Below are 57,671 nucleotides of genomic sequence, written 5' to 3'. Positions count from 1 at the left end.
AACTGGTCGGCCATTGCGGTCGGGATCTGGAAGTGGGTCTCGTCGGCCGAGATGCGGATCTGGCCGACGGCGTCGCGAGTCACGTGACCGCGGCGGCACAGCACCGGCAGGATCCAGCGGGCTTCGGCGTTCTGCTGGCGGCCGGCGTCCATGCGGAACCACACCACGTCGTCGAAACCGGGACGCTCACGGCGTTCGCGGCTCTCGGGCGTGTTGCCGATGAGTTCCTCGGGCTGCGGCATGGCGGCGCGGTGCGCGACCACCAGGGCAGCGGCGATATCCTCGGCGCTGACCTTTTCAAGCAGCACGCGGGCGATCTCGCGGTCGTCCTCCTCGGCCTCGACGGGCGCGAGCAGCTTTTCCATCAGGCGTTCGCGGTCCTGCGCACGAATGGCCTCGAGCGTCGGCGCTTCGCCCCACTCCGCCTCGATGCGCGCGCCGCGCAGCATCATCTCAACGCGGCGGCGGCGCGGGTAAGGCACCAGGAGCACGGCGGTGCCCTTGCGCCCGGCGCGCCCGGTCCGGCCCGAACGGTGCTGCAGCGTTTCCGCATCGCGCGGGATCTCGACGTGAACGACGAGGCTGAGCGTGGGAAGGTCGATACCGCGCGCGGCGACGTCGGTGGCGACACAGACCTTGGCGCGGCGGTCACGCAGCGCCTGCAGCGCGTTGTTGCGCTCGTTCTGCGAGTGCTCGCCCGAGAGCGCCACGGCAGAGAAGCCGCGCTCGACGAGGGTGGCGTGCAGGTGCTTCACGTTGTCGCGCGTGGCGCAGAACAGGATCGCGGTTTCGGCATCGTGGAAGCGCAGCAGGTTCACCACCGCGCGCTCGATGTCGGACGGGGCGACGGTGACGGCCTGATACGAGATGTCGCCGTGGCCGCGGTTATCGCCCACGGTCGAGATGCGCAGCGCATTCTTCTGGTAACGCTGGGCCAGCGCCTCGATCGGGCGCGGCATGGTCGCCGAGAACAGCAGCGTGCGGCGGCCTTCCGGGGTCGCGTCGAGGATTTCCTCGAGGTCCTCGCGGAAGCCCATGTCGAGCATCTCGTCGGCTTCGTCGAGGACGATGGCGCGCAGCGACGAGAGGTTGAGCTTGCCGCGCTCCAGATGGTCGCGAAGGCGGCCCGGAGTACCGACGACGATGGTCGCGCCGCGCTCGAGCGCCCGGCGCTCCTTCACGGGGTCCATGCCGCCCACGCAGGTCACGATGCGCGCGCCGGTCTTGGCGTAGAGCCATTCAAGCTCACGGCTGACCTGCTGCGCCAGTTCGCGCGTCGGCGCGATGGCAAGGGCGAGCGGGCCTTCGGAATAGGGAATACGGCCGTCTTCGATCAGTTCATCGCCCATGGCGATACCGAAGGCGACGGTCTTGCCCGAGCCGGTCTGCGCCGAAACGACGAGGTCGCGGCCACGCGCTTCGGGTTCGGACACGGCGGTCTGCACCGGCGTGAGCGTTTCGTAGCCATGCGCTGCGAGGGCCTCGGCGAGAGGCTGGGGAAGTTGCGAAAAGGTCATAACTGGCAAATCAATCCTGCCGCTTGAGCGGCTTTGGCGAGCTTAGGGAGGGCTGCGAGGGTCGCCCGCAGGCGCTCCGATTGGGCCGCCCATAGACGAAAGCGCAGCAATTTGCGCGCACCAATTTCACTTTACTGCAAAATATGCAACCGAGCGGCCATCCGCGGGCCGCAAAAGCAGCTTCAGTTGACACCCGGCCAGAGCGGTCGCGAGGTGGGCCGGGCGTCCGGACGCTCTTCGGGAAGTGTCTCGAAACTGGGCTGGAATCCGAGCAGTACGTACATATCCCGCTCGAGGAACGGGGCCGCGTCGCCCGCGCTCATATCGACCCGCGCGCATTCGCCCAGGCCCGGCAGATTGGTCCGAAAAAGTCCTTTGCGTACAGGTGTTACGCGCATGACAGATATACCCTTGGATGTGTTGGCCGGCACTTGGAGGGCGCCCGCTAACGATCCCGACCCCGGCGATCAAGCCGGCCGGGAAGCTGTCATATTTCCGCAAGACAGGCAAGTCCGCCCCTCGTCCCAGGTATGCTTGAGGTTGAGGTGGGTCTTGCGCATAACCACGGGCCATGAATCGCCCCCTTCCCGCCGCTTCCGTGGCCGCGCTCGTCGCCGCCGACCCTGCCCGCGCGCTGCCGATGCTGCGACAGGCGATCCTGCGCGACGAGAACGACGCGCCCGCGTATCGCCTGCTCGGACGTGCGTTGCGGGCACTGGGCCGCGAAACCGAAGCCGTGCTGGCGGAGGACGAGGCGATCCGCGCCTCGGTCCACGATCCTGAGCTCGTAGCGATTGCCCGTGCCCTCATCGCGGGCGACCTCCCGATGGCGGAAGCCGGCCTGCGCCAGCGCCTGCGCGAGCAGCCGACCGACGTCGCGGCGATCCGCATGATGGCGGAACTGGCCGGACGGATCGGGCGCTACCGCGACGCCGAGGCCCTGCTGCGACGCGCCCTGGAACTGGCGCCCGGCTTCCTCGCAGCGCGGGCTAATTTGGCGATCGTGCTCTACAAGCAGAACCGCTTCGCCGACGCGGTGGGCGAACTCGACGCCGTGCTGGCGGCGGGCGGCGCGGACGCGGGCAATCTCAACCTGCGCGCGGCGGCGCTCGGGCGGACAGGAGACTACGAGGAAGCGAGGCGCATCTACGCCGACCTTACCGCGACCTTCCCGGCACATGCGCGCCTCTGGATGAGCTACGGGCATATCCTGAAGACGCTGGGCGAGCAGGCGCAAAGCGTCGCCGCCTATCGCCGAGCGCTGGAGATCGAACCGGGCCTCGGCGAAGTCTGGTGGAGCCTTGCCAACCTCAAGACATGGCGCTTCGAGGACGACGACGTCGCGGTCATGGAAGCCGCGCTCAGCGGCAAGTCGCTGCCCGAGGACGATCGCCTCCACCTGCACTTCGCGCTCGGCAAGGCGCTGGAGGATCGCGGCGAGGCGGCGCCATCGTTCGACCACTACGCGAAAGGCAATCGCCTCCGCCGGGACCAGCTGGACTACGAACCCGCCAGTGCCAGCGCGCAGGTCGACAGCGTGATCGCGACGTTCACGCCCGAGTTCGTCGCCGCGCGGGCCGATGCCGGCCACCCCTCGCCCGAGCCGATATTCATCCTCGGCCTGCCGCGCGCCGGATCGACGCTGATCGAGCAGATCCTGTCCAGCCACTCGCAGATCGAAGGCACGATGGAGTTACCGGACATCCCCGCCATGGCCATGCGCGAGGCCCAGGCCGCCGGTGGCCATGCCCGCGACTGGCCCGAGGCGCTCGCCGCGATGCCCCGCGACCGCCTGACCGATCTCGGCGCCGAATTCCTCGAACGCACCCGCATCCAGCGCAAGTCCGGCAAGCCGTTCTACATCGACAAGCTGCCCAACAACTGGGCCTACCTGGGCTTCATCGCCATGATCCTGCCGAACGCCCGGATCATCGACGCGCGGCGCCATCCGCTCGACTGCTGCTTCTCCAACTTCCGCCAGCACTTCGCCAAGGGGCAGCCGTTCTCCTACGACCTGGAACACGTCGGGCGCTATTACGCCGACTACGTCAGGGCCATGTCGCACTATGACCGCGTCCAGCCCGGCCACGTCCACCGGGTGATCCACGAGCGGCTGCTCGACCATCCCGAGACCGAAGTACGCTGGCTGCTGGACTACCTTGGCCTGCCGTTCGAGGAATCGTGCCTCGAATTCCACCGCAACCCGCGCGCGGTGCGCACCGCGTCGAGCGAGCAGGTCCGCCGTCCGATCAACCGCGACGGCGTCGGCCAATGGCGTCCTTATGAGGACTGGCTCGAACCGCTGAAAGCCGCACTCGGCGACCTGCCGGCGACTTACGCGAAAGTCTGACGGCAAGTTTGTGGCAGAAATGTCATACATCGCAGTGCACAATGCGTTTTACCCGGCGCACCTATTGTCAAAGCTCATGAACTGTGGCGCTTTCCTTGCAGGGCAATAACAGGGGTACACGGGTGGTTTCATCGCGTCTGGCTTCTCGTCGCAGCGCCGTCGTCGCACTGCTTGGTTCCTCCGCTCTTGCTGCAGCGCAACCAGCGCTCGCCCAGCAGGCTCCCGCCGAGGAACAGAGCGATGTAATCATCGTCACCGCCCTCAAGCGCAGCCAGAACATCCAGGACGTGCCGATGGCGATCACCGCGCTCGGCGGTGAGAAGCTGCGTAATCTGCAGGTCAAGGAACTGCAGGACGCGGTTAAGTTCATCCCTTCGGTCACGATCCAGACCACCCAGCCCGGCTTCAGCCAGGTCTATTTCCGCGGCGTCGCCTCGGGCGAGAACGCCAACCACTCCGGGCCGCTGCCGACAGTCGGCACCTACCTCGACGAAATGCCGATCACGACCATCCAGGGCGCGCTCGACATCCATGCCTACGATATCGCGCGGGTGGAGGCGCTCGCCGGGCCGCAGGGCACGCTCTACGGCGCCAGTTCGATGGCGGGCACGATCAAGATCGTGACCAACAAGCCGGACTATGCCGGAACCTACGGCGCGGTGGACGCGGAGCTGAACACCGTTGCGCACGGCGATATCGGCGGGGTCGCGCAGGGCTTCCTCAACTTCAAGCTGTCCGACCGTTCGGCCCTGCGCGTCGTCGGCTGGTATCGCCGCGACGCGGGCTACATCGACAACATCGCCGGCAGCCGCACCTACCCCGTCTCGGGCATCACGCAGGACAATGCCGACCTCGTCGAAAAGGACTACAACGACGTCGAGACTTACGGCGCCCGCATGGCGCTCGGCATCGAACTGGACGACAACTGGACGATCACTCCCACGCTGATGGGCCAGATCCAGAAGACCCACGGCAGCTTCGCGCAGGAACGCTCCAGCGCGGTCAGCAAGAAGCTGCAGACCGTCCAGTACAATCCCGAGGGCAGCAAGGACGAGTGGTACCAGGCCGCCCTCACCATCGAAGGCAAGCTGGGCAACTGGGATCTCGTGGCGACAGGCGGCCTGCTCAACCGCAAGGACCGCACCGAGTCCGACTACTCGGATTACTCGTATTTCTACGATGCACTCTACGGTTCGGGCGAGTTCCTTTACGACAACGCCGGCGATCTCGTCAGTCCGAACCAGTACATCCAGGGCCGCGACAAGTACCGCCGCCAGTTCGGCGAACTGCGCGTGACCTCGCCGCAGGAGAACCGCCTGCGCCTGATCGCCGGCATCTTCGCCCAGCGCCAGACGCACTACATCACCCAGAACTACATCATCGACGGCATCGCCGATTCGATCACGGTCCCGGGCACCGACAGCGACATCTGGCTGACCAAGCAGAAGCGTGTCGACCGCGACTATGCCGCCTTCGGCGAACTCAGCTTCGACATCACCGACGCCTTGACAGCCACCGGCGGCCTGCGCGTCTACAAGTACAAGAACTCGCTGGTCGGCTTCTTCGGCTACAGCGACGGCTACTCCAGCCGCACGGGCGTCGCCGCCTGCTTCGACGATCCCATCGTCAAGGGCTCGCCCTGCACCAATCTCGACGCGAAGACGTCCGACACCGGCTCGATCTACAAGGCCAACCTGACCTACAAGCTCTCCCCGGACTGGCTGGTATACGCCACATGGTCGCGCGGGTTCCGGCCCGGCGGCATCAACCGTCGCGGCGGGCAGCCGCCCTATGCGCCCGACACGCTCGACAACTACGAATTCGGCTGGAAGAGCCAGATCGGCGCCTTCACCTTCAACTACGCGATGTACCGGGAGGACTGGAGCAACATCCAGCTCTCGTTCCTCGGCGAAAACGGCCTGACCCTCATCCGCAACGCCGGCGCGGCGCGGATCTACGGCGTCGAGTTCGACCTCGGCTACCGCAAGGACGGCCTGACGCTGGGTGCGGGCGGCAGCTACAACGACGCCAAGATCACCAAGGACTTCTGCCAGTTCGCCAACAGTTCGTTCGACTGCACGATCCCCGGCCCGGACGGAGCAGACAACGCGCTACTGGCCCAGGCCGGCACGCGCCTGCCGATCACCGCCTCGTTCAAGGGCAATGCGCTCGCCCGCTATGAATTCCCGCTGGGCAACTGGCAGGGCCATATCCAGGGCTCCGTCAACTACATCGGCAAGCGCCGCAGCGACCTTCGCGACGCCGAGAACGCCATCAAGGGCGAGTTCGACGCCTACACCACCGCCGACTTCAGCATCGGCGTGAAGAACGACGTCTGGCGCTTCGAAATCTATGCCAACAACGTGTTCGACAGCAACGGCGTGATCAACAGCTCGGTCCAGTGCCTGGAAACCACCTGCGGCGATCCCGATGGCGTGAGCGGCACCGGAGGCGTATTCTATGACTACGCGATCCGGCCCAGGATCATCGGCCTGAAGGTCGGAAGGGACTTCTGACCTTTTGAACATCGGGAGAGGCGAGGTTTCAGGGACAGTGAAGAACGACGGGCGCCTCGGCCTCGTCGCGGCGATGGCGCTGGTCGTGGGCAACATGATCGGCTCGGGCGTATTCCTGCTGCCCGCCAGCCTCGCACCGTTCGGATGGAACGCCGTCGCCGGATGGGTGATGACCACGGCGGGCGCGATGGTGCTGGCCTACGTGCTGGTCGGCATGACGCGTGCCCTGCCCGAGGCCGGTGGGCCGCCTGGCTTCGTCACCACCGCTTTCGGACCTACGGCGGGGTTCTTCGTCAGCTGGATCTACCTCGTCTCGATCTGGACGACGGTGGCGACGATCGCGGTGGCGGCCGTCAGCTATCTCTCGAACATGATCCCGGCGCTGTCCGCCGGAGCCTTCCGCCCCGCGCTCGCCGCGCTGGCGCTCGTCTGGCTGCTGGCGCTATTGAACCTGCGCGGCGTGAGGGCGGCCGGCGGCTTCCAGATCGTCACCGTTGTGATCAAGATCATCCCGCTGGTCGTCGTCATCGTCATCGCCGCCGCTCTGTTCGCCAGCGGTGAAGCACGGGTGACGCCCGTGGACGCGGTGCCGGTCACCCCCGGCTCGGTCAACGCGGCGGCCACGCTGACGCTCTGGGCGCTCGTTGGGTTCGAGTCCGCCAGCATCGCTGCCACGCGTGTGCGCAACCCCGAAGTGAACATCGCTCGCGCGACCCTGTGGGGCACGGCGCTGACGGGCGTGCTCTACCTGCTGGTCTGCTCGGCCATCGCGCTGCTCCTGCCGATGGACGTCGCCGCGGCCTCGCCCGCGCCTTTCGCCACGTTCGTCGCGCGTTTCTGGAACCCGGGAGCGGCGGCGCTAGTGACGGCGTTCGCCGTCATCAGCTGTGTCGGCGCGCTCAACGGCTGGACCCTCCTGCAGGCGGAAATGTCGCGTGACATGGCAGAGCGCCGCCTCCTCCCGCAATGGTTTGCCGTCACCGACGCACGCGGAACACCCCGCCGAGCGCTGCTGGTCTCCACGTTCATCGCCACTCTGTTCGTGGCGATGAACGGTTCGCGCTCGATGCAGGCGCTGTTCGAATACCTGCTGCTTCTCTCCACTTCGGCGACACTGTGGCTCTATCTCGCCTGCGCGATGGCCGCGTGGCGCCTGCGCGTGTGCCGGGCGCTGGCCGCACTCGGCGGCGTCTACGCGCTATGGGCGTTGTGGGGCGCGGGCATCGGCGCGAGCGGCCTGAGCTTCATCCTGATGGCGCTGGGCCTGCCAATATGGCTCTGGACGCGCCGGACCGAGCGCCGCTAGCCCAGCAGGGCGTCGAGCCACTTCTCCACCAGGCCTTCCGCCTCCAGCGGCGTAAAGGGCGCCTTGCCCAGGCTCAGCTCGAGCCAAAGCCCGTCGATCAGCGCGGTCAGCGCCACGGCAGGCAATCGCGCATCCGCCAGCCCCGGATGTACGGCGAGGATCAGCTCCTCGATGCCGCTGCGGAACTCACCGTAGATCTCGGCATGAAGTGCACCGATGCCGCCGTCCACCGGCGTCATGCTCCAGAACGCCAGCCACGTCGCGAGCAGTTCGGGGTCGGCGATGGGCCGGCGGAAGCTGGCGGTGAGATAGGCCAGCAGGCGATCGCGGGGGGCCTCCCCGGCGCCCGCCACGGCCTCCTCCAGCGCATGAGACACGCGGTTGCCGGTCCAGCGATAAGCCTCGGCGATGGCCTGGGAGACGCCGCCGAAATAATGCCGCAGCAGTCCCGGCGATACCCCCGCCGCCGCGCAGATCGTCCGCACCGACGTGCCCGCGACGCCGTGCTGGGCGAGGCACCGCGCAGTGGCCTCGACCAGGCTCTGGCGGCGCTCGTCGGGATCGGCCCGTCTGAAGGATTGATGCTCGCTCATGACCTTGTTATACGATCGTATAGCAAGGAGCCCGGGATGGCAACGCAGGCCGCCGAACACATCATGACCGACCCGCTGGAAGGCTGGAGCCTGCCGGCCTGGACTTACTCCGACGCCGATTTCTTCGAAGCGGAAAAGGAGCGCGTCTTCGCGCCCAGCTGGCAGATAGTCTGCCATGAAAGCGACCTGCCCGGCCGGGGCGACTGGCATACGCTCGACTACATCGGGGAAAGCGTGATCGTCGTGCGCGGCGCCGACAGCATCCTGCGCGCCTTCACCAATGTCTGCCGTCACCGCGGCTCGCGCATCGTCGACGGCGCCAGCGGCTGCGCGAAGAAGCTCGTGTGCCCGTACCATGCATGGACATACGACCTCGACGGCCGGCTGACGGGGGTTCCGGACAGCGCCAGCTACCCTGCCTTCGACCGCGCCGGGCACGGCCTCGCTCCGGTCCAGATCGAAGTCTGGCGCGGCTTCGTCTTCGTGCGCCTCGTCGATGACGGCGGGCCCTCGGTGGCGCAGATGATGGCGCCTTACGAGGCCATGGTCGAACCCTACCGCTTCGAGGAACTCGAGGCGCTCGGCCGCGTCACCCTTCGTCCGCGCGAGGTGAACTGGAAGAACATCGGCGACAACTACTCGGACGGCCTGCACATTCCCGTCGCCCACCCCGGCCTCACCCGCCTGTTCGGGCGCAGCTACGGTGTCGAGGCGAAGGCCAACGTCGACCGCATGTGGGGCGACCTGATGGACACCCCCTCGCACAACTGGTCCGAGCGGATGTACCAGCGCCTGCTGCCCCCGGTCCCGCACCTGCCGGCAGACCTCCAGCGCCACTGGCTCTACTTCAAGCTCTGGCCGAACGTCGCCTTCGATATCTATCCCGACCAGGTCGACTTCATGCAATGGCTGCCCGTCAGCCCGACCACCAGCCTGATCCGCGAGATCAGCTACGTGCTGCCCGATGATCGCCGCGAGATGAAGGCCGCCCGCTACCTCAACTGGCGCATCAACCGGCAGGTCAACACCGAGGACACCGAGCTCATCGCCCGTGTCCAGGCCGGCATGGCCTCGCGCAGCTTCTCGGTGGGGCCGCTGTCCGACAAGGAGGTGTGCCTGCGCCACTTCTGCAAGCGGATGCGCGACATCATTCCCGAGGCGCGATCCGAGCGCCGCCCTGCCCCCGGTTGGAGCCAGACCCGATGACCCAGAAGTACGATGCGATCATCATCGGCGCCGGCCACAACGGCCTTACCTGCGCCTTTTACCTCGCCCGCGCCGGCCTCAAGGTGCGTGTGCTGGAGCGGCGCGACGTCGTGGGCGGCGCGGCGGTAACCGAGGAGTTTCATCCCGGCTTCCGCAACTCGGTCGCCAGCTACACCGTCAGCCTGCTCCAACCCAAGGTGATCGCCGACATGCGCCTCGCGGAGCACGGCTACCGCGTGATCGAGCGGCCGATCAGCAATTTCCTGCCGCAGGAGGACGGCGGCTACCTCAAGCTCGGCGGCGGCCTCGAGCGTACCCAGGCCGAGTTCCGGCGCTTCTCCGAGCATGATGCGCAGGTCCTGCCCGCCTACTACGACGCGCTGGAAGGCGTCGCCGAAGTCCTGCGCGACCTTGCCCTCAAGACTCCGCCCGAGGCCGGCGGCGGCTGGCGCGCGCTCATCGACGCGGCGCTGCAAGGCCGCAAGCTCGCCGGCCTGTCGATCGAGGCGCAGCGGGATGTGCTCGACCTGTTCACCAAATCGGCGCGCGGCCTGCTCGACGGCTGGTTCGAAAGCGAGGCGGTCAAGGCGGCCTTCGGCTTCGATGCGGTCGTCGGTAACTATGCCTCGCCCGATACGCCGGGCAGCGCCTACGTGCTGCTCCACCACGTCTTCGGCGAAGTGAACGGCAAGAAGGGCGCCTGGGGCCATTCGGTCGGCGGCATGGGCACGATCACGCAGATCATGGCCAAGGTCTGCCGCGACCTCGGCGTCGAGATCAGCCTGGAGGCGCCGGTGGACCAGGTGCTCGTCGATGGCGGCAAGGTCGCGGGCGTGCGCCTCGAAAGCGGCGAGGAGATCGCCGCCCCGCGCGTCATCGCCAACGTCGGGCCCAAGATGCTCTACGGCAAGATGATCGCCGAGAGCGACCTGAACCCCGATTTCGCCCGCCGCATGAAGGGCTTCAAGGCCGGCAGCGGGACCTTCCGCATGAACGTCGCGCTGTCGCAGCTGCCGCGCTTCACCTGCCTTCCCGAGCCGGGCGAGCACCACCGCTCGGGCATCATCATCGCGCCGACCCTCGACTACATGGACCGCGCCTTCTTGGACGCGAAGCAGTTCGGGTGGTCCAAGGCACCGATCGTCGAGATGCTGATCCCCTCGACCATCGACGACAGCCTTGCCCCTCCGGGCCAGCACGTCGCCAGCCTGTTCTGCCAGCAGTTCGCCCCCGAACTTCCGGACGGCCGCGACTGGGACGTGGAGGAGGACAAGGCCGCTGACACCATCATCGACACCGTCGAGGCCCATGCACCGGGCTTCCGGGCCTCGATCCTGGGCCGGCAGATGCTCAGCCCCAAGGGCCTCGAGCGCAAGTTTGGCCTGGTCGGCGGCGACATCATGCATGGCAACCTGACACTCGACCAGATGTGGTCAGCGCGTCCGGTGCTGGGCCACGGGGCGTACCGCGGGCCGATTAAGGGCCTCTACATGTGCGGCGCGGGAGCGCATCCCGGCGGCGGCGTGACCGGCGCACCGGGGCACAACTGCGCCCATGAGGTCATAGCGGACAAGGGCCGGTTCGGGCGGTTTCGGGCTTAGGCACCGGATTCACCCGGCGCGGCAGGAGCGCGCATTCCCTCAGGGGCCCGCGCTGTTGTCCAGCGTGAAGTCATAGGCGTAGTTCAGGGGCTCGCCATTGTACGAAAGGCCCGTGATCTCGACATGGTAGGGCGTGCCGGCGACGAGACTGCCGGCACTGAACTCGAGCGCCGTGGCATAACCTACGCCGAGGTTGCTGCGGCTTTCGATCCTGCTGGGAACCACGCCTCCCGCCGTGCTGACGATGACGCGGGCCCGGGCAAGATCGACCTTGAGATTGTTCCAGCGATTGACCTTGTCGACGATCGGCGAAAAACTGAGCAGCGCGCCTTGTTGGTAAAACCGCTGCGGATAATCGCCAAACGGGTAAGCGACGAAGTCCGGCACCGGACCGCTCGGCGGCGGCTCGGAGGCGAACTTGAAGGTCTTCAGTACCGCGGCCGAAGTGCGGTTCCCGTCGGCCGTCTGCCCTCCCACGCGGCCGAAGGCGACCTGCGTGACGAACGGCGACAGCAGCCAGCGCCGATGGCCGGTCCCGCGCATCATGTTTCTCACATCGGTCAGCCAGCCGACCAGGTACTCCCGCGATGTTGAAAATGCGAGGTACGGAGATACCATGCCGCCGGCAAGATTGCTGGATCCCGCGCCCACTGCGCCCGGCACTGAGTAGCACCGCCAGTTCGTGGGCGGTTGATGGCTCAACTGACCATTCGCCGCCATCATCAGCGCGGCAGCCATGGTCTCATCCTCGCTCGACCGATCGTAGGTTACGGGTGGGACGCCATGCGCTGCGCGAATTTCGTTCAGCGTAGTCAGGACGGACGCGCGTTCGCTGTCCGTGATCCTGCCCGCCACGCAGCGCGAAATGTCCGGCGGCAAGGCGAACAGAGCGGCTTCCTCCTGGCCGAATGCCTGGTCTCCCGGCACAAACCAGCTTGGTCTCGGCACCAGTTGCGCAGAAGCGGGAGTGCATGTTCCAACAGAACCAGCGACGGTGAAGATGATTCCGTATTTTCCGATCATCGAACACCCTTCCGAGCGGACTTAAACACAGCCCCTCGATCATAGCGCTCGGCATTTCTTTAAATATCGGTAATCCTCCTATTCTTGTTTATACCAATACTGGTCGTGCATTCCGCCGCGCAATAACTGAATTTATTCGATTGTTCGCAGTTACCGTCATATCAGTCGAAGATCGCGAGAACCCGCCCCCTCCCCCCAAGGCGCTACCGCACCACCACGCCATCCTTCATCACGTGCGCCACGCTTTCCAGCACGCTCACGTTCGAGAGCGGATCGCCCGAAACGGCTACCATGTCGGCGAACTTGCCCGCCTCGATCGAGCCGAGTTCCTTGTCGTGACCGATCAGCGTGGCGGCATCGAGGGTGGCGGCGCGGATGGCCTGGGCGGGGGGCATGCCCCAGCGCACCATGTAGGCGAACTGGCGCGCGTTGAGCCCGTGCGGATAGACGCCGGAGTCCGTGCCGTAGCCGATCTTCACGCCCAGCTTCACCGCCTTGGCGAAGGCTTCGCGCTGGGCCAGCGTCGTCTCGCGGTTCTTGCGCAGGTATTCCTCGGGCCAGCCGTCGCGGGTGCCCTCCTGGTCGATCCAGTCGCCGTCGTAGACGTCCATGACGAGCCAGACCCCCGCCTGCTTCGCCATGGCAAGGCCCTCGTCGTCGATCAGGCTGGCGTGCTCGATGCTGCGGACGCCGGCACGGATCGCGGCCTTGATGCCCTCCGCACCGTGCGCGTGCGCGGTGGCGTAGCTGCCGTGCACCTTCGCCACTGCGACGACGGCGCGCATCTCGGCGTCGGTCAGTTCGACCTGCCCCGGCTCGGTGCCGATGGCGAGGACGGCGCCGGTGGCGATCATCTTGATGAAGTCCGCGCCGTGGTCGAACAGGTATTCGGTCTTCTCGCGCGCCTCGCCCGCGTCATGGACCACGCCGAGCCGCATGTCGGCGGGCAGCTGGTCGTTGGGGACGACGCCGTTGAGTTCGCCGCCGCCGCCGGGTTTGGTGATGTAAGCCCCGGCCACGAACATGCGCGGGCCCGGCACCATGCCGCCCGCGATCGCGTCGCGCAGTGCAACGTCGGTGAGGCCGCGATAGGTGCCGACGTCGCGCACGGTGGTGAAGCCGGCGTCCAGCGTGGCCTTGGCGTTGTGCGCACCGATCAGCGCCGTCGCCTGCGGCGAGGTCTTGAGCGGCACCGCGAGGTCGGCGCTCTGCCCGGCATCGGCGAGATGGGTGTGCAGGTCGATCAGCCCCGGCAGCACGGTGTAGGCCGACCAGTCGAGCGCCTCGGCGCCCGGCGGCGGCGCGGCACAGGGCTCGACGCGAGCCACGCGCGCACCCTCGACCAGCACGCACTGGCCGGTTTTCTCCGTGCCGCTCGCCACGTCGAGCAACCGCCCGGTGGTGACATAGACCGAGCGCGCCGACACCGGCACCGCAAGGGTCCCGAGCATCAACGCGGCGATTGCGGCCGTGCGCCTCACTTGGACGCCAGGTCCTTGAGAAGGGTCGTGTAATAGGTCACGCCCGGCGCGACGTTGACCAGCGAGATGCGCTCGTTGAGCCCATGCGAGAAGTCGTCCGAATCCTTGCCCATCGACGAACTCGCGCCGTAGCTGGGCACGCCCAGCGCACGGTACCACATCGAATCCGACGCGCCCGAGGACTGGGTCGGGATGATCGGCACCGGACCCCAGGCGGCCGTCACCGCCTTGCGGGTGGCAGCGATGAAGTCCGGGCGCAGCGGAGATGCGGGCGCCTCGACCGAGTCGTCGCCGGTCACGTCGCTGAATTTCGCGGCGGGCATCGCGGCAACCTTCTGCAGTTCTGCCATGATCTCGGCGCGGGTGTGGCCGGGGAAGATGCGGCAGTTGATGTTGGCGGTCGCGCTCTGCGGCAGCGCGTTCTGGGCATGACCGCCCGAGATCATCGTCGGCACGCAGGTCGTCGAGACCTTGCCGACGGTCGCCGGGTTGGCGCGCAGCACGGCGAGCGCGGCGGCATCCTCGGGGTTCGCCACGAAGGCCCTCATCGCGGCCGCCAGCTTGGGATCGGGCTCGATCTTGGCCGTCTCCGTCCACGACTGGCGCGTTATGTCGTTGAGTTCGGGCTTGAAGCGGTAGGCGCCGATCTTCGCCATCGCCTCGGACAGCTGGACGATGGCGTTGTCCGGGCGCGGCGCGGAGCTGTGGCCGCCGGGATTGGTGACGTCGACCTTGTAATCGACGTAGGTCTTCTCGCCGCCCTGCCAGGTCCAGAACAGCGGCTTGCCGGTCTTCTCGTCCAGCGTGCCCGAGGAACCGTCGACGTTGAGGACGATGCCGGCGTTCTTCAGGCGCTCGGCGATCACCTTCGAGGTGTCCATGGTGGTCTCCTCGTCGCCCGAATAGGCGATGACGATGCTGCGCTTGGGCTTGAAACCCTCGCGCCGCAGTTCGATCACCGAGGACAGCGCCAGCGCGGCCTCGAACTTGGTGTCGCTGGCACCGCGGCCGTAGAGGTAGCCGTTCTCGACCACCGGAGTGAAGGGATCGCGCTCCCAGTCGGCAGGCTTGGCCTCGACCACGTCCATGTGCGCGGAAAGGACGACCGGGCCGAGCGAGGGATCGCTGCCCTTCCAGGTGGCGATCAAATAGGCGGTGTCGTCGAGCGGCAAGATCTCGATATCCTTCGGCTCCCAGCCCGCCTTGAGCAGCGCATCGCGCAGGACTGCCGCCACTTCGCCCGTCTTGTTGCCGGGGCCGCGCACGGAGCGCAGGGCGATGGTCTGCTTCGACAGTTCCAGCACCTGCTGCTCCGCCTCGGGATGGCCCTTGGCCTGCGCGCCGGTGGAGGCCAGCAGGCCAAGCGCCGTCGCGGCGCCGAGGGAGAAATATGCCGGAAAATTGAAGCGCATCGATGATGTCCACTGCCAGGTTGCGACCGTGCCCGTGGCCACCAGAATCGCGAGGCGGCGTGCGGGCTTGGCGCATCCTGTGCGCGGCTTTCGGCCTGCGCAAGGACGCTAATGCGAGGGCTAAGTGCGAGAAGAAAGGGCCGCGACCGGAACCGCCATCGACGCGGCCGCCTCGAGCGAGCGGCCGATCGCGTTGCGGCGCGTGACGTTGAGCTTCTCGAGGATGACGTGGACGTGGTTCTTCACCGTCGCCGGGCTGATGCGCAGGGTGCCGGCAATCTCCTTGTTGGACAGGCCGTGGTCGATGAGACAGGCGATTTCCTGCTCGCGGCGGGTCAGCGCGGCGCTCGGCAGGGCATGGGCGCACGACAGGGCGGCGACCCGGCGCACCAGCATCGCCGCGAGGCGCGGAGAGATCACCGCCTCCCCCTCCAGCGCAAGCAACGCCGCCTGGCACAGGTCCTCGATCGTGCCCTCAGCCCCCACGAAGGCGCTGATCCCTGCTTCGGCGCAGGCCAGCGCCTCATCGTGGCTGGCCACACCGAAGCCGATGATCGGCGCTCCGTCGATACACGCCCCGATGCGCCGCGACAGGGCCAGCGATGCGGGACGCGACATGTCGAGGAACACGACCTCGGCCTCGCATCCGGCCACGACGGAGAGGACGTCGCACGCATCCGCCACGCGGACGGGCCCGAAATGATTGCTGCGCCCAAGTCCGGCGGCGACGCTGTCCCGATAGAGAAGCACGTCGCTGACGACCAGCGCACAATGTTGAACTTGTTGTGCCAAAGTCAGAGCCCCGATCAACAGATGAGATATTCTGTCAACTTACTCGGACGGATCGGATTCTGTTCCTGCCGAACACCATGCCGGCGGGAATGTCCTTTTCCGACCTCACAACCCCGCCGAGGAAGCTAGTCCCCGCACTTCGATTCGCAAAGTTACAATGGCCGTCGCAACTTCGCGCGCTGCGTTCCCTGATGATCGGGCCATGCCGCCCACGCGGCGATATCCGGACATTTCGGCCCGGACCATCCACCATTCGCGCCGATGAGCTGCCGCACAAATGAGACGAGGCGATAAGGGACCACCGTCGGGCAGCGCTGATCGGCGGCGTCGGCAGGGGACCGTCGCGTGGGCCGCCGTGTTCATGCGGCGCCCGCCGCACTGCCCTAGCATCGGGGCCAAGCGTCACCTTCCCTCCGTCCCAGCAGAGGCCCGATGCAAAGGATCCGCGTCATGCTTGGCGAAATGCCGCCCATGCTTTCCTCGATGATGAAGGTCCTGTTCGCGGGCGTGGACAGCATCGAGATCGTCGAGCAGCGGCAAGACCTCGCAGAGATCGATGTCCTGCTGCTGCGCGCCGGCAGCCTTTCGGAGTGCAAGGCCCTGCTGGGCGACATCGCCCGCGCCGCGCCGGTCGGGGTCGTCGCCATCAGCGAAAGCGGGGAGCAGGGAACCGCCTACCGCCTCTCCAGCGAGCCTGTCGCGGTATCCGCCGAAGGCCGGCTCGACCTCGTCGGCGCGATCCGGGCGGCGGCAGGCCGCGGCGGGCCGGACCTGCACTGATGGCTACGCATCAGGCCCTCGCCGCGATCGGCGCCGCGATCAAGGGGCTGCTGGCCGAGCGCTACCCGCGCGCCGAGTTCGATGCGCTCACGGTCGACCTTGTGCAGTACCGCGACATCGAGAAGGGCCTTGCCGGAGAGGGCTTCGGCATCTTGCTGTGGCGGGTCGCCATCAACACCCAGCGCCGCGCGCGGGGCGCCCGGACCGACGTGATGGGCAACCGCTTCCGCCCGTCGCTGCCGGTGGACCTCAGTTTCCTCGTCATTCCCTATTCGGCCAATGCGGAGAAGCACCTGCGCATGCTCGGCTGGGCGATGCGCGCGCTGGAGGATGCTGGCACCCTCACTGCCACGCAGCTCAACCACTACCTGGCCGAGAGCAACGTGTTCGCGCCGGACGAGAACGTCGAGATGGTCTGCGACCCCCTCTCCGTGGGCGATCACCTCTCGATGTGGGACCGCATGCGCAAGCATCCGCCGATCGGCGCCAACTACCTCGTGCGCATGGCGCTGATCGACAGCACCCAGACGATCGAGACTTATCCCGCCGTAATCGAGCGCGAATTCCAGGCTGGCGTTTCCGCCGATGGCTGACTTTGCCTCTCCCGCCTCGATCGACCGCGTGGTGCTGCCCCAGCCGATCGCGCTCATGTTCCGCGACGCCTCGGACCTGGCCCGTGTCACCGACGGGCTGGAGGTCAGCGTGCACGACGAGAAGCTGCCCTTCGTGCGCCGCACGCTGCGCAGCCTGCCCTCGGGCTGGTGGACCACGCAGCGCCTGCCCGGCTTCACCGGCTGGCCGTCCGACCGTGACCGCCGCTTCGTGGTCGAGGTGAAGGACCGCCTCGGGCGCTACCTGCCGGCGCGCTTCGGCCTGACGGTCGGCAAGGCGCCCCCCGCCGTGCGCCCCGGCACGCCCGGAGCGATCAGCCCGTGGCCGAAATGGCCCGGCCTCAACGCCTCGCGCACTGGCCCGGTGCGCCCGGACGGAGCGCCGGCGGGCTATCAGCCCGACTATCTGCCGCTGTTCCCCACCGTCGCCCGAGCGGCACCCGGCCCCCGCGCCGAAATCCGCGCTCAGTTGCTCGTCCGCGAGCCCGGCGGAGAGACACGCGCCGCCAGTTGGGCGGCGATGACCGTGCAGGTCGGGTCGCGCATCGTCGGCCTCGGGGTGGCCGATGCGGGCGGCGCGATCGTCACCGCCTTCGCCTATCCGCCCTACCCCGCGCAGGTCCCGAGCAGCGACCCGCGCCCGGCGATCACCTGGCCAGCCAGGGTCAGCGTCTACTTCGACGACCTCGGCGCCGCCCTTCCCGACCTCGAGGACATTCTCGGCCAGCTCGGCGGCACCTCGGTCACCGCGCTGGGGAAATTGCCTGCCGACCCGCTCGACCTGCAACAGCTCACGCTGGGCCGCCCGCTCGTGCTGCGCACCGCCACCAGCGACACGCAAACCGCCTCCAGCCTCTTCCTCCAGATCGCATGAGACAGAAGGAGCCACCCGATGCCTGAATACCTTGCGCCCGGAGTCTTCATCGAGGAAGTATCCTACCGCGCCAAGTCCATCGAGGGCGTGAGCACGACGACCACCGGCTTTGTCGGCGCCGCCCGCTACGGTCCACTCGACATCGAGCCTGAGATCATCACCTCGCTCGTCGAGTTCGAGCGTGTCTACGGCGGCCGCCAGAGGATCGCCTTCACCGACGCCGGAACCCCGGTAGACAACTACCTGTGGAACGCGGTGCGCGCTTTCTTCGAGGAAGGCGGCAAGCGCCTCTACGCCGCGCGCGCCTTCGACTTCGGCTTCGCTGCGGACGATACCGACGACCAGCGCACCGCCAAGCGCGCCGCCGCGTTCGCGCGCGTGGTGGACCCCGCCCCGCCCGCCAACGTCGCGATCCAGGCGCGCTTTCCGGGCGTGGCCGGACGGTCGCGGGTGCGGCTGATCTTCGTCGTCTCACAGAACCGGCTGACCGAGGCGGGCGGTGAGGCCGTGCTGCAGGCATCGGCCCACCGCGACGTCGTCTCACTCACCGGCGCGACCGTCGACGGTGCCGACACCGAGGGCCTGTTCGTACTGGTGCGCGACCTCCAGACGGATACCTGGACCTTCGACGACGAGGCCGGCAACACGTTCGAACTCCAGAAGCTGCACGGACAGCCGGACGCCAGGGTCCAGACCGTCACCGCCACAGTCTACGTCGAGCCGCAGTCGGAGGGCCTGCCGTTCTTCGCCGCGGCGGGCCTTGCGCTCGACACCGGGCACCGCACGGCGGGCAAGCCGGACTCGCTGTTCGATTATTTCGCCGAGGTACCGGCCAGCCTGTCCGACGCCCGCTCGATCCCGATCGTGATCCGCGCGCTGACGGTGGCCGAGGCGACCGTCGAGCGCAACAACGCCAATGCCGCGCTCGCCGCCGCAACGACGGCCGCCACCGACGCCGCGCAAGCCGAGACCGACGCGACCACGGCACGCGACGGCGCGGTGGCCGCACAGGCGGCCTTGCCGGGCGGCGCCACCCCGGCGGAGATCGCCGCGGCCCAGCAGGCGGTCGACGACACCCAGCGCGCGCTCGACCTCGCCGCCGCAACCAAGGCCGCCGCCGATACCGCGGCCGCCAATGCGGAGGACGTCAAGGACGCCGCCGACACCGCTTTCGCCGCCGCCAATGTCAACGCGACTCCGAACGGCCTCGCCTTCCTGAACGGCTACGTCACCGGCGCCCCGGCCGCGAACCGCTTCACTCTCGCGGACCTCGCCGAACTGGCCGACCCCAAGGAGGGTGACGTCGCTCTCGACGCCGCGTTCTTCCTTACCGGCGGCACCGACGGGGTGATCCCCGGCCAACTCGCCTACGAGGGCGAGGAGAACCTCGACACCAACGCCAAGTCCGGCCTCAAGGCTTTCGAGGACATCGAAGACATCTCGATCGTCGCCGCGCCGGGATCGAGCTTCGTCGACGCCGAGGCTCAGGGGGTGGCCAACGTGCTGATCGCCCATGCCCAGGCGATGCGCTACCGGATCGCCGTCATCGATTCCATCAAGGGACAGTCGATCGCCCAGACCCGTGCCTACCGCGCGAAGTTCGACAGCTCCTACGCCGCTTTCTACTATCCGTGGGTGCGGATCATCGACCCCCAGACGGGTGTCGAGAACGTCTACCCGCCCTCCGGCTTCGTCGCCGGGATCTACGCCCGCAACGACACCAACCGCGCGGTCTACAAGGCCCCGGCGAACGAGGTGGTCAACCTCGCGCTCGGCTTCGAGAAGTCGATCAACAAGGCGCAGCAGGAAGTGCTGAACCCGGAAGGGATCAATGCCTTCCGCTACTTCGAGGGCCGCGGCATGCGCCTGTGGGGGGCGCGCACGATGAGTTCGGACCCGGAGTGGAAATACGTCAACCTGCGGCGCTACTTCGCCTATCTCGAACGCTCGATCGACAAGGGCACCCAGTGGGCCGTGTTCGAGCCCAACGGCGACCGCCTCTGGGCCAACGTCAAGCGCACCATCGACGATTTCCTGCTGAACGAATGGCAGTCCGGCGCCCTGCTCGGCGACAAGCCGGACCGCGCCTACTTCGTCAAGTGCGACCGCTCGACCATGACCCAGAACGACCTCGATAACGGCCGGCTCGTCTGCCAGGTCGGCGTCGCGGCGCTGCGCCCGGCCGAATTCGTCATCTTCCGCATCGGCCAATGGACGGCCGACCGCAAGGCCTGAGGGGAAGCATCATGGCTGTGAAACGCGACAGACCTTACGTCCAGTTCAACTTCCTGGTCGACCTCGGCGACGGCAACACCGAGGGCCCCGACGCAGGCTTCCAGGAAGTCTCCGGCATCGGGATGGAAGTGACCGTCTCCGAATACCGCACGGGCAACTCGCGCGAGAATTCGGTGATGAAGATGACCGGGCTCAACAAGGCCAGCGACGTGACGATGAAGCGCGGGGTGATCGGCTCGCTCAACCTCTACTCGTGGCTCGACGACATCCGCAACGGCAACCAGAACGCCATGCGCAACGTCACCATCCAGCTCCAGAACGAGGACCACACGGCGGTGGTCTGCACCTGGAAGCTGCTGCGCGCGCGGATCATCAAGAACGTCAACGGGCCGTTCAACGCCAAGGGCACCGACGTGGCGATGGAGGAACTGACCCTCGCCTACGAACGCCTGGAAATGGAGTAGGCGGGTGAAGCCCTTCGGCCGCCTTCCCGGGATCTACGTCGACCGCGTCGATCCCCCCATGCCCGAGGGCTTGCCGCGCATGGACGTGGCGGTGTTCGTGGGCATCGCGGCGAGCGGCCCGTGTCACCGCGCGGTCGCGGTGGAGAGCGTGGCGGCCTATGCGGCGGTGTTCGGCGGGGACGTGCCGATCGCGTTCGACCCGGCGCGCGGCGAGACGATCCGCGCCAATCTCCCCGCCTCGGTGCGTGCGTTCTTCTCGAACGGCGGGCGCCGCTGCTGGGTGATCCGCGTGGCGATGACCGCCGAACATGCCGCTGAATGGGGGAATGACGCAACGGCCGCAGTAGCCCAGCGCACGCGGTTCGCCCTGAACGGCCTGCTCTGCCGCGCACCTACCGGGGAAGGCTCGGACAGCGAGGTTCGGCCTGCGCAGCTCGCTGCCCGCAGCCTTGGTTCGTGGGCGGACGAGGTCACGCTTGCCGCGCGGGTGCGGCGCGAGAGCATTGTCATCGACGCTCCTAAAGCCTGGAAAGCGATGGGGTTTTCGTTCGCCGACCGTAACGGTCTGCTGCCCGGCGACATGCTCGAACTGGCCGCGCGCAATGGGTCTTCGGTGCGCTACGCCAAGATCGTGAAGATCGATGGCGGAATGGCTCACGCCTGCTGGATCGCCGCTTTCGCGCCGGTTTCAGGCGGATCCGAGGAGCATGGCCGGGCGCAGATCGCCGGGGATTCGCGCATCTATGACGCCAAATTCCTGGGCGGCACCAAGACGTACCTTACCGTGACCGAAGCCGCACCTAAGAGCCCCCTGGTCGTCGGTCTCTGGGTCAAGTTCGAGCGGCAGGGCAAGGCGGCCTGGCTCGTCATCGATCGCATCGATCCGCAGGACCGGATGACGGCCATCGGGCGCGCCTGGCGGCAGGTCGCCTCGCACATGCCGGAGGGCGTTTTCGCCGCGCGGCGCTGCACGCTCGAGATCGCCGAGGGCCGGGGCAGCGCCCGCCGCTTCACCGCCGGGCTCGGCCTCGCCCGCGAGCATCGGATGGCGGTCCAGTCGCTGCTCGACGACGACCTGTTCTATGCCCCCGTCGACAACCGCGCTGCCGCCGACCGCCCCCTCTTCGCCGTCACCGCCAGCGAGAGCGCCCGCCTTGCCGCCGCCCTGCCCCGCGCCGAGGCTGCCACGCTGTTCGGCACCGACAAGTTCACGCCGCAGGACCGCGTCGCCCTGCGCACCGGATGGCTGCCACTGGGCCTCGGCGCCGACTTCGCCGAGCCGGCCCGTGCGATCACGGGGGCGGGCCGTCCGCTGGAGCGCGACGGCCTCGCCGTGATCGACCATCGCCTGTTCCTCGACCCACGCCTCTCCGGGCTTACCCTCACCGGCCTCGCCGCCGAGGCCGGTCGGCTGCGCGATCTCGCCGAGGAGCGGCTGCTGGGCCTCCATGCCGCGATCGACATTCCGAGCGACCTCTACTCGCCCGCCAGCCTGATCGCCGTGCCCGACGCCAGCCAGCCCGACTGGGCGATCGACACCGACCGCCACACCCCGCCCACACCCAGGTCGCCCTCGCCCGACCTGCCGCGCTGGACGGGCCACCTCGGCGGCTGTCCGCCGGAACCGGCTTCGAGCCCGCCGACCGGCCCCGACTGGAGCGGCTTCCTCGACGCCGAGACCGAAGTGCTGGCGCCCCCGATCCTGCTCGATCCGCCGACCACCTCGCGCAGCGGCACTTACGCGCTCGAATGGCAGGCCGAACCGGCAGGCACGACCTTCATCCTCGAGGAGGCCGCCCGCTTCGACTTCGCCGATGCCGCCGAAGTCCTGCGCGAAACGGACGTCACCGGGTACGCCGCGATCGGCCGCGGCGAAGGTGCCTATTACTACCGGTTGCGCATCGAGCGCGCCGGCAATTCCAGCGACTACGCCTTGGCCCGCGTCATCGTGCGCACGGCGGGACAGGTCGTCGTCGCCACCGATGCTGCGGCGCTGGGCGAGCGGATGCGGCGCATTCAGGTTCCGCTGCTACGGCTCTGCGCGGCGACGGCGGACTGGTTCGCCCTGCTCTCCCTTCCCCGCGATTTCCGCGCGCGCGAGGCGAGCGACCATGCCCGCACCCTGGCGCAGCTCGCCCCCGGCTATGGCGGCACGCTGCAACTCGGCGCGGAGGAGGAACGGGCGCTGAGCTACGGCGCGCTCTACCACCCCTGGCTCGCCGCACTGCAGGACGGCGAGTTGGGCGCGACCGCCCCGGACGGCGCCATCGCCGGGCTCTACGCGGCTCGCGCCAGCCAGCGCGGCGCCTGGATTGCGCCCGCCAGCGACCTCCTGCGCGACATTCTCGGGCTCGACCCCGCCATGCCCGAGGGTGATCTTGCCGGGCTCGACGCGGCGCAGGTCAACGCGATCCGCCGCCTGCCCCAGGGCTTCACCGTGCTCGACGAGGACACCCTCTGCGGCGATGCCGACTGGCGGCAGGTCCACGTCCGCCGTCTCGTCATGCTGATCCGCCGCGCTGCGCTGCGCCGGGGCATGACTTACGTGTTCGAGCCCAATGGCCCGGTCACTCGCCGCGCGGTGGAGCGCAGCTTCCAGTTCATGCTCGACGAGCTCCAGAGCAAGGGCGCGTTTTCCGCCGACGGCTTCCGCGTGATGCTGCCGCCCGCCGCCAACGACCGCGAGGAGAGCAGCCTCACCGTCGAGATCGCCGTCTCTCCTGCCGCCGCGCTGCGCACGCTGACGCTGCGCCTCACTCAGACGGGCAACCGGCTGACGATCGCGGAGGCGGTGTGATGGCCGACCGCGAGCCCCTCATCTACCCCTACACCGCCTTCAGCTTCTCGGTGGAGATATACCCAGATGGCGACAGCGCGCCGCTGGTCGGCGCCGCCTTCGCCGAGTGCGACGGGCTGGAGATGACCATGGACGTCAAGACCATCCGGCAGGGCGGCGCCAACGACCGCGCCTACCGCGTCGCCGGGCCGGTCAACTACGGCAACGTCACGCTGAAGCGCGGGATGACCAGTTCCTACGACTTGTGGAAGTGGTTCCAGCGCTGCGTCGCCAACCCGGCGCTCCGGGCCGAGGCCGAGATCGTGCTCACCGCCCCCGACGGCGCGCGCGCCGAGCGCGCCCGCTTCCAGTTGCAGCGCTGCATTCCGATCAAGCTCAAGGCCCCGCCGCTCAATGCCAAGGACGGCCAGGTGGCGATCGAGGAATTGCAGATCGCCTACGAGAAGTTCGAACTCGGCCAGATCAGGGAGAGCACGAAATGACCGCGCCCGCGCTCGTCAAGGCCCGCCTGATCGAGATGAAGGAGGACCTCAAGACCGAACTGCCCGTGAGCCAGGGCGGCAAGGCCATCGACGTCCAGTTCAACCCGGATTCGATGAAGGTCAGCTTCGCCAACCAGCTGGTGCAGCCCTCGGGCGGGGACCAGTCGGCCGGGAACGGGGGCATGCAGTTCGTCGGTGCGGGCACCACCAAGCTGGCGCTGACACTGTGGTTCGACGTCACCCAGCCGAGCAAGACCCCGGTCGACGACGTGCGCCGCATGACCCGCGACATCATCCACTTCATCACGCCCAGGGACGGCAAGAAGGACCCGAAGAAGAAGGTCCCTCCCGCCGCGCGCTTCGTGTGGGGCAGCTTCGTGTTCGACGGCATGGTGGAATCGCTGGAGGAATCGCTCGAATTCTTCTCGCCCGAGGGCAAGCCGCTGCGCGCCAGCGTGGCGATCTCGATGACCCAGCAGAAGATCCTCGTCTCGAAGTTCGAAGGCGCGGGCGATGCGCCGAAGCGGCCCGGGCAGCGGCCGATGACTCCCGCCAGGCAGGGGGACTCGATCCAGCAACTCGTCGCCGACCAGGGGGCGGGAGCGGCGCCGGCCGGGGCATCCGGCCCCGCTCCGCAAGACGGAGGCTGGCAGTCGGTGGCGGCGGGCAACGGCATCGAGGACCCATTGCGGCTCCAGCCCGGCGCGCTGGTGGACCTCAACCTGCGTGCCGAGGTCGGGGGCGGCTTCGGGGCGGGCGGCGGCGCCGGTTCCGCGCCCGCGGTCGGCGCCAGCCTGCCGGTCGCCACGCTCACCATCCAGCCGTCCCGCGCGCGGCTCGGACTGAACTGAGGGAGAGATCCAGATGCCCGTCGTCATCAACGAGTTCGAGGCCGTCGCCGACACCGCTCCGCCCGTCGCTCCTCCTGCCGAAGGCGGAGCACCCGGCGCCAAGCCGAAGGCCCGCGATCTGCGCCGTCCCATCGCCGTGCTCGCCCGCCGCCGCGCGCGCGTCTGGGCGCACTGAGAACCGCCATGGCAACCGTCCAGAGCCAGCCGATGCAGTCCTCGCGGCCCACGATCGAGATTGACGGCCAGCCCCAGCCGCGCCTCGAGGCGGCGCTGGTGTCCTACGAACTGAGCGATGGCATCGACACCATGGCCCGCGCCGAACTCACCTTCGGCAACTGGGGCGGCGAGGACCAGCCCGGCTTCCAGCACTTCGACCGCCGCGTCATCGAATTCGGCAAGGCGCTGGTCGTCAAGCAGGGCGACGCCAGGCTGTTCGAGGGCCGCATCACCGCGATCGCCGCGGAGTTCCCCGAAGGCGCGCCGCCGCAGATATCCGTGCTCGCCGAGGACCGGCTGCAGGACCTGCGCATGACCCGGCGCACGCGCTGCTTCGCGCAGAACTCGCTGGCCGACGTCGCCCGCGCGGTAGCACGCGACCATGGGCTGACGCCGCAGGTGCAGGTCTCCGCCCCGACAGTGCCGCTGCTCGCCCAGCTCAACCAGAGCGACCTCGCGTTCCTGACCGACATCGCCCGGCGCTACGACGCGGACGTGCGGGTGGAGGGCCAGACGCTGCACGTCGCCGCCGCGCGCGAATTTCCGGCCGCGCGGCTGTCGTGGGCAGGCACCCTGCGCTCGTTCAGCGTGATCGCGGACCTTGCCAACCAGCGCAGCGCCATGGTCGCCTCGGGCTGGGACGTGGGCCGCAAGCAGGGCATCAGCCACCGCGCCGACAAGGGCGCCGCCGCGCAGGAGATCGGGCAGGACGAGGCCGGCGCCGACATCCTCTCGCGCGCGCTCGGCATCCGGATCGAGACGCTGGCCCACGGCGTCCCCGCCAACGAAAGCGAGGCGCGGCAGATTGCCGAGGCCAGTTTCCGCCATATGGCTCGCACGTTCGTCACCGGCGAGGGCGTCTGCGAAACCAGTCCGCTGGTCCGCGCAGGCGCCCGGCTGGACCTTGACGGCCTCGGCCCGCTGTTCGACGGCGCCTACCGCGCGCTCTCGGTCACGCACCTGTTCGACCCCGAGATGGGTGCGCGCAGCGAGTTCCGCTGCAACCGCCCCGGCTTGGGCCGCCCGAGATGACCGGCGGCCTCCCCCACGACGAACGGCTCTACCGCCAGTGGGACGAGCGCGCGCCGCAGGGCCTCGGCGGCCTGTGGTACGGCGTCGCCCCCGCCACCGTCGCCGACAACCAGGACCCCGACGGCCAGGGCCGCGTCAAGGTGCTGCTCCCCTGGACGCCCGACGCCTCGAGCACCCGCTACGAGGCATGGGCGCGGCTGGCGACGCTGTTCGCGGGGCCCTCGTGCGGAAGCTGGTTCGTGCCCCATGTCGGCGACGAGGTGCTGGTCGCCTTCGAGCACGGCGATCCGCGCCGCCCCTATGTGCTCGGGATGTTGTGGAACGGGTCGGACGCACCGCCCGAGGGCATGGACCGTCAGAACACCAACAAGACGCTGAAGTCGCGCAACGGCGTCACCGTCAGGCTGGTCGACAGGCGGGGGCAGGAGGAGTTGCAGCTGGAGACGCCGGGCGGGCAGAAGATCGTCCTCAAGGACGGCCCTGGCTCTATCGAGATCGCGGATTCCAACGGCAACTCGGTGAAGCTGGAGCCCGCGCAGCTCACCGTCACCGCCGCCGCCAAGGTCACGATCAACGCCGCGCAGGTCGAGGTTTCGGCCGGCATGGTGCAGGTCACTGCCGGTATGTCGACGTTCTCGGGTGTGGTGCAGGCCGACACGATCATCACCAACACCATCATCGCGGCGACCTACACGCCCGGCGCGGGGAACATCTGGTGAGCGTTATGAACCACCCGGTCACCTGGGCCTCGCCCAGGCCGATGTGGCGCGGAGCCGCCGTGCCGGGACGCGCGCCCTCGATCCTGCGCTTCGCCAGCGACGACTTCATGCAGCAGCTGCTCGGGCTGCTGGCGACCGATCCGGCGGCGCTCGGCGCCCACGTCGCCCGGCCCGAGACATGGCGGACCCCTGCCAAGGCGCTGGCGACGCCCGACCTCGCCGAGCGCATGCCGCTGCCCGCGCCCGTGCGGCAGGCACGCCTGTCCCGCCTTCTGCGCCGCACCGCCGATCCCGCGCCGATCACGCCCGAGCCGGACAGGCCGCTCAAGCTCTACCAGCCCGCGCACCAGCGTTTCTACCTCGCGACCGCCACACTGGCCTGCGCCATCCCCGGCCTGCCCGACCGCATGCCCGGCGGCGGGCACGAGCGCACCGGCATGGTCCTGCGCCGCCTGCTGCCGCGCACGAAGTCCGCGTCCGGCACACAGGACCTCGCCGAGTTCGCCTACGTCAAGGCGCCGGAGGGTGCGCGCTGGCAACTGGTGGCGGACGGCGCCCCGGACGTTCTCGCGCCGGGCGAGGACCTGCAACCGGTGTTCCCGCTCCTCCACCGCGACGGCGCCCAGGTCCGCCGCCGCATCTGGGGCGGGCTGGTCCCGGTCGGGCGGCGCGAGGAGTACATGGCGGCGGCGATTTCGCGCAAGGTCGTCACTCTCGCCGCCGGACAGGCCGAGGCTCTGCGCCCCTCCTCGCCCGAGCCGCCGCGCGACAGCACCATCGCACGCATGACCGAGTTCAAGATGGACGTCGCCGAGCCGTGGAAGGTGATGATACGCACCGCCCAGAAAGCCGCCGCCGACATCGCCGACGACCCCAACGACGACAACGGGGCCGAGCGCCGCCAATTGCGGGTGCGCAAGCAGAACCTCCAGCTTCAGATGCAGTCGTGGCTGATCCTGCTCGACTTCGCCGATTACCTTGAGCGCAACCTCAAGCCGGTGTGGACCGCGGTGAAGGCCAACGCGCCGACCGGCCTGTCCGGCTACAAGCGCGACCTCTACGACTGGCTCAGGCAGACGCTACCCACCGCACAGACCAACGCGCTGAGAAACGGCCTGCGAGAATTCGGCAGTACCGCCGACGCCCTGTCCTACGAAGCGAGCCTGTTCGGCGCCCTGCGCGCGATCGTCGGCAGCGGCGACCGGACGATGGCAAACAGGCTGGAGGACGCCGAGACGCTCTATCAGGGCGCCCCCGCAGCCAGGGCGCTCTGGCCCGAGTTCCACTGCCTGCTCGCCGGCATCGCCAGCGACGGCAACGGCGGCGCCGTGCTCGCCAACGGACCCTATGCCCTGATCTCGACACTCCCGAGCAAGTCGAGCCCGGCGCTGCCCGACTATCCGGCGCAGGACGATCCCTCCGGGGTGCTCACCGAACTGCCCGAGCCCGCCCCCTCCGGCGCCTTCGACATCAATCTCCTCGACAAGCTCACCGCGCTCGTCGCCCGCGCCCTCGACCGCAGCGACGAGAGCGATGCGCGGCCCCTCCCCTTCGCGCAGACGCTGGCCGCGTCGATGGAGGAGACCGCCGCCGACGCCGGGCTGTTCATCATCCGCTTCGTCCACCTCAACGAGGACTGCGGTCCGCTCCACCCGCCGAGCCTGTCCGAGCCGACCGAGCGCTTCCAGCTCGCCGGCTTCTTCGACCCCGATGCGCCGGTGCGCCCGATCCGCATCACCCTGCCCGCCGACACCAGCCCGGCCGGCCTAAGGAAGCACGCGCGCGGAACCGCCTTCGTCATGTCGAACATGCTGTGCGGGCAGGTCCAGCGCGCCAAGGGGCTGGGCTTCATCGACCTCGTGCTGCAGGTCCTGCCGTGGCCCCTGCACAAGAAGATCGACCTCGGCGACGGCGGCGGTTGCAGGTCCGGCGGGATCGACATCGGCATGATCTGCTCGCTCTCGATCCCGATCATCACGCTGTGCGCGCTGATCCTGCTGATGATCATCGTCGGCCTGCTGGACTTCATCTTCCGCTGGCTGCCGTGGTTCGTGCTGTGCTTCCCGGTGCCGAAGCTGATGGGCAAGAAGAAGCAGGGAGGGGGCACATGACCAGCCCGTTCGGCAAGTCCGTCGCCTTCCCCCCGCGCGTGGGCGCGTCGGGCCGCATGATGTGGTCCGAGGGCGAGGACAACATCCGCGAATCCATCGCGGTGATCCTCAAGACCATGCAGCGCGAGCGCGTCCAGCTGCCGGACTTCGGCGCGAACCTCGGCGCCTACCTGTTCGAGCCCAACGACGCCGGCACCCACGCCCGCATCGCCCGCGACATCGAGATGGCGCTGGCCCGCTGGGAGCCCCGCATCGCGCTGGAGGATGTGATCGTCTCGCCCGACCCTGCCAGCGCCCAGAACGCCCACGCCGCCATCACCTACCGCCTCGTCGCCACCGGCGCGGCCGAGAGCATCGCTCTCGCCGTCCCGCTCGGCGCGCAATAGGGGAGCCTGGACAGATGCCCCTACCCGCCCCGCCGATCGACACGCGCCGCTACCAGGACCTCGTCGACGAACTGGTCCAGCGCATCCCGGTCCACACGCCCGAGTGGACGAACTTCAACCCCTCGGACCCCGGCGTCACGCTGATCCAGCTCTTCGCGCACGTCACCGAGAGCCTGCTCTACCGCGCCAACCAGATCCCCGAGCGCAACCGCGCCAAGTTCCTCTCGCTGCTCGGCGTCCAGCTGAACCCGGCCCGCGAGGCGCGCGGCCTCGTCGCCTTCGCAAACATGCACGGACCGAGCGGCACGACCATCCTGCCGCGCGACACCGAACTGCTCGCCGGGACCCTGCCCTTCCGCACGACGACCAGCCTCGATGCGCTGCCGGTCGAAGCGAAGCTCTACGTCAAGCGTCCGCTCGCGGTGGTCGACCCGGCTACGCGCGAGTATTACGACCTGCTCTACGCCTCGTACAACCGGCCGATGCCGCAGACCCTCTCGCTCTACGAAAGCGTCGAGGCGGGGGACGGCGACACCATCGACCTCGGCGCCAGCGTCGACAGCGCGGTCTGGATCGCGCTGCTGGGCCGCGAGGGTGACCGGCTGGCGGAACCGGCCGCGCGCGGCGATCCGTGGCGCGGCGTGCGGGAGGTGCTGGCGAACCGCGTCCTCTCGCTTGGCATGGTGCCGGAGCAGACCATCGGCGCGCGCACGCTCGGCCCCATCGCGCGGGGCGGGGCGGACAGCAACGTGCTGCGTTATCACCTGCCGAGCGTGGTCGTGCCGATACAGCGTGTGAACGAAGCGCCCGCGCCCGGCTACCGCCAGCTTGCCCCCCGCGCAGACTTCGATCCCGTCACCAGCCCCGGCGTCGTCGAACTGACCCTGCCCGCCGCCTCCGGCATCGGCACTTGGCAGGACCTCGACCCGCTCGAGGCAGGCGTGGGCGACCTGCCCCCGGCGGTGGACGACGCCCGCATCGCCGACCGCATCGTCACCTGGCTGCGCATCAGCGCCAGCAGCGGCAGCGCGCCCCGCTTCCGCTGGATCGGCGTCAACGCGGCGCAGGTGCGGCAGGTGATCCACGTCACCTCCGAACGCCTCGCCGACGGCGACGGCACCCCCGACCAGGTGCGACGGCTGGGCCGCAGCCCCGTGCTGGAGAACTCCGTCTCGGTCCTTGGTTACCTGGGCACCACGCCGAGGGAATGGGCGCGGATCGACGACATCCTCGCCGCCGACCCCGAAGTCCCGGTCTACCCCGCCACCGTCGGCGACGCGCCGCTGACCGATGTGTTCACGCTCGACGCCGAGGCAGGCACGATCACGTTCGGCGACGGACTGACCGGCCGCCGCCCGCGCGCGGGGGAAGTGCTCTACGCCAGCTACGACTACTGCGAGGGCGCCGAGGGCAACGTCGCGGCGGGCTCGATCACCGCCGGGCCGATGGTGCCGAGCGGCATATCCGCGCGCAATCCGGTGCCCACCTGGGGCGGCGCCGACGCCGAAAGCGTGGCGCAGGGCGAGAAGCAGGTCCCCCGCGTCATCCAGCACCGCGAGCGGCTGGTCACGGCGGACGACTTCCGCACGATCGCCTGGCGCACGCCGGGCGTCGCCATCGGCCGGGTCGAGGTGCTGGCCGCCAGCCATCCCGACATCCGCCCCGTCGCGCCCGGCACCGCGCCGGGGGTGGTGACGCTCATGGCGATCCCCCGCAGCGACCCGCTGAACCCGCAGGCGCCGCGCTCCGACGCGCGGTTCATCGACGCCCTCTGTGCCTATCTCGACCCGCGCCGTCTGGTGACGACCGAACTTGTGCTGCGCGGCGCCGACTACGTGGGCATCTGGGTCTCGCTCGGCATCGAGATCGAGGCGAACCACAACGCGGCCGAAGTGATCGCGGCGGTCAAGGCGCGCATCGAGCAATACCTGAGCCCGCTGCCCGCGCCCGGCATCGCGCTGCCCGAACTGCTGGTGCCGCTATACGCCTCGGAAACCGACCCGGCGCTGCGCGGCTGGCCGCTGGGCAAGCCGGTCAACGCCCGCAGCCTGCTGGCCGAGGCCGCGCGCGTGGCAGGCGTCGTCTCGGTGGCCGACGTGCTGCTTGCGGGGGGCGGGGGTCCGGCGGTGGAATCGGTTTCCATCGCCGGGCTCCAGCTACCCGAGATACTGGGCATCTCAGTCGTCGCGGGCGATCCCGTTCCGCTCGACGCGGTGCGCGGCGCGGGCGGCGCGTCAGATGCCGGCCAGGGCCCGCCGCGCCTGCCGGTGCCGGTCGTGGCGGAGACCTGCTGATGAACGTCAACGGCTCCCGCTACCACCTGCTCCACGGCAAGGACGACTGGGGCGCCTGCACGGTCATGACCGCGGGCAAGCGCCGCAAGCTCTCCGCGCAATGGAAGCTGCCCCTGCCCCCAGCCGAAGTGCCCGGCTGGAACGAGGAGCGCGGCCACCTCTCGCTGGCGCAGCTGGACGCCGACATTCCCGCCACGCAGGGCGAGCGCACGTACCTCGCCACCGATCGGCGCGGTGCTGCGGCCGATGCCAACGGCAACCTCTACGTCGTGAACGACGCGCGCGGCGGCATAGACGTGATCTCACGCGGGAGCGGACGGACGAGCGCGTTCTGGCCCGCCAAAGCGCCGCGCAGCCGCATCCTTCCGGGAGACTTCGGCAATGCCGAGCCCGAAGCCGCTTTCGACGGCGCGATCGTGGGCCTTGCCGTCACCTCCGAGAACTACCTCGTCGCCGCCTTCGCCGAGGGCCTGCTGCGGTTCGACCTCGTGGGAGGCGGCGCGCCTGAGCGCTTTGCCTTCGCGCCTTCACTCGGCACGATCATGCCGACCGATCTCGCGCCCGCGTCCTGCGGCGGACTGTGGCTGCTCGATGGCGGCGCGAGACGGCTCTACCTGCTCGACCGCAACCTCGGTTTCGTCATGGTGCCAGGCAGCGAGCGGGTGCCTTCCGCTTTCCAGCCCATCGACCGTCCCGGCAGCCGGAGCGACAGCGCCGCCGAAGTCGCCGCGATCGTCCTGCCCGCCGGGATCGATCCGATCGCGCTGGCTTCGACCGATCGCTTCGAGGCGATCGTGCTGTGCGAAAACGGAACCTCGACCCGCCTCCTGATCGCCGCGCCCGAAGCGACCTCGGCCGCCATCCTGATCGACATCCCGCATGCCACCTTCTGCATCGAGGTCTCACCCTCCATCGACGGCGAACAGGTCCTGCTCGCCGACGTCGACGGCAACCAGGCGCACCGCGTGCTCCTCACCCGGACCGACGCGGGGCCGACCGCCAGGCTCGATCCCGTCACGATCCCGATGCGGCGCTTCGGCGGGCGGGCCCTGCTCGCCCAAGGGACCTACGTCGTCTACGACAGCGGCGTGACCGACCCGCTCTGGGTGCCGCTCCTCGCGCAGAAGCGGCAGTCCTTCGCGGGCACAAATACGTTCCTCACCCCGCGTTTCGACAGCCATGCACCGCAGTGCGTGTGGGACCGCATCCGCCTCGACGGCTGCATCCCGCCCGGAACATCGGTGACGATCGAGGCGCGCGCGTCCGACGACCTCGCGCTGATGGGCAGCGCGGCGGAAATCGGCTGGACCCGCCAGCCGCGTCCCTACCTCAACCGCGATGGCGGCGAACTGCCCGGCAAGCGCGCCATCGCCCGGCCGCGCACCGATGCCGCGGCAGGGATCGGCTGCTGGGACCTGCTGCTTCAGGACGTCGTCGGCCGCCACATCGAACTGCGCATCACGCTGGCGGGCGACGGCCGGTTCACTCCGCACCTGCGCGCAATGCGGGTCTGGTATCCGCGTTTCTCGTACCCTGAGAAGTTCCTCCCCGCCGTCTACCGCGAGGAACCCGGCCCGGCCTCGTTCATCGAGCGCTTCCTGGCGAACATGGAGGGGATCAACACCGTCGTCGAAGGCCGCATCGCCGCCGCGCAGGTGCTGTTCGACACGCGCACCGCCCCCACCGAGGCGCTCGACTGGCTCGCCGGCTGGTATGACATGGCGCTCGATCCGCGCTGGGACGAGCGCCGCAAGCGCCTGTTCGTCCGCAACGCCGCGCGCTTCTTCGGCTGGCGCGGCACCGTGCGCGGGATCAAGGCGGCGCTGCGCCTCGCCTTCGACGCAGCGCCCGACGACAGCCTCTTCGCGCTCGAACAACCGCAGTGCGAGCCCGCGCGCGGCATCCGCGTGGTGGAGGCTTTCTCGACCCGCCCCGCGCTTGCTGCCATTCCCGACACTGCGGCCGAAGCCGGCCTGCCGGTGCAGGACCAGGCGAGCGCCAAATGGTCCGCCGCCGAAGGCGCAGCCGGTCTCGCGCGCCGCTGGGCAATGGCGACCGGCGGCGCCGCGCCTTCGGCATTGCCCGATAGCTTCGAACTCGACGCCGCCGCGCATCCCGAAAGTGATTTCGCCGCCTTCGCGCTGGCGCAGCTTGGCTTCGTCCCCTCGGTCGGAGCGAGCGAACGGGCGCAGTGGACCGCCTTCCAGCGTGCATCGGGCATCGCCGCTCCGGTGCAGGAATTGCCCCGAGGCTCGGTGCCCGCTGACCTCGCCGACCTCTGGAACGCCTTCTGCGCGCAGCCCTCCCGCGAGCGCACGCTCTGGCAGCGCTACCTCGCCGAGCGGCACCGGCAGGTCGAGAAGCTCAACCGCGCCTGGAACACCGACTGGGCGAGCTTCGCGCAAGTCCCTCTCCCCGATCATGTGCCGGACGCTGCCACCGCGATCCGCGACTGGCTGGTGTTCGAAGGGCAGATCCTCCCCGTCGATCGCGCCGCTCACCGTTTCTCGGTGCTGCTCCCGCGTCGCTCGGTGGACCAGGGGTTCGAGGCCGAGCAGGACATGCTGGCCGTCGCGCGGCGCCTCGTCGCCATCGAGAAGCCTGCGCATACCGAGTTCGACGTGCGGTTCTACTGGGCGATGAACCGCGTAGGTGAGGCGCGCACCGGGCTGGACACCCAGCTCGGCCAGGGCAGCCGCGCGCCCGAACTCGTGCCGCCAGCCGTCATCGGCCGCGCGTGGCTCGGCGCGAGTTTCGTCGGCGGCCAGAACGCCGCGAACGGCAGGAGCATCCTCGCATGCTGACGACCTCACACACGCGACCAGGGGAGCAATGACCATGGGATGCGACTGCACCTTCACCGCCACGGCAGGTGTCGGCCAGCCCGATCCGAGCCGGCACGTCAACTACGTCACCGGCATGGTGCTGGGCGTGGACGACTACGCGCAGGAGTTCGCCTACCACTCGGCGCGGCATAAGCGGATCGTGCGCGACTTCCTGGGTTACGGCACCCTGTCCGGGCTCGCGGTCGGGCTGGAGGACGGGGGCGACGGCCCGCGCGTGATGGTCTCGGCCGGGTCGGCGGCGGCGCCCAGCGGGCAACTCATCTGCGTGGCCCGCGACCAGTGCGGCGAGATCAACGCCTGGCTCAAGCGCCCGGAGGCCAAGACGGAACTGGACGCCCGCGCGGACGTCGCCAACACGCTCGACCTGACCCTCCACCTGACGCTCTGCTACACCGACTGCGCGGTGGACGCGGTGCCGATCCCGGGTGAGCCCTGCCGCAGCGAAGAGAACCTCATGGCCCCCTCGCGGCGGGCCGACGACTATTGCCTCTCGTTCACCTTCGACCCGCCTCTGCAGACCGAGGCGCGCGCGCTCGCCGTCATCGAGGCATGGATCGCTGCCGCCGAAGCCGCGCTCGATGCGGGCGGCGAGGCCGACGAGGCGCAGTTCAAGCCTCTCCTCGCACGGGCGCAGGTGCAGATACTTTCAGCGCTGGGCGTGAGTTCGGGCGCGATCGTCCCCGCAGACCTCGAGCCGGTGGTGCTGGCGCCCGCCGCCTTCCCCGCGTTCGTGCTGGCGATGCGCAAGGCGTGGATCACGGTGCTGCGCCCGCAGGTCATGGCGCAGTCCTGCGCGTCACCTAACGTGCCCGCGAACGACTGCGTGCTGCTCGGCTCGCTGGTCTTCGAGGCGACACGCGGGATCGTGCCCGACTGGTCGGCGCCCGCCATCGCCGACATCGTTCTCGACGAGCGCGAGCGGCCGTTCATGCTCTCTGCCATGGCGATGCAGAGCACGCTGGCCCCGCGCCTTGCCCCGCCCCCCACCACGCTGGCGCTGGCCTACTATACCGACGACAGCCCGGATTTCGCGCCCGCCTGGCCGGTCTCGGTGATCGTCGCCGCCAATGCCGCCGACATGACGCTGTCATTGCCCATAGGCGGCGCGGAGCAGGCCAAGGGGGACACCGTGACGCTGGTTCACGGCACCGCCCAGCCGCTCACGCTGACCAATGCGAAGCGCGATACGGCCGACCCGGCGGTGCTGGACAAGCGCGGTCGCTACCGTCTCGTCTACAACGGCACCGACGCCTGGCGCGTCTTCGCCATCGCCGAGGAGGAAGGCTGATGGCCGACGTGCTTTCGCTGCAGCAGCCGGTGGGCGACGGCGGGATCGAGACCGTCAACTTCTTCAACGGCCGCCTGCTGACCGCCGCCGACATGGCGCGCGAACAGGATGCCCGGCGGCAGGCCGATGCCCGCCTCGGCCTTGCCATGGGGGACGGGGTGGCCTTCGGGCTCGAGGTCACGGCGAGCACGGTGGCGGACGACGAGGGCGGATCGCCCCTGCCCGCCGTCGCCATCGAGCCGGGCCTCGCCATCAACCGCGCCGGGCAGGTGCTGCGGCTGGGATACGCGGAACAGGTGCGCCTCTCCCGTATCGGCGCCGCACAAACGGGCGCCGCCGGGTGCAGCTTTTCCGACTGCGCGCCCGTCATCAGCGGCTCCTACGTCGCGGGACAGGGGCTCTACATCCTCACGATCGCGCCGTCCGGGATCAGCGCGGGCCGCGCACCGACCAACGGCCTCTCCGGCGGCGGCGCCGCCTGCAACGTCGACCGGGTGATCGAGGCCGTGCAGTTCCGCCTGCTCGCCGTACCGCGCCATCTCTATGCTGCGCTCGATGCTGCGGCGCCGGGCTACCGCAACAACGTAGCGTACACCTGCTTCGGCAGCGGGGTGCGCGCGGGCTGGGCGACGTCGCTGCGCGGACGCGCCGGGCGCGACGACGGCCTGTTGGACGCCATGCGCGGCTATGGGCTGACCGACCAGGACGTGCCGCTCGCCGTCATGGCCTTTGCCGGTGCGGCGAGCATGGTCTTCCTCGACAACTGGGCCGTGCGCCGCCCGGTGAACCCGCCCGATCCGGCGCCGGGCTCGCTCCCGTCGCTGGTCGCGCCGCGCCGGCTGGCGACCGGCCGGGCGATGCTCCACCAGTTCCAGGACCAGCTCGCGCAGCTCGTCGGCAGTTCCGGCAGCTTGGGAGCGGTGAGTGCCCGCAGCCATTTCCCGATGCTGCCGCCGGTCGGCATCCTGCCGCAATTCACGACCGGGATGGCCAAGGCGTTCTTCGCCGGCATGGAAGCGCGCGGGCCGCAGCATATCAACAGCGCGCAGCTCGAAACCCTGCTGCGCGAGAGCCTGAGCGCCTCCGCCTTTCCCGCCGGCGCGCAGGAAGTGTTCTGGCTCTACGCCGTCGCCGACAACCGCATCGCCGCCGAACTGGCGAGCGCCGACGACGGGGTGCCCGATCCCTACCTCGTCTTCTCGAGCGCGAACCTCGCCTACCGCGCCGACGCCCGCTTCAACCTCCACCGCTGGGACTACGCCAACATCGCGCTGAGCGCCTGAACCGCAGCAAAGGCAACATCGCACAAAGGACCCGACCCATGGCCGCCCCTACCCTCACCGAGATCATCGACGCTATCGGCGACATCCTCACCGAGGACCAGAAGGGCGCGCTCGTCACCTCTTTGCTGGATGGGCGGGTGCAGCAGGTCCAGCCGGGCGACCTCATCACCGCAGGGCTGTGCAACCAGATGCTGACCGACATCGCCGACCTGGCAGTGCGGGTCTCGGCGCTGGAGGGATCGGGCGGCGGGCCGGTGATCACCCAGATCCAGCCCAAGAACGTCGAGATCTCGATCAATTCCTTGCTCACCGTGCTGGGCACGGGGTTCGACCGGGTGCCCGAGTACAACGTGGTCATGCTGGGCGGAAAGCAGATCACATCGTTCAACGAAGCCTCGAGCCAGGAGGCGCTGATCTTCCCGGTGCCCGACCTCTTCACCGGCCTGCCCCGCACGGTCGATCTCACCGTGGAGACGAGCGGCAAGGTCTCCAACAAGTTCCCCGTCCGTCTCAAGGCGCAGCCGCGCCAGCAGCTGGGCGAACTGATCGTCAGCGAAGCCTTCCTCCCGACCGGCACCCTCCTGGCCGACGCCGAGGTGAAGTTCGGCTGGGACGTCCTCGCCAGCACGACGCTGGAGGACAGCCTGACGCTTTCGCTGGTGGTCAGCAACGCGGCGCCTGCGGCCACGGCCGCGCAGTGGCAAACCTCCGCCGCGAACGGTTTCACTCCGCCATCGCCCATGGCAATCAATCCCGGGCAGACAAAGCGCGTTGACCTCACGGTCCGTGCACCGGCGGGCGCGACGGCGGCCGATCTCCAGCTCAAGGTCGTCGGTGTCGACGGGCAGATACAGAAATCCTCTCCGGTCATTCCCTGGCGCGTGGGCCAGTCGCTCGACCCGTCGAGCGCGAACGCCGCGGTCGTTGCATCCGAAGTCGGCGACGATGCACTGATCAAGCTCGTCGCCAACATGGAGACTGCGGCGGGCAGCAGCTATCCGCAGGGATTCACCTTCAAGGCGGGCGCCAACAGCAGCATCGCCTTCGAAATCAGCGACAAGCGCGGCGCGGGTGCTCCGCCGGCCACTTACGTCTGCAGCGCGAAGCTGATGGCGTCCGAGGGCGACTGGGCGGTCAGCAACCTCATGGGCGCCAATCCCCCGCCCGTGCCGCCGGGCCAGGACTTCACCTACGTCATCGGCATCGACAACAACGCGGGCGCCGCGGGCACCGAATATCTGTTGCGGGTGGAAGCCAGGCAGACGGCCAGCGCCGCCGGCCTCACGCCCTACACGTCCTTCGCGATCCTACCCATCAAACTCACGGCCTGACCAAGGAGGGCTTTGCTATGAGCGAAATAGACACTCTGGTTTTCTGCGACGAGGACTTCGTAGGCAAGGTTCCCAAGGTCGATGGATTCTTCGACCTCGACTACATGATAACGGGCGAGCCTCCGGAGAGCGGCTATCTCGGCGGGTGCGAACTCGTGATGGGCGCCTCCGGCATCGCGCCGATCGTGTTCCGGGGCATCCGCGACAAGGCAGCCAACCAACTCGTGCTCGGCTTCCTGTGTCGATTCTCGCACGGGTTCGCCGCCAACAATGCAGTGGTGATCACGCTCAAGCCGACATACGCCGGCGGCAGTCATGCAGACGAGCGCAAGATCGTCATCAAGCCGGTGCATCCGGGCACGGGCGCCGACATCGGGCTTGGCTCGGGTACGAACCAGATCAAGACCGACAAGCCCGTCGCCGATGCCGACTTCTACAAGGGCACGGCAACCGGCTCCGGATGGGACCCTTATTTCCCCGACTATGCCTCATCGATCAAGGTACGCTCCTGGCTGCCTTCGGTGTCCGAGGGAGCGCCGCAGGAATCCGCCTGGAGCATCGAGATCGCCTTGCCGATCTCGCCTGCCCAGGGCCCCCTGCTCGGAGGCATCACGCTTTCCGGCGACTTCGGGCTGTTCTTCAGCGTCGTGAAGATCGTACCGGTGGGAGGCGTCCAGGCGGCGACCCAGTACTGGTTCCCCTCGAGTTCAACGCCGCCCGGCAACATCCTCGAGGTCTGGTCGCCGGCCGCGTCCGACTATGGTCATGGCATCATCCCGATGGTGAGGGGGCAGGACCTTCCCGCCAACGTCTATGCCGGCGTCGGGTTCGACGACGGCTGGCTCGGCATTGGCTGCCGTCCCTCGACGGCCGGACCCCACTCTCCGCTGAGCAGCACGATAAACGGCAAGAACTCGCCCCCGGGAACGCCGGACAATCGCATCGTCGCCACGCTGCGCAACAACGGCGCGACGGACGCGAACGACATAACCTGCGAATTCCGCTTCCACCGCTTCGGCCTGGGCCCGGCCGATCCGCTGCTCTGGAATGCGCCTCCCGGACTGGTGCCCAACCCCTCGCCCAACCGTGAGGGGGGCTTACCGGAGCCGGCCTTCAACGTCGTGGCAGGCGCGACCGACCGTGAAATCACCGCCGACTGGCCGACCAACGACCCCAGCCTCGCCGCCGTCGCCAGCTGGGACACGTGCATGTGGGCACAGCTTTCCGCTCGCACCCCCGTCAACTTCTTCCAGTCCAGCGTCCGCCGCAACATGACTTTCGTCAACCTTTCCGAAACCGAGGGCGAGGCGGTCGTCAGCGGCGAAGGCTACGAGGACCCGCCTGACGGCGCCGCCGACCACGACTTCGTCGTGGAGACGTTCTCCCGCCGCATCGTCGTGCAGGAACTCATCGACAAGACCGAGCTTGTCGACCCGCAACTGCTGCCGATCGTCGCGCAGTCGCTGCGGGGCACGAAGCAGGGGCTGGCGGACGGCGGGATCAAGATGCTCGACGTCGCCGGCGCCGTGGCGAACGGGCCTTCTTACAAGGACAGCGTGGTCTACGTCTGGCAGAACTTCGGATACCGCGTCACGGACAAGACGCTCACCATCGGGGGCACGACCTACCCCCTCCTGGATAACGGATCCGGCACGTTCGGCAGCATCGCCAACCATTGGGGCCTTGAAGACAACTTCGGCTGGACGTTCGAGGGCGACAGCATGGTGCAGTACGCCCCGGGCGTCTATGGCATCAAGGTGCCGCACAAGGGCGAAGCGCTCATCAAATACCGCCTCGTCGCCGAGCGCGACGGACCTCGCGGGGACAGCGCCACGAAGCTTCCGCGCGGGCGCTTCACACCTCCCACGCCGAGGGGCGGCACGGATCCCGTCAAGGCCGGTTGCTCCGGACCGAAGGGTTGCCTTCCCATCGGCGGGCTGATCCTCGCGGCGCTCGCGGCGATCTTCGCGCTGGTGAAATCGGGCTGAACCATGCCTGAGGCGTTCCGCCCCCAGGCCAGTGGCCTCACCATCTCCCGCGCCCGCCTCACCGGGCGCGGGACGAGCCGCCCGTTGCTGGAAAACGCCCTGGCCGAAGTCGCGACGGATGGACTGGGATTGGGTGAGGAGGAAGTGCTCTACGTTCCGCGCCTGAGCAGCCCGGCAAGGCTTCGCCCGGGACTGGGGCGGCATTTCTCCCGAGGGATAACCCTGCATCTGGGCGACCTCGCCCGCAGCGCCGAGCGCGATCCGACCGGCGTCGGCCGTGGAGACCGGCCGTGCCGCTTCAGTTCCCACGCCGCTTTCGCCGCGTGGCTGATCGGCTGCGCACTCCAGCAACCGCATGGGCAAGCACCGGCCATCATGCGCGCCGTCACGGGACATGCAACGGACGAAGCATGGTGGCGGGCTGAAATACTCGGCGTCGGCCGTGTGCTAGTACCCGTCATCGCAAGGCTTTCTCAGGTGCGACTGGCAGCCGTCTGGCTGACGCGTCTGCAACCCTTCGAAATCGAGATGGCGCTTGAAGCGATCGCCCGGGACTACGGAGTGCAGCTTCACGCAGAAGCGCCTCGCACAGATACCGCCACCGATGTTGCGCAGCAGGGCGAGCCGACATCGACGTTGAACCGGCAACCCGCCGACTGCCACAACGATGCGATGCGCGAGGGGCATCGTGCGGCAGAACGGATCGTGCGCGAGGACGCTTATGGCCATCTGACGGTCCCGGCGCGCCGCCTGCTGCTTGCCGTCACGGTTCTGCACCAGCGGCCCTCCGTCTCGCGTGCGGACCTCGCCGCAGCGGTCACTGCCATGCTCGCGGAGCGGCGGAAGCTGAAACCCCCACCGGCGGGTGAAGCGATCATCCAACCGCCCGTTGCCGCATGGGAGCGGATTTCCGAACCAAGTGCGCGCGAACGGGACCCCCACGACGAATGGCGCCGTCCCACGCCGCAGCGTGCCGCCCGATCGGAATATACCGCGCAATCGGCCGCTGGGCCCGAAGTCCAGGATGGTGCGCCCGCGCGCGTGTTTCCGGCCGACCCCGACGCGCAGCCGGACGGCGTGGAGAGTCCCCCGGAAACGGCACGGGATCCTGCTTCCAAAAACACGGCATCAGACGACGGCGGGGTTCCTTCATTCTCCGACGCCGTGTTCGAGACCCGCTTCGGAGGACTCCTGTTTCTAGTGAACGCTTTCACCTCCATGGGCCTCTACCCCGACTTCACGCGGCCGCTTGATCCGGCTTTGGACGTTCCACCCCTCGCGCTGGCGGACAGGCTGGGCGTCCTTTGGTTCGGGCACGCCTATCGCAAAGACCCCCTCCACCGCTGGATCGTCAAGACAGCGAGTACCGGCACATTGCCTCGGCGCTGGCGGGTCGAGCGCGATTGGCTCACCCCTTTTGGCCAAGGGGACGCCCGGTATGACCACGGCACCTTGTGGCACCCGGCCGGGTTCGTCCTGTCGGCACCGATCGGCAGCGCAGTCGCCCGCACGTTCGCGCGTGGTCTGGGCCTGCGCGATCTTGCGCGCACGGCGGGCGGCTCAGCGGTGCGACGCAGGGCCCGGCCTCCGAATTGGGTCGCCTGCCTGGCGCTCTTCCTCACGGCAAGGTTTCGCCGGGCGACGGCGCAGGGAAACCTTGCGCCGGCAGACCTCGCAACGCCGGCACGCTGCGTGGTCGCTGGGCAGCGCCTTGACGTCCACTTCCCCCTCGCCGGCCTGCCGCTGCCTCTGCGTCTGGCGGGGCTGGACCGCGACCCCGGCTGGCTCCCTGCCGAGGGGCGCGATATCAGGTTTCACTTCGAATGACGGGCCGCATCACCTTTCCCGCTCCGCTCGATGCGGCGACGCATTTTCGGCTGCTGGTATTCGAAGTCGTGCTGCATCTCGCTGCACAGCGTTCCGACGACCTTCCGCTGCTCGCGCCCTACAAAGCAGAGGCGGCCAAGCTGGCAGGTTGGGCAACGCCGCCCACCGCAAGGCAATGGTCGGATGGACTGGACGCGGCCACTGCAAGCGCGGAATTGCCCTTCCCTCGCCTCGCACGTTCCGGCTTCGGGCACCTCGGCTGCTGCCTGCTCGCCTGTATGGCGATGGTGGAGGAAGACCCGGGCCTCGCAACGCTGATGGAGGCAGAGGGCGGCTTTCCGACCATCGGCGGCCTCGTCGCGCAGTGGCGCAGCGATCCCTCTGGCGACAGGGCGCAGGCTGTGCGCGATATACTACTCGACCTGGAAGCCGCCGGGCTCGCCGAGCCGGTCGACCCTGCGGCGATGCGGATGGAACGCCGCCTGCGGGTGCCGGGGCCGGTGCTGAACGTCCTGTCGGGCACCGCGCCGCGTATCGATGGCATGCGCTTCGATCCAGTTGACGCGCTGGCGATGGTGAAGGACTGGATTGCCCCTGGCCCAGGCATCGTCGACCCCGGGCGCCTGGGAGCCTTGCTGAAGACCGACCCGGCCCGTCTGATCGTGGTGCGCGGCCCCGGTCGTAACGGCCGCCGGATGCTCCTGGGCGCCGCAGCGCGCGAGGCCGGGCTGGGCGTGCTGCATGTCTCATCTGCGACATTGAGCGACCCTTCGCGATGGCAACTCGCCGGTGCGCTCGCACATCTGTCCGGAGCCATGCTGATGGCCGAAGTGATCCCGGCTCCCGGGGAGACCGTGACGCTTCCCTCACAGCGTATCTTCGGGGGGCCCATCGGCATCGCCATGGGCGCGAGCGGCGGGGTGCGCTGCGAGGACCCGCTACCGATGCTCGCGATCGAGCTGCCCCTCCCCGATGCCGAAGCGCGCGAACGCCAGTGGCGCGCCTGCGGCGTGGGCGCGCTGACCGGCGAGCTTGCGAGCATGTCGATGACGCTCGGCAACGCGGCGCGGGCAGCACGCGGCGCCGTCTCCATCGCAGAGCTCGCTGGCCGGCCCGGCAAGGTCACCCGCGCGGACGTTCGCGCCGCCGCGCGCGCGCTTCGCGATGCGCGCCTCGATGCGCTGGCCACGGCGATGGACCACGAACGCAGACCCGAACTGCTGCTCCTCGACACCCGCGAACAGGGCGAGTTCGACGCGCTCATGCTCCGCGCCCGCCACCGCGAACAGCTGCGAGCCGACGTCGGCCAAGGGCTCGGTGTCCGCGCCCTGTTTGCGGGACCGAGCGGAACCGGCAAGACGCTGGCCGCGCGCCACGTCGCCGCCCGCCTCGGCAAGGATCTGTACCGTATCGACCTCGCCGCGACCGTCAGCAAGTACATCGGCGAAACGGAGAAATGCCTCGAGCGCGCGCTGAGTGCGGCGGAAGAACTGGACGTGGTGCTGCTGCTCGACGAGGGCGACGCGCTGATGGCGCGCCGCACCGACGTGGGCAGTTCCAACGACCGCTACGCCAACCTCGAGACGAACTTCCTGCTGCAGCGGATCGAGAGTTTCGAGGGGGTGATCCTCGTCACGTCCAACGATGCCGAACGCATCGACCCCGCCTTCGCGCGCAGGCTCGATGCCGTGCTGACCTTCCGGCCGCCCGACGCGGTGATGCGGCGCCAGATCCTCGCAAACCAGCTGGGCGATCACACGATCAGCGCGCCTTTGCTCGACGACATCGCCTGCCGCTGCACCCTGACCGGCGGTCAGCTGCGGAACGTAGCGCTTCACGCAAGGCTGCTGGCTCTGGAGCGCGACAGCCGACCGGACGACGCCGGTCTGCGCGCGGCCATCGAGCGTGAATATCGCAAGGCCGCCGCGATCTGCCCGCTCAAGCCTGCGCTGGCTGCGACGGGCTAGCAATGGCCAGCGCTGCCCTGTCCGCCAAGCGCACTCCCACAGGTGGCGAGCGCGCGGCCGCGAGCGGCAGCTCCCGCAAGGCGGAAGCGGCGCGGCGGGCCAAGGTCGACGCCAAAGCGCCGCCGTCCGATCCGCAGCGCTCCGCCCTGCTCGAACGCACCGGTATCCAGCCGGCGCTGATGATCTCGCAGCCCGGAGACGCCTCAGAACACGAGGCCGACCGCGTCGCTGCCCATGTCGTGGGGATGAAGGAACCCGCGCCTGCCCGGCAGCTCCATCGCAGTCCGTTGGTCGTCCAGCGGGCACCGGCCAGGGCTCCGGCCCCGACCCCGGTCCAGCCCACGCGCGAGGACGTCGCCGACGGTGCGACCGAGGCGGCGGTCAAGCAACAGCTCTCGGGAGGCGCCCCGATGGCGGCCGATGTCGCGGGCTTCTTCGGGCGGCGCTTCGGCGCGGACTTCTCCGACGTGCGCATCCATACCGACGCGCGAGCCGCGAACCTTTCGACGCGGCTCGGCGCGCGGGCATTCACCTACGGACGCCACGTCTTCTTCAATTCGGGGCAGTACAATCCCGACAGTGAGGACGGCGCCAAGCTCATCGCGCACGAGCTTACGCATACGATCCAGCAGCAGGCGGTGATCCAGCTCAAGGCCGATCCGGCCGCCGCCCCGCGCGTGACCGGACGTTCCGGCCCGAAGGCGCAGCGCGGGATCGTCAGCCGTGCACTCAACTGGATCGCCGACAAGGCCAACTACATTCCCGGCTACCGCCTGCTGACGATCGTCATAGGCGTGAACCCGATCAACATGTCGAAGGTGGAGCGCTCAGGCGCGAACATCCTGCGCGCGCTGGTCGAATTCATTCCCGGCGGCGGGCTGATCGTCGATGCGCTCAACAACCACGGCATCTTCGAGAAGGGCGGCAAGTTCATCGAGGACCAGTTCCGCTCGCTGGGCATGGTCGGCTCGGCCTTCCGCGACGCGTTGATGGAGTTCATCGACTCGCTGGGCTGGAGCGACGTCTTCCACCTTGGCGACGTGTGGGACCGCGCCAAGCGCATCTTCACCGATCCAGTCGACAAGCTCATCAGCTTCGGCAAGGCCCTCGTCGTCGGCATCGCGACGATCATCAAGGACGCGATCCTGAAGCCGCTCGGCCGTTATGCCGCCAGCGTCATTCCCAAGTGGGACCTGCTTGTCGGCGTCTTCGGCAGGAACCCCGTGTCCGAGGAAGGCGCCTCTCCCGCCGAGGCGCTGATCGGCAGCTTCATGACCCTGATCGGGCAGGAAGAGATCTGGGCCAACCTCCAGAAGAGCGGCGCGGCGGGCAAGGCGTGGACTTGGTTCAAGTCCACGCTCTCGGAAGCGCTGGGCATGGTGAAATCGATCCCCGGCCGCTTCGTCGACACGCTGCGCAGCCTGACGATCACCGACATCGTCACGATCGTGGGTGCCTGGGCGAAATTCGCAAAACTGTTCCTCACGTTCGTCGTCGACTTCACCAAGTGGGCGGGCGGCAAGGTGCTGCGCCTGCTGGAGATCATCCTTGAGGTCGTGGCGCCCAGCGTGATCCCCTACCTCAAGAAGGCGGACTCGGCCTTCAACACGATCATCAAGGCACCCGGCCGCTTCATCGGCTTCCTCGTGCAGGCGGCGAAGAACGGCTTCAACCTGTTCAAGAAGAACATCCTGGTCCACCTGCAGCGGGGTATACTCGACTGGTTGCTCGGTTCGCTGGCGGGTGCGAACCTCTATATCCCCAAGAGTTTCGGCCTGCCCGAACTGCTCAAGTTCGGCTTGTCGGTCATCGGCGCAACCTGGGAGAACGTGCGCGCCAAGCTGGTCAACGCGGTCGGCGAAACCACCGTGAAAGTGCTCGAGACGACGTTCGACATCGTCAAGACCCTCGTCACCGAAGGCCCTGCCGCAGCCTGGGAACAGCTGCTGGAATCGCTGTCCAACCTGAAGTCCATGGTGATGGACGCGGTCATGGACTACGTGAAGGGCAAGGTGATCGAGGCCGCGGTCGAGCAGGTGCTGACCGTGTTCAACCCGGCCGGCGCATTCATCATGGCGCTGAAGGCGATCTACAAGACGGTCACCTTCATCGTCGCCAAGCTGCAGCAGATCGGCGCGCTGGTCGCCGCCATCATCGACAGCATCGCCGCGATCGCCGCAGGCAACATCGGCCCGGCGGCGGCCAAGGTGGAGAGCGTGCTGGCGCGCGGGCTTTCCGTGGCGATCGCCTTCCTCGCCAACTTCATCGGGCTCGGCAACGTCAGCAAGAAGGTCATCGAGATCGTCGACAAGATCAGGAAGCCGGTCGACAAGGCGCTCGACAAGCTGGTGACCTGGCTCGTCGACAAGGCGAAGAAGGCCGGGAAGATGGCTGTGGCCGGCGCCAAGTCGCTGTTCCAATGGTGGAAGGCACGTGCAAGCTTCAAGCTGGCGAACGGCGCGCAGCATTCGCTGTTCTTCTCCGGCGAGGGCAAAGGCGCCAAACTGATGATGGCGAGCACGCCGCGCAGCATTCCGGACGTGCTCGGGGACAAGGACCTTGTGATCGAGAACCGCGACCAGTTGATGAAGGACTTCGCGGCGATCGAGAAGCTGTCCGTCGAAAACCCCGGCACCGAAGCGGAACAGCAGAAACATCAGGACAAGGTCAAGACGCTGGTCAACGCCCTCGCGGCCAAGCTGGCAGTCCACATGAAGAGCGACGGCAAGCTGCCCGTCACTACGGTAACCTTCGGATCGAGCGCCGGTCGGGCGTCGTTCATGCTCGCCGAGCCGCTGACGATGAACGCCGGGAACACGACCGGCAAAGGCACCAGCGGCCGCCTCGACACCGCGGGCGACCGTTTCGTCACCTCGTTCGTGGCGAAGCAGACCTCGAAACCCAAGCCCAACCGCAAGGGTGACCTCGTACAGGTCACGATGCAGCCGCTGATCCAGGCCCACCTACTGAACCACGAACTGCATGGGCCGTTCGTCGCCTCCAACATCGCGCTTGCCGACCGCTCGCTGAACTCGAGCATGAGCGGGGCCGAGAACAACGCCAAGACCCACGCCGCCAAGGGGCGGCTCAAGTACCGCGTAGCCGTGACCTATCACTCGGAAACGCCGCCGCCCAAGACGATCGACGAAACGCCCGAGCCCGAGGTGATCCGGGGGTGGGTTGGATTCTACATCGCCAAGTCCGTCGTGCTGACGGTCTCGGAATGGAATGGAAGCGGCTACGGCACTGCGCTTCCTGGCGCCAATGCCGTAGGGGGCATCCCGCCCGTAGCGAACCAGATCATCGAATCCGCCCTGTCGCAGGCGACGAAGGTGCTCGCCGCCAACCGCACCGCCACCACCGACAAGGACGGTTACGTCGAGACGGCACTGAACCTCAAGGAACTGGCGGCCAGGCTCAAGTTCAACCAGAACCAGACGAAGGAACTGTCGATCGCGCTGCGCGGCGCGGGCTTCCGCATCGGCCTTGGCGCCACGGGCAAGATCTGGATGAAGACATAGCGCCTCAAAACGGCGCCTTGCGGCCCTTCATCGAAAGGCGCCAGTCGGGCGGGAACTGCGCGTCGTTGTCCTTCACCGCATTCGCGAGACCCTTCTCGAACGTCTCGGCGTCCACCCCGATACCCCCTTCCTCGTCGGGCCGGACCATCGGCAACATCGATTCCAGCCAGGCAGACATGACCGAGCCCATGTATTCGCCCTGCTGCTGCTTGAAGACCTCGAAGAACATCTTCTGCATCACTACGGTATCGACCGGACGGTTGCGCGCGCAGGACAGCGCGTACTTCATCGTCTCGGCCTCCAGCCCCTCGCGCGGGACCACCGAGTTGACGAAGTGCAGTTCCTTCATCTCCTGCGCGGTGAAGGGGCGTCCGGTGAAGACCATCTCCATGAAGGGCCTCAGCCCCATCATCAGCGCCCACTGCCACATCCGCGCCGCCCAGCCGACGTAGCGGAATGCCGAATGGCCGAACAGCGCGTCCTCCGAGGCGACCACCATGTCGGCGTCGGCGCACTGGTAGAAGTGCCAGCCGTAGCAATAGCCCTTGGCCTCGACGATCGAGATCTTCTTGAAGTCCTGCAGGCTGCGCAGCCCCGCGTTGGTACTGGCGTAGAGGTTGGTCACGTTGGCGAGGTAGCGGAACGAGCCTTGCGGCGGGTACTTCACGCCCTCATCCTCGGCGATGCGGAATTCCGGGAGCACCGAGTAGTCCTCGTCGCCGTTGAACATGCCCGCCATCTCCGGAAGGTCCGCCCCGCTGCCGAGATGATCGCCCACCCCGCGAATGATCAGCACCTTGACCTCGTCGTCGACGTTGGCGCGCAGGACGAGGTCGGCGAAACGCTGGCGGGCCGCTATGGTCGGGGCGTTGAGGGCATCGGGCCGGTGGAGCGTGATCACCGCGATGCGTGTTTCCGGGTCCTTCTCGTAGCGGACGATCTCTTCGGCTGCGGGTGGCTTGGCCATGTCTAGGTCCCTCGGTCGCGCGGTTCTGCAAGGGGCCTATCGGGCCGTCCGACCCCTGGCCATTGCCGGTGCGGGCAAGTCTTGGAACGATCTGCGGTCACGTTCTCGCAAGGCCATACCCTTGCGCCGTGGGGGGCATGGGGTCACACTCCCCGAAAAAGCCGCGTGGGCCGAAACGGACCCGGCGCGGCAGGAGAGAGGACCAGCCATGACGTCACTGCCCGCGGATTCCGCAGCGCTGCGCTCACCTGTCACCGTCATCCTCGACCCGGCGCGGCCGATCCTGCGGCCCGGCCCGGGCGACGCCGGGTCCGGCCAGTCGCCGGCGTTCAACCAGCGCTACCGCCGCTCGACCATACTCGCGACGATCCGCCAGTTGCTCGCCGAGGAAGGGCTCGAAGGCATCACGGTGCGCCGCATCGCCGAGCGCTCCGGCCATGCGGTCCAGACGATCTACAATCTCGTTGGCCCTCGCGACCTCGCGATTACAGAGGCGATCAGCGAGTATTCCCAATACGTGAACCTCACTGCCGCGCCCGACCCCTGCGACCCCGACGCCCCCGCCGCCATCGTCTGCCGCGAACTCGCCTCAATCCGCATCAACCCCGATTTCTGCCGCAACGTGTGCCTGATCTTCTTCACCAGCTCGCGCGGGATCTTCTACGACTTCCGCGACCGGCAGGTGAAGGCACTCTACCGCTTCCTGATCCAGCAGCAACGCTCGGGTATCCTGCGCCGCGAAGTCAACGCGCAGGGGCTGGCCGAGCAGATCATGTTCTTCCTCGGCGCGCTGTGCATCGACTGGGCGGATGGCCGCATGGACTTCGAAACCCTGTGCGACCGCATCTTCGATGGCTACGAGAACCTGATGGTCGGCGCCCTCGTCCGACCCGATTTCCGGCTCGACCGCACTGCCCCGATGGCCGCGGAAATGCGCGCCGCCTGACGAGCATGGAACACCCGCCGCGAACGTTCTCGCATTGCAGGGTGCAGCGCCGGTCGCCCGATTGAGGCCGACCTCGGCACAATGTTAGGCCAGCGTTGCAGCCAAAGACGCAGCGCGAGGCCAGAACCATGCCCACCCCTTCGACCAAGCGCCACCGATGAGCGCGGAGTACCGCTTCGACGGCCGCGTCGCCGTCGTCACCGGAGCTGGCGGCAATCCCAGCCTGGGCCGGGCCCATGCGCTCCTGCTCGCCAGCCGCGGCGCGAGCGTGGTAGTCAACGACATCGGCCGCGACCCGGAATCGCCGGGCTACACCGGCACCGCGTCGGCCGAGGCGGTCGCGGCGGAGATACGCGAAGCGGGCGGGAAAGCCGTCGCCAACACAGCCTCGGTCGCCACCGAAGAGGGCGCGGCCGAGATCGTCGGCACGGCAATCGAGGCGTTCGGGCAGATCGATATCCTCGTCAACAATGCCGGCATCTCGATCACCGCGCCGTTCGACGCGATGAGCGTGCGCGACTTCGCCCGCCACATCGAAATCAACCTCCTGGGCACCTACCACTGCTGCCATGCCGCCTGGCCATACATGAAAGCGCAAGGCTTCGGTCGCATCGTCAACACCACCTCCGGATCGATGGCCGGCTATGTCGATCAGGCCGCCTATGCAGCGAGCAAGGGCGGCGTGTGGTCGCTCACCCGCGCGCTCGCGGCGGAGGGCATGGCGCATGGCATCCACGTCAACGCGCTCAGCCCCGGCGCCTTCACCCGGATGGTCGCGGCGATGATGGACGAGGATTCGCCCATGTTTCAGCACGCCCGGGCAAACCTGCCCGCCGAACTGTCCTCACCCGCTATGGCGTGGCTGTGCCACGAAGCCTGCCCGGTGACCGGCGAGTGCATCGACGCTGCCGGCGGCGCGGTGCAGCGCACTTACATGGCCCAGACCACCGGTATCCGCGACCAAGCGCTCACCATCGAGACCGTCGCCGCGCGCTGGGAGGCGATCGTCGCCGCGCAGGACGCTGCGATCCTCGGCCTCGGCACGCACGATACGAGCACCTGGAAGATCAAGCCCTACCGCGCGGAGCGTCTGGATGCCTGAGACGATCTTGCACGGCACCATCACCGGCACCGAGACACGGCTCGACCCGGCGATCCGCAACGCGCCCTTCCCGTTCTACCGCGCGCTGCGCGAACAGCGGCCGGTCTACTACGACCCCGGGCTCGATGTGTGGCTGGTCACCCGCTACGACGATGCGCGTACGGTGCTGGGGGACTCGGTTACCTACTCGCTCGAACATGGCTACCAGGACCGCTTCGCCAACGGCCACGTCGAGGAATTCGCGGCGATCCTCGAGGCCGAGGGAGGCGGCTTCATCCGCGACCTCGCGATCGATCCGCCAGCCCACACCCGCCTGCGCCGCCTGACCGAAAAGGCCTTCACCGCGCACCGCGTCAAGACGCTGGAGCCGCGCATCCGCCGCATCGCGATCGATCTCATCGAGCCGCTGGCGACACGCGGCCGCGGCGACGGCATCGGCGAGATCGGCGCGCCGCTCACCGCGCATCTCATCTGCGACCAGCTCGGCCTCGACTTCGCAAGCATCGGCACCGAGCGCATAGCCTGGTGGACCACCGCCGTCCTCGCCCAGATCGGCCGCATGCAGACCCGCGACGAGATGGTCGTCAACGCCCGCACCATCTGCGACCTCCAGAACACCATCATCGCCGAAATAAAGCACCGCCAAAGTAACCCGCGCGAGGACATGATCTCCGACCTCGTCAACGCAAGGCTCGACGACGAGGCCGAACCGCAACTCACCTTCGCCGAACTCGTCGCCACCGTCCGCGCTTTCCTGATCGCGGGCAACGACACCACGGCAGCCGGCATCGCCAACATTCTCCACGTCCTAGCCACGACCGAGGGCCTTGCCGACGAACTCTACCCGCAGGTGGAAGACGACCGCACGATGGCCCGCTTCGTCGAGGAAGTGATGCGCCTCCACGCCCCCGTCCACGGCCTGTTCCGCACCACGATGCGCCAGGTCGAACTCGGCGGCGCTACCATCCCCGCGATGGCGCAGATCTGCGTGATGTACGCCGCTGCCAACTACGACGAAGCAGCATTCCCCGAGCCTACGAAACTCGACATCGCTCGGCCGAATGTCGGCGCCAACCTCACGTTCGGGGCGGGCATCCACAAGTGCGTGGGCATCGCGCTGGCCCGAATGGAGATGAAGGTCGCGGCCCAGGAGATCATCCGCCGGCTGACCGATATCCGCCTCGCCGTGCCGGAAAGCGAGCTGACCTTCCTGCCGACGCTGGCGACGCACACGTTCACCGCGCTGCCCCTCACCTTCCGGCGGCGCACGGCATGAGCGTTGGGACGCATCCGCCCGCCGTTCCAATCTTGCGGCCCGGCCGCGTCGCCGCGCCGCGAGCGGCGGCTTAGGATGACCGCATCATGGTGACCCTGATCAACGCCCGCATCTTCGATGGCACCGCGCTCCTGCCCGGCACGCGCACGGTAGTGCTCGACGGCAACCGCATCGCCTCGATCACCGAAGGCCCGGCAGCGGCGGGAGAGGCTGCGCTCGACCTCGGCGGGATGACGCTGATGCCGGGGCTCATCACCTGCCATTTCCACCCCGACTTCTACAAGTTCACCCTCGCGCAAGGGCTCGCCGGCGATCCGCTCGGCAAGGAATTTCCGCCCGGCGTGATGATGGCCATGGCGATCCGCAACGGGCGGGTGCTGCTCGAAAGCGGGTTCACCGGCTACATCGGCGCCAGCTGCTCGAACGACGTCGACGCGCAGTACAAGATCGCCATCGCCGAGGGCATCGTCGAAGGCCCCCGCCTGCGCGCCTGCTCCCCGCACATCGGCACCACCGGCGACCTCAACGACAGCAAGCAATGGTGGCGCCGCCAGCAGACGCCCGGCACCGACGTGTTCTTCGACGGCCCGGAGGACATGCGCAAGGCGGTGCGCGAATACACCCGGCGCGGCGCCCAGACGATCAAGATCTTCGCCAGCCGCGGCCACGGGTTCCCGAGCCCCGTCGCGCGCAACATGGACCGCGACGAGATCGCCGCCATCGTCTCGGCGGCGCATGGCCGCGGCGCCAAGGTCCGGGCCCATGTCGCCGACAAGGCGATGATCATGGAATGCATCGAACTCGGCGTCGACATCCTCGACCACGGCGACGAGATCGACGACGAGGCGATCGCCGCCATGGCGACACGTGGCACCTTCTGGGTCCCGAGCCTGATCTATCCCAAGTGCCTGCTCCAGCTCGGCTGGGGCGACGCCGAGATGCAGCGCCTCTACGACCACGTCCGCGCCATGCTGCCCCGCGCACAGGCGGCGGGCGTGCGCATGCTCGTCGGCGACGATTACTCGGGCGTGTTCCGCGATGTGATCGAGGACGACCCGCTCGACCACCAGGTCGGCACCTACGGCCGCGAATTCGCCTACTACGCGGCGATCTCCGGGCTCTCGGTGGCGGACGTGCTGGCGTGGGGCACGAAAAACGCTGGCGAGGCCATGCTCGACGACGAAGACCGCGTCGGCGTCGTCGCGGAGGGCGCGCTGGCGGACCTCATCGTCGTCGATGGCGACCCGGTGGCCCACCCATCGATCCTCGCCCGGCCTCAAGAGGCGCTGAAAGCCGTCATCCGCGACGGGGTCTTCGTGATCGACCGGCTCGACCGCCATCCATCCTCGCTCCGGGAAGCCGCCGAATGACACCAGCCGCGCGCAACAGGCAGTACATGCAGCTCTGCTGGGTGGTGCCCGACCTCGAAACCGCCATCGCGCGGTGGGTGGAGCAGGCCGGCGCTGGCCCGTTCTTCCTGTTCGAGGACGTCCATTTCGACGACGGCGTCTATCGCGGCACTCCCGCCGACGTCGCCCCGCACCGCGCCGCGATCGGCCAGCACGGCGACATGCAGATCGAGCTGATCCAGCCGCTCGGCGACGATCCCGGCATCTGGCGCGATGTCGTGCCCTTCGGCGGCTTCGGGCTGCACCACACCGGGCTCTACTGCGAGGACTACGAAGCCGAGAAGCAGGCCCTGCTCGCCAGCGGGGCGAGCCTCGCCTTCGAGGGCCGGATGATGGGCGCTCCGACCTGCTACCTCGACACTGTCTCGACGCTAGGCTTCATGACCGAACTCATCACCGCCAACCCCGTCGCCGAACGGGTCTTCGCCATGTTCCGCGACGCCGCGCTAGGCTGGGACGGCAGCGATCCAATCCGGAGGCTCGGCTGACCATGGCGAGCTCCGCCAACCTCCCCGCAGGCTTCGCCGACCTCGAAGGCTTCGTGCCCGAATGGGTCCACCCCGACGCCGAGCACCGCCTCGTCAAGCGCCTGTCGAGCGAGATGGACGATATCCGCGCCTTCTACGTCGCCATGCTCGAACGCGGCGAAGCCGCGCTCGCATGGCTGCGTGATTACGAACTCGGCGTCCTGCCGCCCGAAGGCGAGCGGCTGCTGCGCCTCATGCTGATGCTCGCCGAAGTGGCCCCGGCGGTCGAGTGGTACGGGGACCCGCGCGTCTACGACGGCTTCCCGGTTGAACGGCTGCGATACCTGCGCCAGATCTCCGACACCGCGCCGCAGCTCCAGCCAGGAGACGCCCGATGAACAAAATGGCCCGCCCGCCGGTCCCCGGCATCGGCATCACCGCTCGCTACCCCGAGATCGGCACCGGCCCGGTGGACACCGCGATCTACCACGAGCCGGCAATCTACGAGAAGGAGATGAAGGCAATCCTGCGCCGCTCCTGGTACATGATCGGCCGTATCGAGCAGGTCGCGCGCGCCGGCGACTTCTTCACCTACTTCATGCCGACCTTTCAGCAGGAAGTGCTGGTCTGCCGCGACCGGAACGGCGAGATCAACGCCTTCCACAACGTCTGCAGCCACCGCGGCAACGTGGTCGAGCATCGCCGCGAAGGGCATTCCAACGGCCTGTTTATGTGCCGCTTCCACGGCTGGTCCTTCGACCTTGAGGGCAACCTTGCCCGCATCCGCGACGAGGAAGGCTTCTTCGGGCTCGACAAGACATGCCTCGGACTGAAACCCATTCCGATGGGCATCTGGGAAGGCTTCATCTGGGTCTGCCCAGAGGACGAGCCCTACCAGAGCCTCGAGGACTTCCTCGGCGATCAGGGTCGCGACACGGCAGGCTATGCTTGGGGCGCCTGCACCAAATCTTACCAGACTGAGGCCGAAGTCGCCTGCAATTGGAAGCTCATCAACGACAGCCCCGCCGAGGTCTACCACATCCCGGTGCTGCACCCGCATTCGGCGGCGCCGACGATGATGGCCTCGGGCAATGTGATGGGCCGCCTGCTCGACGTGCGGATCGCGGGCAACCATCGCACCAACTCGCACTACAGCGTGATGGGAGAGCCCAAACCGGTGCAGAAACTGGCCTACTTCCACGCCGCGGCCGCGCAGAACGTGGCACGCGACGATCTCGACTACGAGATGCCGGTCGGCATCAACGCCACCCGCTCGCCGCACTGGACGGTCGATCTCATCATGTTCTTCCCGTCGATCGCCTTCACCCTCTCGGCGGGCATGTACACTGCGCACCAGGTCTGGCCGATGGGGCCGAACCGCTCGATCTACCAGCAGCGCATCTTCGTGCGCCCTGCCCGCACCGCCGCCGAGCGCTTCGGGCAGGAGAACACGATGGTCGAGTTCCGCGACATCGTGATGGAGGATTTCTCCACCCTCGAACGCATTCAGCGCGCGCTCGACACCGGGCAGATCCGCCAGTTCCACTATCACGACCACGAACTCGCGCTGCGCCACCAGCACCACGTCGTCACCCGCATCCTCGCCGAATACGACCGCGAGTTGGAAGGCGCCTGAGAGGAGAGAATGATGGCAACCACCACCGACATAGCGCCGTGCCGCGCCGTCACCCCCGAGGAAGTCGCACACTACCGGGACAAGGGTTGGGTCCTCCTCAAGCGCTTCATCGCGCCGGAGCAGATTGCGGTGCTCTTGGCCAAGGCGCGGGCCGCCATGGGCGAGGACGGCGACAGCAACCCGCCCTACGGCATCGACCAGCCCTACTTCAACGCGCAGGCGGCCAGCGGTTACGCGGACCCCGCCGTGCGCCCGATGCTCCACGGCATCGGCGCGGCGGCCAAGGCGCTGATGGCGCGCAAGGCGGACGTGCCTGTGCGCCTGTTCAACGACTTCTTCGCGCCCAAGCTCCCCGCCGGGAAAAAGACCCGCAACCAGGGCAACGGAGCCACCAGCTTCCACCAGGACTTCATCACTTTCGCGGTCGACCGCTCGGGCGGCATGACCTTCTGGATTCCGCTGGAAAGCTACGGCCCGGAAGCCGGCACGATGTCGTTCATCGAGGGCTCGCACAAGCTGGGGGTGCTCGGCAACTACACCAGCTACGACGGCAAGGACATCCGCGAGGTCTGGCCCGAACTCACCGACCTGCCGATGACCGAACAGGTCCATTACGAGGCGGGCGACATCACCGTCCACAGCCACTTCACCGTCCACGGCGCCGGAACCAACGGGCTCGACCGACCGCGCTGGGCCTACCTCGTGCTGCCCCAACCCGCCGACGCCCGCTGGAACGGCGCGCCGCCAGAGGCCTTCGTGCCCGACGCGCACGGAATGACGCCTTACGGGCGGTTCCCCGACGACGCTTTCCCGATCATCGCCGGATAAGGGCCGAGCATGAACGACACAGTCCAACGCGTCGCCTTCGTCACCGGCGCCGGATCGGGGATCGCGCGCGCCACCGCGCAGGCCTTCGCGGAGGCAGGCTATGCCGTCGCCCTCGTCGATCGCGACAGGGAGGCAGGAGCGCGGGCGGAAAGCGAGTTGTCGGAGCTGGGCTCATGCCGGTTCTTCGCCGCCGATGTAACTGACGATGCCTCCGTGAAAGACGCGGTGACGCGGACCCTATCCGCCTTTGGCCGCCTGGATGCCGCGTTCAACGCCGCCGGGATCGACGGGGAGCACGGCAACCGCACCGCCGACTGCACGCTCGAAAACTGGCACCGTGTGATTTCGGTTGATCTCACCGGCACCTTCCACTGCATGCGCCACCAGATACCTGCGATGCTCGCCTCGGGCGGCGGCGCTATCGTCAACTGCGCCTCGGTGGCGGGCCTAGTCGGTGCGGCGACATTCGCCGCCTATGTCGCCGCCAAGCACGGCGTCGTCGGGCTCACCCGCACCGCCGCGCTCGAATATGCGCGCGAGGGGATCACAGTGAACGCGATCTGCCCCGGCACCATCAACACGCAGATGAACCGCAACCTGCCCGCCGACCTGCTCCAGGGCCTGCTCGCCGCGAGCCCGATGGGCCGGCTGGGCGAGCCTTCCGAGATCGCCGCCACCGTGCTGTTCCTGTGCAGCGACGGCGCGAAATTCCTCAACGGACAGGCCCTCGCCGTCGACGGCGGCTGGACCACGCAGTGACCATCTACAAGGGAGAGAGACCATGACGCGCATTCCGCCGCTCGATCCGACCGATTTCACCGCCGAGCAATCGCAGCTCGTGGGCGAGTGGACGCACCTCGAATTCAGCCGCGTGCTGATCAACAGCCCGCGCATGTACGGCACCTTCGTACCGTGGCTGCGCGAACTGATCGCCGAAACCGTGCTACCAGTTCGCGATCGCCAGATCGTCTGCCTGCGCGTGCTCGAACTGTGCGGCGACGTCTACGAAAAGACGCACCATGTTGTGATCTCGCGCAAGTGCGGGCTCGCGGACCCCGAAATCATGGACTTCATCGCCGGCGAAGGTCCGAGCCTGACCGACGACGACCGAGCCGTCATCGCCGCCTGCGACGAGCTCCACGAGGACCAGCGCGTCTCGGATGCGACCTGGGCCTTGCTCGCGCGGCGCTATTCGCAGGAGCATCTTATGGAACTGGTGTTCCTGGCCGGGTGCTACCAGACGATGGGCATGCTCACGAAAAGCTTCGACATCGCGCTCGAGCCCGATCTCGAGAGCTTCAACGCCCTGCGAAGCTACGCATAGTAGGCTCCCCCCCCCC

General features: G+C 68.3%; 44 protein-coding genes (1 of these 44 running past the window's edge). 37 read left to right on the top strand and 7 right to left on the bottom strand.

Going from position 1 to position 57,671, the window contains the following annotated elements; translation table 11 throughout:
* Positions 1-1,517, bottom strand: partial view of a DEAD/DEAH box helicase gene (locus tag PMI02_RS20205; protein WP_007686365.1) — the 5' portion only. The gene continues 301 nt to the left of window position 1, outside the view; the window shows 1,517 of its 1,818 coding nt (coding positions 1-1,517); it begins with the start codon at positions 1,515-1,517; its stop codon lies beyond the left edge, outside the window.
* 571 nt (positions 1,518-2,088) lie between these two features.
* On the opposite strand from PMI02_RS20205, the gene PMI02_RS20200 reads away from it, so the two are divergent.
* The 3 genes from PMI02_RS20200 (at position 2,089) to PMI02_RS20190 (ending at position 7,689) form a co-directional block, all read left to right on the top strand.
* Positions 2,089-3,867, top strand: coding sequence for a tetratricopeptide repeat-containing sulfotransferase family protein (locus PMI02_RS20200; RefSeq protein ID WP_007686362.1), 1,779 nt, complete (start codon positions 2,089-2,091; stop codon positions 3,865-3,867).
* A gap of 122 nt (positions 3,868-3,989) precedes the next feature.
* The gene (locus PMI02_RS20195) at positions 3,990-6,383 is read left to right on the top strand and encodes a TonB-dependent receptor (RefSeq protein ID WP_157222616.1); all 2,394 of its coding nucleotides are present in this window, start codon (positions 3,990-3,992) and stop codon (positions 6,381-6,383) included.
* Positions 6,384-6,420: 37 nt separating this feature from the next.
* On the top strand, positions 6,421-7,689 hold the full coding sequence (locus tag PMI02_RS20190; RefSeq protein ID WP_007686358.1) for an APC family permease: 1,269 nt from the start codon (positions 6,421-6,423) through the stop codon (positions 7,687-7,689).
* Here the strand turns inward: PMI02_RS20190 and PMI02_RS20185 are convergent.
* Entirely contained in the window at positions 7,686-8,282 is a 597-nt protein-coding gene (locus tag PMI02_RS20185; RefSeq protein ID WP_007686356.1) for a TetR family transcriptional regulator C-terminal domain-containing protein, read from the bottom strand. The genes PMI02_RS20190 and PMI02_RS20185 overlap by 4 nt on opposite strands.
* Before the next feature lie 36 nt (positions 8,283-8,318).
* Between PMI02_RS20185 and PMI02_RS20180 the strand changes: the two genes are divergently transcribed.
* The gene (locus tag PMI02_RS20180; RefSeq protein WP_007686355.1) at positions 8,319-9,488 is read left to right on the top strand and encodes an aromatic ring-hydroxylating dioxygenase subunit alpha; all 1,170 of its coding nucleotides are present in this window, start codon (positions 8,319-8,321) and stop codon (positions 9,486-9,488) included.
* Positions 9,485-11,089 carry an NAD(P)/FAD-dependent oxidoreductase gene (locus PMI02_RS20175; protein WP_007686353.1) on the top strand — a complete coding sequence of 535 codons (1,605 nt, stop codon included), beginning with the start codon at positions 9,485-9,487 and terminating at the stop codon, positions 11,087-11,089. Before PMI02_RS20180 ends, PMI02_RS20175 begins: the two co-directional genes overlap by 4 nt.
* Before the next feature lie 39 nt (positions 11,090-11,128).
* Here the strand turns inward: PMI02_RS20175 and PMI02_RS20170 are convergent, their stop codons facing one another.
* The 4 genes from PMI02_RS20170 to PMI02_RS20155 form a co-directional block, all read right to left on the bottom strand.
* Entirely contained in the window at positions 11,129-12,112 is a 984-nt protein-coding gene (locus tag PMI02_RS20170) for a CAP domain-containing protein (protein WP_007686351.1), read from the bottom strand.
* 203 nt (positions 12,113-12,315) lie between these two features.
* On the bottom strand, positions 12,316-13,563 hold the full coding sequence (locus tag PMI02_RS20165; RefSeq protein WP_036504711.1) for an amidohydrolase family protein: 1,248 nt from the start codon (positions 13,561-13,563) through the stop codon (positions 12,316-12,318).
* A 26-nt stretch (positions 13,564-13,589) separates the two neighbouring features.
* The gene (locus tag PMI02_RS20160; protein ID WP_007686347.1) at positions 13,590-15,005 is read right to left on the bottom strand and encodes a M20/M25/M40 family metallo-hydrolase; all 1,416 of its coding nucleotides are present in this window, start codon (positions 15,003-15,005) and stop codon (positions 13,590-13,592) included.
* 120 nt (positions 15,006-15,125) lie between these two features.
* Positions 15,126-15,797, bottom strand: a complete 672-nt coding sequence (locus PMI02_RS20155) for a response regulator transcription factor (protein ID WP_157222615.1) — start codon at positions 15,795-15,797, stop codon at positions 15,126-15,128.
* A 450-nt stretch (positions 15,798-16,247) separates the two neighbouring features.
* Between PMI02_RS20155 and PMI02_RS20150 the strand changes: the two genes are divergently transcribed.
* The 22 genes from PMI02_RS20150 (at position 16,248) to PMI02_RS26015 (ending at position 47,700) form a co-directional block, all read left to right on the top strand.
* On the top strand, positions 16,248-16,577 hold the full coding sequence (locus PMI02_RS20150) for a hypothetical protein (protein WP_007686344.1): 330 nt from the start codon (positions 16,248-16,250) through the stop codon (positions 16,575-16,577).
* The gene (locus tag PMI02_RS20145) at positions 16,577-17,170 is read left to right on the top strand and encodes a DUF4255 domain-containing protein (RefSeq protein WP_007686342.1); all 594 of its coding nucleotides are present in this window, start codon (positions 16,577-16,579) and stop codon (positions 17,168-17,170) included. The genes PMI02_RS20150 and PMI02_RS20145 overlap by 1 nt, the downstream gene beginning before the upstream one ends.
* A complete protein-coding gene (locus PMI02_RS20140) occupies positions 17,163-18,062 on the top strand; it encodes a hypothetical protein (protein ID WP_007686340.1) in 900 nt (299 codons plus the stop codon). Before PMI02_RS20145 ends, PMI02_RS20140 begins: the two co-directional genes overlap by 8 nt.
* Positions 18,063-18,080: 18 nt before the next feature.
* Complete coding sequence (locus tag PMI02_RS28035; protein ID WP_007686337.1) at positions 18,081-20,297, top strand: phage tail sheath subtilisin-like domain-containing protein; 2,217 nt, start codon at positions 18,081-18,083, stop codon at positions 20,295-20,297.
* A gap of 11 nt (positions 20,298-20,308) precedes the next feature.
* Positions 20,309-20,761, top strand: a complete 453-nt coding sequence (locus tag PMI02_RS20130; protein WP_007686335.1) for a phage tail protein — start codon at positions 20,309-20,311, stop codon at positions 20,759-20,761.
* A 4-nt stretch (positions 20,762-20,765) separates the two neighbouring features.
* Complete coding sequence (locus tag PMI02_RS20125) at positions 20,766-23,558, top strand: phage tail sheath family protein (RefSeq protein ID WP_007686333.1); 2,793 nt, start codon at positions 20,766-20,768, stop codon at positions 23,556-23,558.
* Positions 23,558-24,040 carry a phage tail protein gene (locus tag PMI02_RS20120; RefSeq protein WP_007686331.1) on the top strand — a complete coding sequence of 161 codons (483 nt, stop codon included), beginning with the start codon at positions 23,558-23,560 and terminating at the stop codon, positions 24,038-24,040. Before PMI02_RS20125 ends, PMI02_RS20120 begins: the two co-directional genes overlap by 1 nt.
* A complete protein-coding gene (locus tag PMI02_RS20115; protein ID WP_007686329.1) occupies positions 24,037-24,891 on the top strand; it encodes a hypothetical protein in 855 nt (284 codons plus the stop codon). The genes PMI02_RS20120 and PMI02_RS20115 overlap by 4 nt, the downstream gene beginning before the upstream one ends.
* Before the next feature lie 13 nt (positions 24,892-24,904).
* Positions 24,905-25,066, top strand: a complete 162-nt coding sequence (locus PMI02_RS27335; protein ID WP_007686327.1) for a hypothetical protein — start codon at positions 24,905-24,907, stop codon at positions 25,064-25,066.
* 8 nt (positions 25,067-25,074) lie between these two features.
* Positions 25,075-26,139 carry a phage late control D family protein gene (locus tag PMI02_RS20110; RefSeq protein ID WP_007686325.1) on the top strand — a complete coding sequence of 355 codons (1,065 nt, stop codon included), beginning with the start codon at positions 25,075-25,077 and terminating at the stop codon, positions 26,137-26,139.
* The gene (locus PMI02_RS20105; RefSeq protein ID WP_007686322.1) at positions 26,136-26,858 is read left to right on the top strand and encodes a phage baseplate assembly protein V; all 723 of its coding nucleotides are present in this window, start codon (positions 26,136-26,138) and stop codon (positions 26,856-26,858) included. The genes PMI02_RS20110 and PMI02_RS20105 overlap by 4 nt, the downstream gene beginning before the upstream one ends.
* 5 nt (positions 26,859-26,863) lie before the next feature.
* Positions 26,864-28,969: a hypothetical protein gene (locus PMI02_RS20100; protein WP_007686320.1), complete on the top strand. Its 2,106-nt coding sequence runs from the start codon at positions 26,864-26,866 to the stop codon at positions 28,967-28,969.
* A complete protein-coding gene (locus PMI02_RS20095; RefSeq protein WP_007686317.1) occupies positions 28,966-29,355 on the top strand; it encodes a GPW/gp25 family protein in 390 nt (129 codons plus the stop codon). The genes PMI02_RS20100 and PMI02_RS20095 overlap by 4 nt, the downstream gene beginning before the upstream one ends.
* Before the next feature lie 14 nt (positions 29,356-29,369).
* Entirely contained in the window at positions 29,370-31,649 is a 2,280-nt protein-coding gene (locus tag PMI02_RS20090) for a baseplate J/gp47 family protein (protein ID WP_007686315.1), read from the top strand.
* Positions 31,649-34,453 carry a phage tail protein gene (locus PMI02_RS20085; RefSeq protein ID WP_007686314.1) on the top strand — a complete coding sequence of 935 codons (2,805 nt, stop codon included), beginning with the start codon at positions 31,649-31,651 and terminating at the stop codon, positions 34,451-34,453. The genes PMI02_RS20090 and PMI02_RS20085 overlap by 1 nt, the downstream gene beginning before the upstream one ends.
* 28 nt (positions 34,454-34,481) lie before the next feature.
* Positions 34,482-35,783 carry a hypothetical protein gene (locus PMI02_RS20080; RefSeq protein WP_036504709.1) on the top strand — a complete coding sequence of 434 codons (1,302 nt, stop codon included), beginning with the start codon at positions 34,482-34,484 and terminating at the stop codon, positions 35,781-35,783.
* The gene (locus PMI02_RS20075) at positions 35,783-37,066 is read left to right on the top strand and encodes a hypothetical protein (RefSeq protein WP_007686309.1); all 1,284 of its coding nucleotides are present in this window, start codon (positions 35,783-35,785) and stop codon (positions 37,064-37,066) included. Before PMI02_RS20080 ends, PMI02_RS20075 begins: the two co-directional genes overlap by 1 nt.
* A gap of 38 nt (positions 37,067-37,104) precedes the next feature.
* Positions 37,105-38,397, top strand: a complete 1,293-nt coding sequence (locus tag PMI02_RS20070; protein ID WP_007686307.1) for an IPT/TIG domain-containing protein — start codon at positions 37,105-37,107, stop codon at positions 38,395-38,397.
* A 17-nt stretch (positions 38,398-38,414) separates the two neighbouring features.
* On the top strand, positions 38,415-40,385 hold the full coding sequence (locus PMI02_RS20065; RefSeq protein ID WP_007686305.1) for a hypothetical protein: 1,971 nt from the start codon (positions 38,415-38,417) through the stop codon (positions 40,383-40,385).
* 84 nt (positions 40,386-40,469) lie between these two features.
* On the top strand, positions 40,470-42,212 hold the full coding sequence (locus PMI02_RS20060; RefSeq protein ID WP_162130167.1) for a hypothetical protein: 1,743 nt from the start codon (positions 40,470-40,472) through the stop codon (positions 42,210-42,212).
* Positions 42,209-44,179, top strand: a complete 1,971-nt coding sequence (locus tag PMI02_RS20055; protein WP_007686301.1) for an ATP-binding protein — start codon at positions 42,209-42,211, stop codon at positions 44,177-44,179. Before PMI02_RS20060 ends, PMI02_RS20055 begins: the two co-directional genes overlap by 4 nt.
* Positions 44,180-44,181: 2 nt before the next feature.
* On the top strand, positions 44,182-47,700 hold the full coding sequence (locus tag PMI02_RS26015) for a DUF4157 domain-containing protein (RefSeq protein ID WP_007686299.1): 3,519 nt from the start codon (positions 44,182-44,184) through the stop codon (positions 47,698-47,700).
* A 4-nt stretch (positions 47,701-47,704) separates the two neighbouring features.
* Here PMI02_RS26015 and PMI02_RS20045 read toward each other — a convergent pair whose 3' ends face one another.
* The gene (locus tag PMI02_RS20045) at positions 47,705-48,667 is read right to left on the bottom strand and encodes an enoyl-CoA hydratase/isomerase family protein (RefSeq protein WP_007686297.1); all 963 of its coding nucleotides are present in this window, start codon (positions 48,665-48,667) and stop codon (positions 47,705-47,707) included.
* 208 nt (positions 48,668-48,875) lie between these two features.
* Here PMI02_RS20045 and PMI02_RS20040 point away from each other — a divergent pair, with 208 nt between their 5' ends.
* From PMI02_RS20040 to PMI02_RS19995, 10 genes are all read left to right on the top strand, one after another.
* Complete coding sequence (locus PMI02_RS20040; RefSeq protein WP_007686295.1) at positions 48,876-49,613, top strand: TetR/AcrR family transcriptional regulator; 738 nt, start codon at positions 48,876-48,878, stop codon at positions 49,611-49,613.
* A gap of 157 nt (positions 49,614-49,770) precedes the next feature.
* On the top strand, positions 49,771-50,715 hold the full coding sequence (locus PMI02_RS20035) for an SDR family NAD(P)-dependent oxidoreductase (protein ID WP_007686293.1): 945 nt from the start codon (positions 49,771-49,773) through the stop codon (positions 50,713-50,715).
* Positions 50,708-51,991 carry a cytochrome P450 gene (locus PMI02_RS20030; protein ID WP_007686291.1) on the top strand — a complete coding sequence of 428 codons (1,284 nt, stop codon included), beginning with the start codon at positions 50,708-50,710 and terminating at the stop codon, positions 51,989-51,991. Before PMI02_RS20035 ends, PMI02_RS20030 begins: the two co-directional genes overlap by 8 nt.
* An 86-nt stretch (positions 51,992-52,077) precedes the next feature.
* Positions 52,078-53,361 carry an amidohydrolase family protein gene (locus tag PMI02_RS20025; protein WP_007686289.1) on the top strand — a complete coding sequence of 428 codons (1,284 nt, stop codon included), beginning with the start codon at positions 52,078-52,080 and terminating at the stop codon, positions 53,359-53,361.
* Positions 53,358-53,888 (top strand): VOC family protein, encoded by a 531-nt coding sequence (locus PMI02_RS20020; protein WP_007686287.1) that lies wholly within the window; start codon positions 53,358-53,360, stop codon positions 53,886-53,888. The genes PMI02_RS20025 and PMI02_RS20020 overlap by 4 nt, the downstream gene beginning before the upstream one ends.
* A gap of 2 nt (positions 53,889-53,890) precedes the next feature.
* Entirely contained in the window at positions 53,891-54,265 is a 375-nt protein-coding gene (locus tag PMI02_RS20015) for a hypothetical protein (protein WP_007686286.1), read from the top strand.
* Positions 54,262-55,503 carry an aromatic ring-hydroxylating dioxygenase subunit alpha gene (locus tag PMI02_RS20010; protein ID WP_007686285.1) on the top strand — a complete coding sequence of 414 codons (1,242 nt, stop codon included), beginning with the start codon at positions 54,262-54,264 and terminating at the stop codon, positions 55,501-55,503. Before PMI02_RS20015 ends, PMI02_RS20010 begins: the two co-directional genes overlap by 4 nt.
* A 12-nt stretch (positions 55,504-55,515) precedes the next feature.
* On the top strand, positions 55,516-56,331 hold the full coding sequence (locus PMI02_RS20005) for a phytanoyl-CoA dioxygenase family protein (RefSeq protein ID WP_007686284.1): 816 nt from the start codon (positions 55,516-55,518) through the stop codon (positions 56,329-56,331).
* A 9-nt stretch (positions 56,332-56,340) separates the two neighbouring features.
* Positions 56,341-57,090: an SDR family NAD(P)-dependent oxidoreductase gene (locus PMI02_RS20000; RefSeq protein ID WP_007686282.1), complete on the top strand. Its 750-nt coding sequence runs from the start codon at positions 56,341-56,343 to the stop codon at positions 57,088-57,090.
* Between the two features lie 22 nt (positions 57,091-57,112).
* Positions 57,113-57,655: a carboxymuconolactone decarboxylase family protein gene (locus PMI02_RS19995; RefSeq protein ID WP_007686279.1), complete on the top strand. Its 543-nt coding sequence runs from the start codon at positions 57,113-57,115 to the stop codon at positions 57,653-57,655.
* Positions 57,656-57,671: the final 16 nt, after the last annotated feature.

It is taken from the genome of Novosphingobium sp. AP12 (assembly GCF_000281975.1).
GTDB lineage: Bacteria > Pseudomonadota > Alphaproteobacteria > Sphingomonadales > Sphingomonadaceae > Novosphingobium.
The sequence above is the reverse complement of the archived record's forward strand: the minus strand, read 5'-3'. Positions and strand labels throughout refer to the sequence as shown.

Coding starts and splice junctions, on each gene's coding strand:
- PMI02_RS20200 (WP_007686362.1), top strand. CDS start 2,089: ATGAATCGCCCCCTTCCCGCCGCTTCCGTGGCCGCGCTCGTCGCCGCC.
- PMI02_RS20185 (WP_007686356.1), bottom strand. CDS start 8,282: ATGAGCGAGCATCAATCCTTCAGACGGGCCGATCCCGACGAGCGCCGC.
- PMI02_RS20180 (WP_007686355.1), top strand. CDS start 8,319: ATGGCAACGCAGGCCGCCGAACACATCATGACCGACCCGCTGGAAGGC.
- PMI02_RS20175 (WP_007686353.1), top strand. CDS start 9,485: ATGACCCAGAAGTACGATGCGATCATCATCGGCGCCGGCCACAACGGC.
- PMI02_RS20170 (WP_007686351.1), bottom strand. CDS start 12,112: ATGATCGGAAAATACGGAATCATCTTCACCGTCGCTGGTTCTGTTGGA.
- PMI02_RS20165 (WP_036504711.1), bottom strand. CDS start 13,563: ATGCTCGGGACCCTTGCGGTGCCGGTGTCGGCGCGCTCGGTCTATGTC.
- PMI02_RS20160 (WP_007686347.1), bottom strand. CDS start 15,005: ATGCGCTTCAATTTTCCGGCATATTTCTCCCTCGGCGCCGCGACGGCG.
- PMI02_RS20150 (WP_007686344.1), top strand. CDS start 16,248: ATGCTTGGCGAAATGCCGCCCATGCTTTCCTCGATGATGAAGGTCCTG.
- PMI02_RS20145 (WP_007686342.1), top strand. CDS start 16,577: ATGGCTACGCATCAGGCCCTCGCCGCGATCGGCGCCGCGATCAAGGGG.
- PMI02_RS20140 (WP_007686340.1), top strand. CDS start 17,163: ATGGCTGACTTTGCCTCTCCCGCCTCGATCGACCGCGTGGTGCTGCCC.
- PMI02_RS28035 (WP_007686337.1), top strand. CDS start 18,081: ATGCCTGAATACCTTGCGCCCGGAGTCTTCATCGAGGAAGTATCCTAC.
- PMI02_RS20130 (WP_007686335.1), top strand. CDS start 20,309: ATGGCTGTGAAACGCGACAGACCTTACGTCCAGTTCAACTTCCTGGTC.
- PMI02_RS20120 (WP_007686331.1), top strand. CDS start 23,558: ATGGCCGACCGCGAGCCCCTCATCTACCCCTACACCGCCTTCAGCTTC.
- PMI02_RS20115 (WP_007686329.1), top strand. CDS start 24,037: ATGACCGCGCCCGCGCTCGTCAAGGCCCGCCTGATCGAGATGAAGGAG.
- PMI02_RS27335 (WP_007686327.1), top strand. CDS start 24,905: ATGCCCGTCGTCATCAACGAGTTCGAGGCCGTCGCCGACACCGCTCCG.
- PMI02_RS20110 (WP_007686325.1), top strand. CDS start 25,075: ATGGCAACCGTCCAGAGCCAGCCGATGCAGTCCTCGCGGCCCACGATC.
- PMI02_RS20105 (WP_007686322.1), top strand. CDS start 26,136: ATGACCGGCGGCCTCCCCCACGACGAACGGCTCTACCGCCAGTGGGAC.
- PMI02_RS20100 (WP_007686320.1), top strand. CDS start 26,864: ATGAACCACCCGGTCACCTGGGCCTCGCCCAGGCCGATGTGGCGCGGA.
- PMI02_RS20095 (WP_007686317.1), top strand. CDS start 28,966: ATGACCAGCCCGTTCGGCAAGTCCGTCGCCTTCCCCCCGCGCGTGGGC.
- PMI02_RS20090 (WP_007686315.1), top strand. CDS start 29,370: ATGCCCCTACCCGCCCCGCCGATCGACACGCGCCGCTACCAGGACCTC.
- PMI02_RS20085 (WP_007686314.1), top strand. CDS start 31,649: ATGAACGTCAACGGCTCCCGCTACCACCTGCTCCACGGCAAGGACGAC.
- PMI02_RS20080 (WP_036504709.1), top strand. CDS start 34,482: ATGACCATGGGATGCGACTGCACCTTCACCGCCACGGCAGGTGTCGGC.
- PMI02_RS20075 (WP_007686309.1), top strand. CDS start 35,783: ATGGCCGACGTGCTTTCGCTGCAGCAGCCGGTGGGCGACGGCGGGATC.
- PMI02_RS20070 (WP_007686307.1), top strand. CDS start 37,105: ATGGCCGCCCCTACCCTCACCGAGATCATCGACGCTATCGGCGACATC.
- PMI02_RS20065 (WP_007686305.1), top strand. CDS start 38,415: ATGAGCGAAATAGACACTCTGGTTTTCTGCGACGAGGACTTCGTAGGC.
- PMI02_RS20055 (WP_007686301.1), top strand. CDS start 42,209: ATGACGGGCCGCATCACCTTTCCCGCTCCGCTCGATGCGGCGACGCAT.
- PMI02_RS26015 (WP_007686299.1), top strand. CDS start 44,182: ATGGCCAGCGCTGCCCTGTCCGCCAAGCGCACTCCCACAGGTGGCGAG.
- PMI02_RS20045 (WP_007686297.1), bottom strand. CDS start 48,667: ATGGCCAAGCCACCCGCAGCCGAAGAGATCGTCCGCTACGAGAAGGAC.
- PMI02_RS20040 (WP_007686295.1), top strand. CDS start 48,876: ATGACGTCACTGCCCGCGGATTCCGCAGCGCTGCGCTCACCTGTCACC.
- PMI02_RS20035 (WP_007686293.1), top strand. CDS start 49,771: ATGAGCGCGGAGTACCGCTTCGACGGCCGCGTCGCCGTCGTCACCGGA.
- PMI02_RS20030 (WP_007686291.1), top strand. CDS start 50,708: ATGCCTGAGACGATCTTGCACGGCACCATCACCGGCACCGAGACACGG.
- PMI02_RS20025 (WP_007686289.1), top strand. CDS start 52,078: ATGGTGACCCTGATCAACGCCCGCATCTTCGATGGCACCGCGCTCCTG.
- PMI02_RS20020 (WP_007686287.1), top strand. CDS start 53,358: ATGACACCAGCCGCGCGCAACAGGCAGTACATGCAGCTCTGCTGGGTG.
- PMI02_RS20015 (WP_007686286.1), top strand. CDS start 53,891: ATGGCGAGCTCCGCCAACCTCCCCGCAGGCTTCGCCGACCTCGAAGGC.
- PMI02_RS20010 (WP_007686285.1), top strand. CDS start 54,262: ATGAACAAAATGGCCCGCCCGCCGGTCCCCGGCATCGGCATCACCGCT.
- PMI02_RS20005 (WP_007686284.1), top strand. CDS start 55,516: ATGGCAACCACCACCGACATAGCGCCGTGCCGCGCCGTCACCCCCGAG.
- PMI02_RS20000 (WP_007686282.1), top strand. CDS start 56,341: ATGAACGACACAGTCCAACGCGTCGCCTTCGTCACCGGCGCCGGATCG.
- PMI02_RS19995 (WP_007686279.1), top strand. CDS start 57,113: ATGACGCGCATTCCGCCGCTCGATCCGACCGATTTCACCGCCGAGCAA.